Below are 57671 nucleotides of genomic sequence, written 5' to 3' on the forward strand. Positions count from 1 at the left end.
AGGTCTCCAACCGCATCATCAATGAAGTGCGCGGCATCAACCGCGTCGTCTACGATATCTCGGGCAAGCCGCCGGCGACCATCGAGTGGGAGTGAGTTTCCCTAGGGGAGCATTTTCATCGTCATGCTCATCATGGTGATTCAGTAAGCAGGGCCCTGTTTTTACAGGGCCTTTTTTTATGGCGCTGGACTGTTATACCCGGAGAGCCGGTAGCCCATGCCGCCAGGCGGCTCGGGTTGCATGGCAAATCTGGCCCGCTCAGGAGGGGATCAGGAAGCCGGCCTTGATGGCCTTGAGGACGGCTTGTTGGCGCGTCTGTACATTGAATTTCTTCTTCGCATTGGAGACATGAAAATTGATGGTGCCTTCGGAACGCAGCAGGATGCGCGAAATTTCCCACGAGGACTTGCCCGCCATGATCCACTGCAGGCATTCCATTTCGCGCGTGGTCAGCGGATTGGCGCCAGGCACGGGCGGCGCGTCGTGCTTGATGAAGCGGGCGGACGATTCGATCACGTAGTCGCGGATCAGGGCCAGCTGCGCAATCGTGGCGAAGCTGTCGCGTTCAGCATCCATCGGCGGCGCGTTGCGGATAAAACTCAACATACCCGTTTCACCGCTTGCGCCGTGCACCGGGAAGCAAAAACCGGAGCGCATGCCGTGCTGGCACGCCTGTTCATAGAAGGCGCGCTGTGCGGGACTGGTGAAACTTTCCGGCCGCCATAACAGCGGCATGGTATTGGCCAGGCAGTGGGAGATGCTGGGATCGCTTTCATGCAGGCGTTCCGAGACATACAGCGCGCGCCAGGACGGCGGATAGTTGCTCACGACAAAGGACGCCTCCGGTGCCGGCCAGTGAAAAGCCACCGTCTTTTCCGGCGCGACGCCGTAATACACATGCTCGTAGCCGCATTGTGCGCCGATGCTGAACAGGAGACGGGTCCAGTCCGCTTCGGTTTGGCATCGCACCAGGCTAAACAGGTCATCCAGCAGCAGCATGGAATACTCCTCGGGTTGATGATGGTGGTTCGTAACGCCAACATGCAAGACGCGTCCCGGCGATCACGGTGTCGTCGCAATCGCTGCCTGTCATCAGGCGCGGTGGCAGGGGCGGGCGCAGCATCACAATACGAAGGTTAAACGAAGGGCAGATTTGTATGTTGCAGGATTTGAGCATTAGCAACACCTAGTAAAAATAATAGTTTTCTAGCAATCGTTACATTGTCACAAGCAGAGGCCGTATAAGGTTTCTGATGATGCAAGTAATGCGGAGAAACCCCTCTTTTTGTCCCGCTTGCTGGTGAGAATGCGTGATTATCTGGCCCATCGCCGGCCCGGCTCGCGCGGCGTGTCGCGGATACACCAAAGCCATGCCAGCGCAAACTGGCACATTTGTCAGGTGACTCGTGCCGCGCCAGCGTGGCTTAATGTCGTTGCTGACCAATGCATTGTCGGTCGACTTGAAAAAACGGACGCGTGTAGTTCAACGAATTTTCACTCTTAGAGGAATGCATCATGACATCTGAGTACAAGTACGCCACGGCGGAAATCAGTGTGCAAAACGCCCAGCCTGGCCAGCGCATCTCGGTCACACTGGACATCGAAACGAAATCGGACACCCTGTGCTGGAGCACCGGCGATCCATCGGAAGACAGCAATTCGGGCATCACCATTAACGCCTCGGGCGGCGTGGCCCTGCCGTTGAGCAGCCTGAGCGTCAATGGCGTCCTGATCGACCTGCAGATCAGCGCCGGCGGTTCGGATTCGGTAACCTTCAACATTTCGCCTTGCCTGACGGCCAATGGCAGCCTGTCGCTGCTGAAGATCAAGTCGACCAGCGATAGCGGTCCCGTGCTGACCTTCAATTTCGATGGCAAGAAGCCGATCACGCTGAGCCAGAACTTTGTCATCCTGGAGTGGCCGAATTAAGCCTTGCTGAAGCTGGCGCATCGGCACCCGTGTGAATGCCCGCCCGCGGCAGGGCATTCATCTTTTTTGGCTCTTCGAGGAATTACCGTGCAAGAATATTCGATCGCATTCATCTTTGAAGTCAGGTCCGACAATACGGTCCCGCTGAACGCCGTCCTGTCGATCACCGATGCCAACAGGATTTCGCTAACCGGAACACCGGTGCAGATCCAGCCCTGGGGCGGCGCGCCTGCCACGCCTCCGCTGGCTTACCTGAATGTCAAGGAAAACGGCATCAACCTGCAGGCAGGCGCCAATCCATCGGGCGACCAGCAAGCGCTGGAAGTGGTGGTCGGCGTGGTCCCGGCCGGCGCCAGCATGACCGTCAACTTCACCTATGTCGATGTGACCGTGCTGGGCTATTACAAATTTCTCGGCGGCAGTAGCCAGGTGCCCTTGAAAGTGGGCAAGAACACCATCACCTTCCCGGAATAAACGCGCGATGAGCAAGCGGACTACGGGCGGTACCGACCTGGCGGCGACGACGCTTGCGGAGCATACGCCGGCCGCCGCGCCGCGCAAGCGCTCCGCGTCCATCAGCAAGCCGGCCGGCCAGGCGCTGGCGCAGGCCGAGGCAAAGCTGGTCATGGCGCGCATCCAGATCGATGCCCTGGCCTTGAATCCGCATGAATTGCAGCACCTGCAATCGCACCTGCTGAGCAACCCGCTGCACGCGCTCAACGAGCAGTGCTACCACGAGGTGACGACGTTTCGCCAGCTGAGCATCCGTTTTTTCCAGTTGCGTGCCAACAGCAAGGCCTTCCTGAGCATCCGCCCCGACCAGAAGGCGATCTGGAGCGAAGGCGGCGAGGACAGCCGCATGGTGGGACTGTGCATGTCCAGCAACGCGCCCGCCATGTATCTGAGCAGCTTGCTCATCAATGCGCGCGAAATCATCCTCGAAACCTACCAGGACTGCGACGAGGTCAGCATCGAACTGTACGTGCAGACCAGCCAGCCGCAGCTGCAGGGCCGGGTCGACCTGCCGCCCGGTGCCAGCGTCTGCCTGCAATCGCGCGGCGACCGCAGCACGGTCATCGGCCTGAGTTCATTTGCGATCGATCTTGCCTGATGAATACTCCAACGCTCCAGCTTGACACCGCACACGGCCAGCGCATGCAAGGCGACCCCTTGCCGGTCGTGTTGATATTCAAGAATATCGCGGCCGACTCGAACATCAATTTCACGTTCACCACGGCCGGCACCGAATGGTCGCTGGGCGCGCGCTCGGGCGACAGCATGGGCTTCACGGTGGTGGCCGAACAGAACGGCGGCCAGCGCCAGTCATGTATCCGTTCGGTTGAATTTTCCGGCGGCTTGCTGGCCATCCGCACCGCCAGCGGTGGCGCCGCGCTCAACGCCTTCACCATGACCCTGTTCCTGCGCGTGGCCCCCGGCGTCGATTATCTGCAGGGCTATTGCACGCTCAACAACGAAGCGAGCGTGATGGCGTTTTTCGGTTCGCAGCGCGCGATGGAGTGGCGCAACGGGCGCATCAGCGCAGTCCTGCGCGATCCCGACGCCAATTCGCGCAGCGTGATCCTGTCGGTGCAGAATGCCTATCCGGGCGACCGCATCGCCCTCGAACTGTCGACCAAGAAAGGTCTGGGACTGGCCACCTGGTGTCTGGGACCGGGAGGAGAAGAGTCGGGTGGCATCCGCCTGGCCGGCGCCCAGCCCAGCGTGCCGCTCAAGTTCTTTGCGTACGGCACCCGCGTGCTGGAATTCGAGACGAGCCAGAGCGCCGACGCCGGCGCCACGCTGGACTTCTTCATGCAGGCTTACCTGAGCTGGCAGCCGCACGATCTGCCGTACATCTACCTCAAGGCCACCTGCGACCCCAACGTGAGCCTGTTTGCCCACATCGGCAACCGCCAGCCGCAACTGGTCAGCCAGACCTTCACCGTGTTTACGCTCTAGCCATGGGACCGGCGACCATCGATTCCGGACAGGTGCTGCGCTGCGTGAGCGAGTCGCTGCGCTCGCTGATCCGCGCGCACATCCCGGAACTCGCGAATGAATCGGCGGTCGTGTTCGACTCGCCCGCCGAGATCGACAGCCAGGGCGCGACCATGCTCTCGCTCTACCTCTACAACATCGAGATCAATCCCTACCTGCGCAACCTGCCGCCCACGCTCACCCGCGGCCAGGGCAGGGGCGGGCCGAACTCGCTGGCCGTGACGCCGCCGCCGCTGGTCTCGGACCTGCTCTACATGATGGTGCCGTATGCGCGCTCGGCCGAACTCGAACTGGTGCTGGTGGACAAGCTGGTGCGCCTGTTCCACGACGTGCCGGCGCTCGCGGGCGCCTGGCTACACCCCCAGCTCAAGGCCAGCGGTAACGACTCGATCGCCATCGTGCCCGACGCCAGTCCGATCCTGACCTTGCACAATATCTGGAGCGGCTTTCCGAACAAGCCCTACAAGCTTACCAAGCTGTACACGCTGTCGCCGGTGCGCATCGCCTCGTCCCTGCAGCCGAGCGCCGAGATGGTTGCCGACAGCACATTGGAGACGACGCGGCGCGCCATCGCCGGGGCGGGAGCGGCATGAAGCTGAGCGCCGTGATCCAGCTGATCGACGGTTTCAGCATGGCGCCGGCAGTGGGCGCGCGCGCGCATTTCCTGCTGAACGACAAACCCATTGTGCCGCAGGACAAGGCACAGGCCTTTTACGCCTTTGCCGGCCTCGACGACGGCAGCTACCGGCTCGACGTACTCAGTGCCGACCACCGCTACTTCGACCAGCAGCTGACGTTCGAGGTGCCGCTCAAGGAGCCGCTGGCGGACGCAATCGTCGCCTGCGTGCTGGCGCCCAGTCCCCTCTATCCGTATCCCGAGGGGACCACGCTGATCCGCGGCAAGATCGTCGACGCCGCCGCGCAACCGCTGGCCCAGGTCGTCATCAGTGCCGGCTACCAGGGCGCGCGCGCCAAGGCGCAGGCAGTGGCGGGCGCCTCGTCCGGCTATGGCCGCTATGCGGGCCGCTACGCGCTGGCGCTGCGGGGTAAACTGGACGAGCCGACCACGGTCGCGCTTGGCTTTAGCAAGGCCGGCCACGCCAAGGTCAGCAGGCAGGTCAGCGTGCAACCAGGTTCCATGCTGTTCCTTGACATCGAGATGCCGTAATCCACACGAGAGACTTATTTTGGCCACTTATAACCATCCCGGTATTTATATTCAGGAAGTGCCAGGCACCCGCAGCATCCAGGGCGCTTCCACATCGACCCCGGCTTTCGTCGGCGTGACGGAAACGGGGCCGTACATGCAGCCCATCCTGCTCACCAGCTGGGCCGCCTACCAGCGCACGTTCGGCCAGCTGGCCTGGTATGCGATGGTGTCGTGGTCGGTCTACGAATTCTTCAACGAAGGGGGCGCCGCCTGCTATGTGGTGCGCGCCAGCGACAAAGCGAGCGCCAAGTGTGCCAGCGCCAAACAGCCGCTGGCCGTCACGGCCGTCACACCGGGACCCTGGGGCAACGCCATCAGCATCATGATCAGCAACGCCAGCGCGACCGACCCGAGCATCACGCCGGCGCCCACCACGCCCGTCTTCAATGTCACCGTGATGGTGGCGGCGGCGCTGATGGGCACGCCCGCCGCGCCCGTGGTGGCGACCATGCCGAACTTGCTGCTGCAGCAATACATCGTGCAAAACAGCCTCAGCCCGCAAACCTTCGGCACGGCCTCCTATTACGTACTGGAGCAGTTCAACGGCTTCACGGCCAACAGCATGATCAACGAGGCCAACAAGCCCAGCGCGCTGGCGACGCAGATCAACGCCAATTCCATGTTCATTCGCGTGGCGGTCAACAGCACCGCTTCGCCCACGCCGCCAGTGCGGCCACCGAATGGCGGGCCGACGGCGCTGAGCAACGGCGGCAACCCGAATTACGATCTGACCGATGCCACCAAGCTGCTCGACAAGGTGCAGGGCCTCAGCCTGCTGTCCGTGCCCGACACCGTCACGGCCACCGACAACAGCGGCAAGCAGTCGCTGGCGCTGCAGGGCACCCTGATCAATGCCGGCCTGATGTTCTGCATCGACAAACGCAACCTGTTCTATGTGATCGACCCGCCATTCGGCCAGAGCGTGCAGGACATCCTGTCATTCAAGTCCGGCCAGGGCCAGGCGCCGAAAGGCAATCCGAATGCGCTCAACTCCGATTTCGGCGCGCTGTATTACCCATGGGTCTACATCTACAATCCGATCGCCGGGGTCAACGTGCCGATCCCGCCGTCCGGTCCTGTGCTCGGCCGCTATGCATATACCGATATCAATGTGGGGGTGTTCAAGTCGCCCGCCGGGGTCAATGACGGCGCCTTGATGAGCGCAGTGCTGCTCGACCAAGCCCTGACCGATGCCGACCAGGACTTGCTGAACCCCGAAGGCATCAACGCGGTGCGCAATTTCATCAACTACGGCAACGTCATCTGGGGCGCACGCACGCTTGCGCTCAACACGGAATGGACCTATGTGAGCGTGCGGCGCCTGTTCATCTATGTCGAGCAAAGCCTGCGCCAGAGCCTGATGTGGGTGGTGTTCGAACCCAACGACCAGCAACTCTGGTCATCCATCACGCGCGACGTCAGCGCTTTCCTGACCACCCTGTGGCAGCAGGGCGGCCTGTTCGGCGCGACGGCCGCCGAAGCGTTTTTCGTCACCTGCGACGAATCGAACAATCCGCTCGAGACGCGCATGCTGGGGCAGCTGTACATCGACATCGGCCTGGCGGCAGTGTATCCGGCCGAGTTCGTCATCCTGCGCCTGACCCAAAAAACCAGCGCGCCCGATTCCGGCAGCTGAGCCCATCCACACCGATTGATTGCGGAGAACGCGCATGGCCACACAATTAACCGATCCCTACCGGGGATTCCGCTTCCGGGTCGAGATTGCCGGCATCCAGATCGCCGCGTTTTCCGAGGCGAGCGTACCCGACAGCACGATCGAGGCGGTCGAATACCGCGAAGGCACCGACCCGGTCTACAAGCGTTCGCTGTCGGGGCTCACCAGCTACGGCAAGCTGAGCCTGAAGAAGGGCCTGACCGACTCGATGGACCTGTACAACTGGTACCAGCTGGTGTCGACCCAGGGCTCGGGCGCGAAGGGGGCGCAAAAGAACGTTTCGCTGATACTCATGGATGCAGGCGGCGCCGACAAGGCGCGCTGGAACGTGATCAGCGCCTGGGCCAGCAAATACGAAAGCTCGGGCCTCAACGCGGCCAGCAGCGACGTGATGATCGAGACGTTCGAACTGACGATGCAATACATGACGCGCGTGTCGTAACGCGCACAAGGGGAAGCGGCAATGAGCGTGATCTGTACCGAAATCGAATTTATCCTGCCCTTGGGTTACCGCGACGGCGACGGCAACCTGCACCGCAATGGCGTGATGCGCCTGGCCACCGCCGGCGACGAGATCCTGCCGCTCAAGGATCACCGCGTCCAGAGCAACCCGGCCTACCTGATCATCATCGTGCTGTCGCGCGTGATCGTGCGTCTGGGCAGCCTTGAAATGGTCAGCACCAAGGTGGTCGAGGAGCTGTTCGCGGCCGACTTCTTCCACCTGCAGCAGCTGTACAACAAGATCAACCAGGTCGACACCGACGACGCCGGCTTGCCGGGGGAGGCGCAGGGCGCCCTGGGAAAGCCGGGCTTGCTCCAGTTTCCGACCAGCTTTACGCAGAGATAGCCTTCCTCGCCTATCACTTTCACTGGTCCCATGAAGACCTGATGGCGATGGAACACGCCGAGCGGCGCCGCTGGTGCGGCGAAATCAGCAAGATCAACCAGACGATGAATGCCGACGAGCGGCACAAGTCGATGCACAACCTGGGAGCATGAGATGGTGGTCGGTGTCAATGCAGTCATGGGTGCCGCGCAGCGCCAGCTGGGCCTGCGTATCGACCCGTTCAAGGCCTACAATTTTTTCGTCGAAGTCGAAGGCATCCTGGTGGGCGGCTTCATGTCCGTCGAAGGGCTCGAATCGAAGACCGAGGTGCGCACCGTGCGCCAGGGCGGCGTCAACGACATCGAGTACAAGCTGCCCGGCCAGGTGACCTGTTCCGACCTGGTGCTCAAGGCCGGCATCACGGCGCTCGACCCGATGTGGCTGTGGTACCAGTCGACGCTGAGCGGCGCCATCCGGCGCCGGAACGGCTCCATCTACCTGTTGGATGACCGCGGCTTGCCCAGCGTCTGGTGGGATTTCTACAATGCCTGGCCGGTGCAGTGGCAGGGGCCAAGCCTGGATGCGGGCGGCAGCCTGGTGGCATGCCAGTCGTTTACGCTGGCGCACGAAGGCATCCGCAAGAGCCTCGCGAGCAGCGTGTATTCGGCAGCGGCGGGGATACTCTGATGCGCGCCATGCACCTTGGCTGCGCCGGCCTGGCACAGCGCTTCCATGCGGCGCGCGGCGCGCCCCTGTGGCGTTTCGCCCATTCCGGCGCGCCGCTGCAGCTGCGCATGGCACATGGCGGAGGGGCAGGCCGGCACACGACGTCGGTGTTGCACTATTGGCAGCAATTCCGCTCGGCCATGGGGCTGGTGGTGCGCATGCAGGGCATGGCGCGCAAGGCGGACATGGCCGAACGCATCGAGGTACGCCTGCTGGAATTGCGGGCCAAGCTGATGCAGGCGCACGCGCGGCAGCAAACCCTCGTGCGCCTGGTGCTGCCGCGCCTGGAGCGCGGCGTGGCGCAGGCGCAGCAGGCCAGGGCCGCGACCATCGCCTGGCTGGCGCGCGGTGCGGAGCAGCCAGCCCTGGCGCTGGCCGTGCGCCATTTCGCCGCGCAGCCGGCAGCGGGGCAGCGGGGCGCCGTAGCGTTGGCGCGTGCCGTCGCGCGTTGCGCCGGCCTGCGCGCCGTAGCGGCGGTGTCTTCGCCGGTGCCGGCCCGGACAGCCATCCGGCGCGCGCAGCCGGCGGCGCATGGGGCCCCTTCCCAGCCGGCCGCTGGCGGCACGGCCAGCCCCGCCCCACGCGAGGCGGCGCGGCGAAGCGGCATGGCCAGACGGGCGCCGGCCAGCAATGGCGTTGCCGTGCCCGGCACGCCGTTCCTGCGTCCCGCATCGCATCCGGCACAGTTTCCGCGCGCAACGCGCCCGGCTGTGCCCGCCCGACAGGCAGGCGGCTGGCGCCCCCCGGTGCAGGCCGTGCCAGCGCCATTGCCAGCGCCGGCCGCGCGCGCCGCCATCGTCCTCGGACGCTACCAGGGCCGCCAGCCCGTGCGGCGCGACATGCGCCAGGCGGCGCCCGCTGCCACGGCTGAGCTGCAAAGCCGCGTCGAGCATATTGTCGATACGCGCATGCTCGGCGTGGAACGCGCGGTGCAGACCAGGGTGGTGCATGAAATCGTCCATGGCGGGCAGTCGCAGGAGCAGTTGCGCAAGGTGCTGGCCGAGACGCTGTTTTCCGCGCCAGTGCTGGCCTCGCTGACCGACCGCATGGCAAGCGCCATGGCGCGCCGCAGCGCCACCGAACGCTATCGCCGGGGAGGCGCCTGATGCTGGAAATGGCCAAGATCGTCGTGCATGCGACGCGCGAGGAAATCCCCGTGATGTACAACCCGACCGAACTGTCGCTGAACAAGACCGTGATGGTGCAGGGCGAGGGCTCGAACATTCAGTTCCAGCGGGTCAATAATGACGATCTGACCGTGTCGCTGTTTTTCGATACCTACGAGCGCCAGGTCGACGTGCGCAGCAAGACCAACAAGATCGTCGCGCTCACCGTGCCCAGCGTGGGCACGAATGTGCGCAAGGAGCCTCCGGTGCTGGTGTTTACCTGGGCCGGCCCGCTGTTTACGGGCATTATCGTCAAGCTCGACCAGAAATTCACGATGTTCCTCAGTTCCGGCATTCCCGTGCGCGCCGAGCTGAACGTGACGTTCAAGTCGGTGCTGACGGAAGAGGAGGACTTGCAGTCGCGCGGCTATTTCAATTGCCGCCAGCTGTGGCAGGTCAAGCAGGGCGACCGCCTGTACCTGATCGCGCAAGCGACCCTGGGCGACCCGAACCAGTGGCGCCTGATCGCCGCCCAGAACAGCATCGAGGATGCCTTGAATTTCCCGCAGCGCAAGGATATCGGCCGCAATCTGGTCATTCCCGACGTGCATGCCGGCACAGCGGGAGCCGTGTATGCTTAGCGTCCAGACCGGGGCATTCAAGATCCTGAAGAACCGCAGCCCTTTGCCATCCTCGATCGTGGCCGCCATCCACAATGTGCGCGTGCACGATGAAATCAATGTGCCGGCCATGTTCAGCTTCACGCTCGACATGGTGAAGGCGGACGGCGCCTGGCAGGACGTCGACCTCGACGTATTCAAGCCGGGCGACCAGATCACGATTTTTCTGGGCCTGAACCAGTTGCATCAACTGATCAGCGGCGATATCACGGCCATCGAACCGAGTTTCAGCACGGCATCCTCGGCCGCCACGATACGCGGTTTTGACCGCATGTACCGGCTCAAGTTCGGTACCCGCACCAAGACCTACAGCTTGCTCAACGATAACGAGATCGTCAGCGACGTGGCGCGCGCGGCACGTTTGCCGGTCACGCTGGAAGGTCAGCCGGACACCATCAACCAGTACGTCATCCAGAACAATGTCTCCAACTACGCCTTCCTGATGGAGCGCTGCAAGCAGCTCGACTATGAACTGCTCATGGCCGACACGACGCTCGTGTTCCGTCCCTCGGCCGAGGGCAACGGCGCCATCAAGACGCTCAGTTATCCGCGCGACCTGAGTGCGGTGAGCCTGAACCTGAAAGTGCCGACCATGGGCCAGAAGGTGACGGCCATCGGCTACGACGTCGAAACGAATGCCGTCATCACGGCCTTGGCGCAGTCCGGCACCAGCCAGGACAAGATGGGCGGCAGCGAAACGGGCTACGAGGCGGCAGAAGATTTTCCCAGTTCGGAAATGACGCTGCAATGTCCAGGCATCAGCGACCCGGCCGCACTGCAGGCGGTGGCCGACGCGCAGTTCCAGAGCCAGCTGCAAAGCTTTATCGAAGGCCAGGCCAGCCTGGTGGGCGACAGCGACCTGGTGGCTGGCGTGAACATCAAGATCACCGGGCTGAGCGAGCGTTTTGACGGCACCTATTACGTCACCTCGAGCACCCACGACTATGACGACAGCAGCGGCTACAAGACGGACATCAACGTGCGCAGGACGGGTATATGAACGGCAACGCATCCGGGGTCACGCTCGGCAAGGTCAGCAACACCGAAGACCCCAAGGGCCTGGGACGCATCCGTGTTTTTTTGACGCTGAGTGGCGCCACCATCGAGTCGGACTGGCTGCAGGTGATGAGCTTTTTCGCCGGCCCCGGCTATGGCGCCTTTTTCCTGCCGAGGAAAGACGATTCGGCCTTGCTGGCTTTCGCCGACGGCGACCCGAACCAGCCGTATGTGCTGGGCTTCCTGTGGAACGGCGTGCAAAAGCCGCCCGTCGAGGCGGCCCGGCAGCAGGAAGTGCGCATGCTCAGGACGCAGTTGGGCAAGACCATCGTGCTCGACGATAGTGCGCAGGGCAAGATTACCATCATCGACGAAAAGAACAACCAGATCGAGCTCGATACCGCCAACAACAAGATCAGCATCAGCAGCGAAGGCGACCTGGCGATCAGCGCCAAGGGCACGCTGACCATCAGCGCGCCCCACGTGGTGCTGCAGACCACGGATGGCAGCGTCAAGGCCGATTTGTCGGCCGAGGGCATGCAGTTGCAGGGCGCAAAGGCGCTCAAGCTGCAAGCCGCCATGATCGATCTGAACTGATGGGCATGGGCGCAGCCAAGGCGGGCGACAGTATCGTCAACGCCGCCGACATCCACATCGTACTGGTGCCGAGCCCGGGCGGACCGGTGCCGACCCCGCAGCCGTTCCCGTTTTCCGGCAAGATCGCCAGCAATACCAGTCTGAACGTGCGCATCAACGGCAGGCCTGCGGCGACCGTCGGTTCGATGGCCAACAATGTGCCGCCGCATATCGCCGCCAGCGGCCAGTTCCAGGTGCCGCCCACCAATCTCGGGCAGGTGATGCTTGGCAGCTTGACGGTCCGCATCAACGGCAAGGGCGCCGCGCGCGCGGGCGACCTGTGCGAAACCTGCCACGACCTGCCGCCGGCCGGTCCGCAGGCGCCGCCGCCGACCGTGCAGGTGGCCGGCATGAGCACCGTGAGGATGGGCTAGCGATGGCCACCGGCGCCGATTTCCTGGGCCAGGGCTGGGCGTTCCCCGTGCAGACCAGCGGCGGGCGCGTGCTGTTCGCGGCCGGCGCCGACGACATCGCCGAAGCCATCCTGATCATCTTGCAGACGGCACCAGGCGAAAGAGTGATGCTGCCGGCCTTCGGCTGCCGCATCAATGAGCTGGTGTTCTCGGCCGGCAATGCCAGCGCCAGCAGCCTGGCGCAGCTGTACGTGAAGCAGGCGCTGGACCGCTGGGAGCCGCGCATCCAGGTCACCGGCGTGGCCGCCCTCATCGACGCGCAACAGCCCAATTGCCTGCAGGTGTCGGTCGATTACCTGATCCGCTCGCACAACCAGCCGGCCAATCTGGTCTACCCATTCTTTCTCAAATAAGCCAGGACATACGCATGGACATACAATTGATCAACGACCGCCTTGCCGAATTGAAAAGCAACGAAAGTGCGGGACAGGCGCAGCTGCAGGCGCTGCAGGACGAATTCAACGAGCGCAAACGCCAGCTCCAGGCAACCTTGCTGCGCATCAGCGGCGCCATCCAGGTGCTTGAGGAGCTGCGCGCGGAAGTGGCAGGCGAGCCGCGTCCATGACTTCCCCGACGCTCGACTTCCGCGACGCCGAGCAGTTTTATGCGCAGACGCTGGCGCTGGCCAAGGCCTATGTCCCCGAATGGAGCGGCTACTGGAATACGCTGCCGCCAAGTGCGTCGGACGTCGACCAGGATCCGGGGCTGGTGCTGCTGAAGCTGTTTTCGCAGCTGGCCGCGTACACGGCCGATATCGAAAACGCCATGCCGGAGCAGCGCCGCCTGGGGTTTTTCCAGTTCATGAACATGCAGTTGCGCGCGCCGCTGGCGGCGCAGGCGCCGCTGCGCTTCCTGCTCAAGGCAGGCCAGCCGGCGGCGACGGTGCCGGCCCAGTGCGCGGTGCTCGATGCGCAAGACCAGACGATCCGCTTCCAGACCAACGAGACGCTGCTGGTGCTGCCCGCCACGCTGTCGGCGGCGCTGACGGTCATTCCGGCGCAGGACCAGTTTATCGATGCTTTGCCTAGCCTGCTCGGGGACCAGGCCGGGGTGCCGATCTTCGTGGCCAGCCAGCTGGTCGATCCGGCCGAACAGCCGCTCGGGCACTGGTTCATGATGGGCGATCCGATCCTGTTCAAGCCTGACGACGCGCTGCAGAGCATCACCGTCACCCTGACCGGCAAGCAGCTGTACCCTGAATATTTCGGACAATGGTTCGATGGCGCGCTGACGCCGCTGACGACGCAGTTGACGAGTTCATCGTCGGAGCGGCAGCTCGACATCGTGCTGGGCATGCCGCCGCGCGCGGCCGCCGTGCCGCTGGCGCAGCTCCAGCGGCAGTTGTACCGGGCGGGCGAGCCGGGCGCCGGTTTCGACGCCGCGCCCTTGAGCGGGCAGGATGGCGAAGCGCAATACTGGCTGCTGGTCAAGCCCGCGCCGCAAGTCAAGGTGCTGGCCTCGCTGGCCCAGCAATTGCCCGTCATCACGGGGTTGAACTGCACCTTCAAGGGCAAGGCCATCGTGCCGCAGCAGGCCGCCTGCAATGGCGTGCTGCTCGATATCGCCAATGGCGCCTATCCGTTCGGCGAAACGCCGAAAACCAACGATGCGTTCTACCTGCGCTCGGACAGCGTGTTCGCCAGGACCGGCGCCCTGGTGACGATCTATTTCACGCTGACGACCTTGGAATACACCTTTCCGGTGCGGCTGGTCTGGCAATTCTGGGACGGCTTGCAATGGAGCGCCTTCAACGCCACCACCACGGACGCCAGCACCTACCAGTTCGTCGACAGGATCAACAATTTTCAGTCCGATAGCCCGGACGGCCCCACCTGCATCCAGTTCGCCTGCCCGAAGTTCGGCCCGGGCACCGTGGCCGGTTCCGAAGGGCTGTGGATACGCTGCGTGATCGCCGAAGGCGGTTACGGGCAGCAGGGCGGCATTGCCAGCACCAGCGTCAGCACCACCATCGACGCCATCCCCGCGGACGTGCTGGGCCAGGCGCAAAAACTGGGGGTGAGCAAATACCTCAACGACGTGGCCGGCGTCAATTTCAGCTACACGATTTCCCAGCCGAGCTACTACCCGCCGTTCGTGCTGTCGGCGCGTATCGAATACAGCTTCGCGGCCAAGCCGCAGAGCTTCTGGAGCTACAACGCCTTCACCTTGAGCCGTTTCCTGTTCAGCCCGTTCAAACCGGTCGACGCGCTGCTGACCGGCTTCTATTTTGCCTTCGACGATGCGGGATTCGCCGCCGCCTGCGTCGGCAACAAGCTGGTCCTGTATTTCTATCTGCAGCAGGAACAGGCCGCCCCCGGGCGCACCCTGCAGTGGGAATACCACGACGGCCAGCAGTGGCGGGCGCTGGCGGTGGACGATGCCACCTACGGCTTGAGCCGCTCTGGCCTGGTCGGCTTCGTGGTTCCGGCCGCGATGCAGGCGGCCTACCTGTTTTCGCAGATGGCATTCTGGTTCCGCATCAACAACGCCCATGTCGACCGTACCATCCGTCTGTATGGCATGTATCCGAACACGGTCATGGCGTCGAACCTGACCACCCTGGTCGATGCAGTGCTCGGATCGAGCAACGACCAGATGTTCCAGCAGTTCACGCTCGACTATCCACCCGTGCTGGCCGACCTGCTGCTGTGCGTGATCGAACCTGCCGGGCTGATGGCGGGGCAGGACCCTGGCGCGGCCGAATTTGCCGATGCGGAGCTGGCGGACGTGCGCGTCGGCGCCGGCGAGGTGGCGCGGCGCTGGACCCAGGTCGAGAACTTCGCCTTCAGCGGCCCGACCGACCGCGTGTATACGCTCGACTATGCAAACGGGCTGCTGACCTTTGGCGATGGCTACAACGGCATGATCCCGCCGCCTGGGCACAACAATATCGTCGCCATCCGCTACCACCATACGCAAGGGTTGGCAGGAAATGTGGGCGCTGGCGCGCTGACGGTGCTGCGTCCCGGCATCGCCAACATCGCCGCAGTGGCCAATCCGGCCCCGGCGGCCGGCGGGGTCGGCTGCGCTACGCGGGCAGAACTGGCGGCCACCAGTCCCGCGCTGGTGCGGGCGGGTGGCTGGGCCGTGCAACTGCAGGATTTCACGGCCCTGGCCGGCGCCGCCAGCGCCCAGGTGGCACAGGCGCGCGCCGTGGAGGCCGAAGGCAATACCATCCGCATCGCGGTGCTGCCCCTGTCCACCGATCCGCTGCCGTACGCCAGCCCGGCGCTGCTGGACCAAGTGGGCGCGTATGTCAGGCAATACTGCCTGGCGGCGCTGGTCGGACGCATCGGTATCGAGGCGGCGCGCTATGTGCCGGTGTCCGTCACGGCGCAGCTGGCGGCCCGCATCGCGCCCGACCAGGTGCAAGCCGAACAGGCGCGCATCGCGGCGCTGCTGCGCGCCTATTTCCAGCCGGTGTATGGCGGTCCTCCCGCGCAGGGCTGGCGTTTCGGCCAGACCGTGCAGGCGTCCGCCATCCATGTGCTGCTGCGCAGCCTGCCTGGCGTGACCGGCGTGCTTGGCCTGAACGTGAATGGGCGCCAGGATGGCAATGTCGTGCTGGCGCCCACCGAGCTGCCCGTCGCTGGCAGCATGCTCGTGTATATCTCGGCGGTGTAGCCATGGCCTTCGAGCTGCCCGACCTCGACCGCAAGAGCTACCAGGAACTGGCAGCCGACCTGGTGCGCCGGATCCCGCAGTACACGCGCCAGTGGACGGACTACAACGATAGCGATCCGGGCATCACCCTGCTGCAATTGCTGGCCTGGCTGGACGAGTCGCTGCTGTACCAGGCCAATGCGATTCCCGTGCAGACGGACGAGAATTACCTGCGCTGGGTGCTGGGCCTGGCCTTTTCCGGCAACCAGACCGCCTACAGCCTGGCCGCCAAGGCCAACCATGACGCCGCCTTCCTGGCCTTGCAGCAGGTGCTGGCGCAGATCGAACAGGGCGCCGTGCTGAACAAGCCGACGCTGCAGCAATATGTGCTGGCCTATGTCGGCCGTCCCTACATGGCGCTGACCCTGCCGAACATTGACACGCTGGCGCTGGAAACCAACCAGGTTATCGCGCAGCAGGCTGCCGGCGGCACGGGCGCCACGCCGCTGCTGGTGCGGCGCGCATATGCGCAAAGCGCGGGGGAGGGCAGCGTTGCCTGGATACTCAGCGATGCGCAATGGCGCTACCAGTATCCGCCGTATCCGAACCAGGCCGGCAACGGCAAAAGCAATAGCGCCACGCGGCGCAAGGTGCTGATGATCGAGGCCGCCGACGACGCGGCCGCCGAGCGTACCTTGCTCACGGCCGTAAAGAAATACCTGGCCCCGCGCGTGATCGCCGGCAACCGGGTGCAGGCGCGTGCGGCGCAGTTCACCGACATCAACGTGACGCTGGTCGCCGGCTGCGTGCCGACGGTGCGCCTGGATGTCACGCTGGGCCTGCTGTTCGCGCGCCTCTTCGCCTACTTCCTGCCCTGCGAGGGAGGGCAGGCCGGTCAGGGTTGGCCATATGACGAGGCGCCCACCGAAGCGGCGCTGCGCCAGCTGGTCCTGGGCATGCCGGGCATCGATGCCATCGACGAGCTGGTCTTCGATTTCATCCCCACCCTGGCGCTCGACCGGATGGCCGTGCTGGACGTCAACGCCCAGCTTGCCGATCTGCCGCCCGGCACGCCCGCGATGTTTTACCGGGGATTGCCGCGCCTGCGCTGCCTCGATGTCAGCGTCAGGAGCAATGCCGCATGAGCGCGCCGTCAAGCTACCTGCGCTACCTGCCTGCCGTGTACAGCACCACGCAGCCGGCTTTTCTGGCGCAGTACCTGAAGATTTTTGAAAAGATATTGACCGGCATCGGCGACGCGGAGCTGGGCGGGCGCAAGGGCATCCATGAGCTGCTGCAGGCGGACGTCATCGGCAACCTGTTCTATCCGCGCCTGAGTTTCCTGTTTCCCCCGTCGGACACGAGTTTCATGCCGCCCATCTCAGGCGCGACGGCAAAGCAGGAAACGGCCATCCTGGCCGACCTCGACACCTATATCCAGGTGCCCGCGCCCAACGATCCGCTGGCCGGCTACGTGGCCGCCGCGCCGGGCGCATCGGATCCGAACGCGCCCATCGAAGCCTGGCTCGACGATTTTCTCGACTGGCTCGGCGGCTGGGTCGCGCTGGCCGTCGACAACGACTGGGACATCGACCAGAAGCGCACCGTGATCGCGGAAATCATGGCCCTGTACCGCATGCGCGGGACCTTGCAGGGCCTGGGCATGCTGGCCAACCTGCTGCTCGGGCTGCCCATGGCCATGCACGGCCAGCAACTGGACGACAGTGGCAAGTGGATTGCCATCGACGGCACCGTGTCGGTGACCATCAGCGCGCCGGCCGCACCCGACATCGTGGCAAGCGACCTGGCCGGCAACGCCTTCATCGTGCGCGACGCTTACGTTGCCGGCGCGCCCGTCGTGGCGGGATATCTGCCGTGGCTGTTCAATGTGCAGATGGTGCTGCCGAACGCGCACAACCCGCTGTTCATCCTGACGGCCTCCAACGTGGCGCAGATCCAGGCGCTGTATGGCCGGCTCGAGCAGTTCCTGCGCGTCATGAAGCCTGCCGCCAGCAACTACATCATCACGATCGTGCCCAGCATGCAGTTGCAGGCGCAAGGCTATGCCAGCGCGCTGGGCGTCAATACTTTACTCGGCCAACAAGGAATCCAGACATGAGCACCATCATCAAGGCGGACGTCGCCGACCACCTGAACTACCATACCGGCATGTTCCTCACGTCGGACTACATGACGCTCGAGCAGAATTACTTCAGCAACTGGTTCTGGCTGCAAAACCAGTACCTGTTCTCGTCCGGCGTGCTGAACGGCATGCTGGTGAGCCAGGCCGGCAATACGCTGGCCGTCAGCCAGGGCGTGGCCTTCGACGATGCAGGCCGTTTCCTGATCCTGCCGTCCGGCGCGACACCGGTAACGCTGCCGTCGGATGCCAGCAGCCCCATGCTGGTGTACGCCTACTATCCCGACACCAGCGCATCGACCGCCAACGTGGTCAGCGAGGCGGCCCAGTTGCTTGCCGCGAAGAGGGTGCCCGCGAATGGCGTGCTGCTGGCCACCGTCACGCTCGACGCCCACAAGGCCATCGTCAGCGTGACCGACAGCCGGATTCCTGTGACGAGCCGGCTGCCGGCCGCGCTGGGGGACGCGAGGGCAAGCGCCGCGCCCGACACTTTCCTGCAGGGCACGCTGACGGTGCCGGCGGCCCAGCTGCAAGGCGCGGGCGCCAGCACCAGCGTCACCGTCCATTTCTATGATACGCAACAGGATGCCTTCAGCGCGCCGCCCACCGTGATGGTGACGGTGGGCGGCAGCATCCCCTACGCCACCGCCGTCGCCTCCGGCACGGCGCAGTTCGTCGTCACGCTGCTGGCGCTGCAGGCCGCTGGCGGTGGTGGCGATATCGCATTGTCGTGGATCGCCATTCCCGGCACTAGTTCCGTGTCCAGCGCCAGCATCCGGGAAAAACCATGAAACAGCCACGTGTCGAACGGCCCAACTATTTTTCGGGCGAAGCCTTGCTGACGGACGATTTCCGTTGCGAGCAGCAATATCAGATGGACATGCTGGCGGCGCGCAATGTCAGCCTGTACCTGTACGGCATCGCGCATGGCCTCGAGGTTGCCGCCTCGGCGGATGGGCAACCGAGCCAGCTCGAAGTATCGCGCGGCATGGCGATCGACGCCCTGGGCCGGCAGATCATCCTGCTCGAGCCGGCCGTGCTGATGTTCGACAAGCTGGACCCCGGCGCGACCTATTTCATTACCATTAACTATTTCGAGGTGTTCGCCGACCTCAGCGACGAGAGCGGCACGGCCGGCTACAAGCGCATCGTGCAGCAACCGCAGATCCAGTACTTGCGCAATCTCGACCAGCCCGGAACGAACATTTTACTGGCGGTCATTTCCCTGACCACCGAGGGCAGCATCAACAGCCTGACCTACAAATCCGGGCGCAACGAGCGCCGCTATGTGGGCAGCAGCGTCGGTTCGGTCAATTTCGTCACGGAAGGGGCCGGCGTGAACCAGGCATTTTCCGCGCCATCCAACATTGCCGGCGTCACGGTGCCGGCGGACTACGCCAGCATCAGCGCGCGCCGTGAGGGCAGCCGCGCCGATGACTATTACCTGGAGTTCGACGCCCCGCGCGGGCAGTTCATGGGTCTGCTGACGGCGCGCAACAACCTCGGCGTGGGGACCGACAATCCGGTCGCCAACCTGCAAGTCGACGCCGTGACCATCAAGGGCAAGGGCACGATCAGCTGGGACAACCAGCTGGTCACCTTCTCGGATGCGCCCGCGCCGTTCCTGCAAGTGGGCGACCAGCTCATCGCGGACCCTTCGGTGCGCATGGGGACGGCCCAGTGGCGCACCGTCAGCAAGATCGTCCAGGATGGTTTGCAAGTCGAGATCGACGCTGCCTTTTCGCCCACCACGATGCCGGCGCCCGGATCGGGCTACACCTACATGCGTTCGGCCCTGGCCCGTTTTTCGCGCAGCGACGGCACCTTGCTGCAGGTAAGCCTGGACGGCACCGTCGGCCTGGGGGTGCAGGCGCTGGCCAAGGGGGGCTCCGCCAGCGCCGGGCCGAATGCGCTGGTCATCGGGCGGGACCGCAACGTCGGCATCGGCTTGAACGAAGGCGCGCCGCGCGCCGCCCTCGACGTGCAGGGGCAGATCCTGGCCGACAGCCTGACTGCCAGCGGCGCCATCAAGGCCCAGAGTTTCGAGGGCAATGGCTCCAAGCTGCAGGGCATGGCCATGCTCAGCTACTGGACCAAGGAGTCGCCGGGGCAGGCGGCGAGCCGGCTGTTCTACGATGGCGGCAACGTCGGCATCTTCGACCGCAGCCCGGCCGCCTCGCTGAGCGTGGGCGGCGGCAGCGCCTTTATCGGCAATGGCGTCATCAGCTCGATCAGCGCCGATGTCGTGCAGGGTTACAACACCACGTTCCAGGACCAGGTCAAGGTGGGCGACCTGATCGCCATCGGCACCCTGAACCAGCAGCAGGCGGTGCTGGCCAAGACGCCTGCCAGCGATACGGAACTGGTCCTGACGACGCAGTTTGAAATCCCCGTCATCAATTCGCCCTACAGCTACCTGGTGTCGGGCACGGTTGAACCGGTCACCGGCCCCGGCAAGGTCAGCAGTAACGGCACGACCATCACCGGCACGGAGGGCACCAAGTTTACCGCCTTGTCGGCCGGCGATACCCTGCTGATTCCCCGTTTCACTCCGGCGGCAGTGCAGGTACAGAGCGTTGCGCAGGTTGCCAGCGATACGCAACTGACCTTGTCCGCGCCGTACGCGGGGAAGGTCGACAGCCTGCCTTACCAGCTGCAGGGGGCCGACGGCGCGAAGACGGACGGGGCAGGGACCATCAGTATCGATCCCGCCACGCCGACCGTGGTCACGGGTACTGGCACCGCCTTCCTGAGCGCGGCGAAGGCGGGCGACCAGCTGTTTGCCGCGGCCGATCCGCAGACACTGCCGCGGCTGCTGCGCGTCAAGTCGGTCGATAGCCAGACCCAGCTGACCTTGCTGGAAGGCGGTGCCGCCACGTCCCCGTTCGCGGCTGCCACGTCGGCCTACATGGTCAGCGCGGGCCTGCTGGCCCAGTTCAAGGCCAACGACGACAATGCCATCCTGGCACCCGCAGAAGAGGCGGGGCTGCCGCCGGCCATGCTCATCGTCAGCAATAGCGAGCCGCCCAACTACAACACGGTCGCCATCAATCTCGCGGTCACCGACGTCGACACGCAATACGCCCTGCAGGTAGACGGCCCCGTCAGTTTTGCCAGCGGCGCGGCGACCTTCAGCGATTTGACGGCCAAGACCGTCTGGGCCCAGGAGTCGGTGGCGATCGGTGGCACCGGCTTTGCCGCCGGCGCCAATCTGCTCAGCGTGGCCGCGGTGGGCGGCGCGGCGCCCACGCTGGCCGTTACGCCTGCGGAAGTGGCGGTGACTGGCAATCTCAATGTCGCCGGCAACGTCACGGCAACGGGCACGTTGCAGGCGGGCACGTTGGAAGGAGAGATGCTCGGCGAGCGCGCGCAATATCACAATCCGTCGTTTCCTTTCAAACAGCTTGCGGCGAGCGACGGCATCCTGATGGCTTTCATGGGAACACTGACGTTCGATTCGCGGCTACCGGCATTTTTTGGCATCTTGCAGGGCGCGACGGTTGACGCCAGCGGTCAATCGACCAGCGCCACCTATGTAACGGCTTTTACCCAGCCCGTGACCGTGAAAACCGGAAAAAAGGGCGTCACGACGTACCACGTTCCCGTTCCTGGCGTGTTTACGCTGCCGGTGAGGCAGGGCGAGACGTGGCAGGTCACGTTGGTCACCAATCAAGATGCAGGCGAAGCGCCGCCTGATGTCGTGCTGACCTGGGTACCAGCCGGTGCAGGCGCAGGGGCATTGGGCGCCGTCATGGCGGGGCCGGACATCAATCCGAACCGGCTGATGGCCGACTCGTTCCTGAACCTGCAGGAGCGCATGGCCAGCGGCCAGGTGCCAGGCACGGTCACCGCCACGGCCCAGGAAGTGATCGATGGGCGCGTCAACGACCTGACCCAGGTCTTTGGCGACCTTACCCACATGAGCGCGGACGAGGAAGAGCGGGCGCAGTTCGTGCGCGACCTGCAAAAGATCGTCTGCTCGCCAGCCTTGCCTGGCGAAGCGGAAGTCGTCAAGCCGCTCGATCCGCAGGCGGTCCAGGATTTGATCGACACCTTCGGCAAGGCCAGCGGCCACAGCTTTACCGACGAGCAACGCGGCCTGCTCCAGGCCGGCGTCGAGGCGCTGGTGCAAATCAACGACAGCGAGGCCAGCCGGAGCGACCTGGGATTGATCAAGAAGAATATCGGCATGTTCATCGGCAACGTGCAGCAGGTGCTGGGCATCGAGTTCAGCAGCACCGACACGCGGCTGCTGACACGGGCGCTGGTACGGCTGGTCGGCGACGGCAGGCAGAACGATATGTGAAGCGTTTTCGCACTTGCCTGACAGGGCAAGACATTTTGATGTTGCATCCAACCATGGAGTTGTCATGAACCGTAAGCATAAACATAGCAATGACTTTGGCGCGCGCACCACTTATTCGCAGGCCGACCTGGTCGAAGGCGTTTTCAGCACGGTGGCCATCAGCGACGGCTTCGTCATGGCCAGCATCGGGCAGCCGACCATTACCGCCGCCTACCTGGGCATGCTCGAGGGCAGCACTATCGATGCTGGCGGCAGCGTAACCAGCCATACCTATGCCACCGGTTGCACCCAGGCGGTCACCGCATCGTCCGGCAAGAAAGGAGCGCACACGTATTTCATCCCCTTGCCAGGGAACTTCACGATGACGGTGCGGGCCGGCGAAACCTGGAAGATCCAGTTGACGGCCGAACCGGCGATCGGTCCCGCACCCCTGGTGGAGTTCGTCTGGACGCCGGAAAACGCCAGCTCCATCGCGCTGGAAACGCGTCCCAGCCCCACGGCTGCGGCAATGGCGCAGTTGCGCGAGGAAGTCTCGTCGGGGCGGTTGCAGGAAAACCTGCTGGCTTCGGCCCAGCGCACGATCGATGAACGGGTGGGCGACTTTGCCCATGTGTTTGGCGACGCCACGAAGATGAGCAATGACGAGGGCGACCGGACGCGCTTCGTGCAGGGCCTGCAAAAAATCGTCTGCAGTGCCAGGCCGGCCGGCCAGCCCGTCGATAACCGGGTCGACGATGCCGACCTGGCCGGTCTGGTCGCCGCCTTCGGGCAGGCTACCGGGCGCAACTTCGGCGTGCAACAGCAGGATTTGCTCAAGGAAGGCATCCGCGCGCTAGTGAAAATCAATGAAAATGCGGCCAACCGGGGCGACCTCGGCCTGATCGATGCGAATGTCCGCCTGTTCCTCGACAATGTGCAGCGCGCCACGGATATCAGCCTCGGCAATTCTGACCGGCGCCTGCTCACGCGTGCCCTGGTGCGCCTGGTGGGCGACGGACGCCACGGCTGATGCCCGTTCCGTTCTTCCCTTTGCTGGACGAGGGCGCCTGTGACGATTGGGTCTTGCGGGTGTCGCTGCTGGCACGCCACTGGCGGCGGCGCCATGCCGAAGTGCCTTTTTATTCATTGGGACTGGCGGCCTACCTCGACGCCGGCGCGGGCCCGGCCGGCCTCTACTGGAACCGGCCGGAGCGCGACCGCAGCAACCGCCTGCTCGCGGCCCATTTTGGCGCGCTGCTGCAACTGGTGCTCGATTGCCTGGAGCGCCATTGCGGGCTGCCGGCCCGGTTGGCGCCCGAGGCCGCCTGGCCCGGCTTTCATATCTACCTGCCGCACCCGGCATTCGCCGAGCCGGTGGCCAGCGTGCACCGCGACTTGCAATACCGCGACGTGTTTGCAGGCCGGCATTTTGGCGCGCAGGACTTGCTGAGCTTTACCCTGCCGCTGAGCGTGCCGGCGGGCAGCGGCCTGCATCTGTGGCGGCGCGAGGAGGGTCACCCCGACTTCATCGCCTACCGCCACGGACAGATGATCGTGCACGACGGGCTGGCGATACACCAGGCGGTGCTGGCCTGCGGCAAAGGCGGCCTCGAGCGCATCACCATGCAGGGCCATGCCGTCCGCCTGGATGGACAACTTCTTTTGTATTGGTAAGAGCATGAATCCTGACCACAGCGCTGAAGCGATCGCATCGTTCCACCTGCCCGTGCTGACGCCGCAGCAATGCGCGGACGTCGTCGAGCGCCTGCTCGACCTGGAACCGTTCTGGCTCAAGCGTACCCGGCATTTCCCGATCCACACCCTGGGGGCCACGTATTACTACGATATCGTGGGCATGCCGGCGCGCCCGTACGAACGGCTGGCCCGCCAATATAATCCTTTTCTGCTGGATCATTTCGGCGAAGTCTATGACGCCATGCTGGCGTCCCTGGGCGCCGCGCTGGGCCAGCCTGTCGTTTACCACCCGGCGCTCGCCTTGCCCGGTTTTCATATGTTCGGCGGCCATCCCGCCCTGCGTGCCTCGGAAGACCTCGACCTGGTGCACGAGCAATGGCAGGGCGGGCGCGAGACGGCCGACTTCCCGGGCAATCCCATCCACCTCGATCGCGGCCACCTGGCTGTCGGCCTGGGCGCGGCGCCGACGCTATCGGTGACCTTGCTGATTGCCGCTGCTGGGCGGGGCGCCGGCATGAAAATGTGGCCGTTCGGACTCGAACGCACGGGCAATCTGGATGAAAGCGAGATCCTGGCGCTGCTGCAGCGCGAACCGTTCGAGCAGATCCATTACCAGACGGGGGCCGCTTTCATCCATTCCGGCCGTCGCTATCACCAGGCCCGCGGCTTCGACGGCGCGCCCGGAGACTATCGCATCACCTTGCAGGGCCATGCCGTTTGGCAGGGCGGGCAATGGCAACTTTTCTGGTGACACCATGTTCTTTCGCAATGACCAGTTCCCCTTTACGGCCCGCCTCGAGCAAGGCTGGGAAAGCGTGCTTGACGAATGCCTGGCGCTGCCGCATGCCGATTTCGACGCCTGGCCTGAAACGGGCCTGTACAACCGCGGCTGGGATGTCTATGGCCTGGTGCTCGAAGGCCGTCCGATGCTCGAGAACGCCATCTTCTGTCCGCGCACGCTGGCCTTGCTCGGCTGCATTCCGGGTCTGGTGACGGCGGGTTTTTCGCGCCTGGCGCCCGGCACCGAGATCGCGCCGCACGTCGGTTATACGGACCGGGTGCTGCGCCTGCACCTGGGTCTGCGCAGTTCGCCCGACTGCGCGTTGCGGGTGGGTACGGCCGTGCGCCACTGGCAGCCCGGGCGCTGCCTGGTCTTCGACGACACGCAGGAACATGCGGCCTGGAACCGCGGAGCTACCGACCGCCTGGTGCTGCTCGTCGATTTCACCAAGCCGGACGGGGTGTGAAACGATGAGCGCCCAGCCAGCCACGGCCGCCACCGACAGCGGCGCCTATGCGGACAACGCGGCCCTGCTGCAGGCGCTGCGCACGCTGGCCGACAATATGATCGAGCTGGCCCTGCTGGCACGCCAGGCGGAGGCGTCCGCACCACCCGAAGCGGCGTCCGGCGCCACCCTCGAGCGCCTGTACCGGCAAGCCAGCCAGCTGGGCGCGGGGAGCGCGGGCGGCGCCGATGCGGCCGCGCGGCTGGGCGCGCGCATCGAACAGCAGTGGCAATTGCTGGGCCAGCGTGCGGCAGCCACCGTCGAGGCGCAGATTTTCATTCCCTGGATCCATGTCTGCGCCCTGTTCAACCTGGACCGGCCGCAACAGGAAGTCTTGCTGTTCGGTTTGCTCAGCGAAATTGAATGGCGCTATGGCGCCATCGTGCGCGCTTTCGGCAGCGCCGCCAGCGCCGAGGGCAGCGAAGGCTGGATCGACCTGGCCGGCCTGGATGCCATGCTCGCCGCTTGCCGCGGCACGCGCCCGGGCTTGCAGCGCTGCCTGCTGGCCGATGCCGCCTTGCTGCACTGGGAACTGATCGTGCTGGCGCCCAATACCAGCCTGGCCGGACTGGACGGCGGCTATCGCCTGAGCGAGCCGATTGCCGCGTATCTGCTGGCCCAGTCCGCGCCGCGCCTGTGTCTCGAGCGCCCGCTGACCAGTCTGGACAGCACGCTGGCGCTCGACGAGCACCTGGCCGATGCCCAGGCCCTCGCGCAGCTGGCGCGTTTCATCGGGCACTGCGGCCCGGCGCAGGCGCGCGCGGCCAGCCATGTGCTGCAATTGCAAGGGCCGGACCTGTGGCTGGCCCGCAGCCTGTGCGCGGCGACGTTTGCGACGATGGGCATGGCATGCGTCGAACTCGACGGCAAGGAAATCTGGCAAGCCTATCTGAATGGGCAAAAGAACCGCCGCACCTTGCTGGCGCGCCTGCGCCTGCTGTGCCGCGACGCGTTGTTGTGCAACCGCATTTTCGTGCTCCTGCATTGCCACTGGCTCGGCACGCAGGAGGGCGCCGACGACGACCTGCTCGACGAGGTTATGCAAGTACTGTTCGAGAGCCAGCCCTACCTGGCGGTCTTGAACGGTCCCGCGCGGCGGCTGTCCGACCTTGCTTTTCGGTATGCCCGGCACGAGGTGGCGGCCGTCCTGGTGCGCGTTCCGGCGCCGGACAGCCGCTTGCGGCGCGCCAGCTGGCTGCGCCATGCGGGTACTTTCGGCGTGGACATCGACGATGCCTTGCTCTCCAGGCTGGTCAATCAATATCTGCTGACGCAGGAGCAGATCGTGCTGGCGCTGAAGGAAACGGCGAGCCGGCGCATGCTGCAGGCCGAGGGCGAAGAGGGGAGCGCCGGCGAAATGCTGCTCGACGCCTGCCGCGCGCAGAGCAACCGTGAACAGATGAGCGTTGCCCATGAAGTCAAGACCACCTACCGCTTCGGCGATATCGTCCTGCCGGATACCACGCGGCAATGGCTGCAGGAAGTATTGCAATATGCGCAGCAGCGCCATCAGGTCATCGAGGAATGGGGTTTCAACCGCAAGAACGAACATGGCAGCAACCTGTGCATCCTGTTCTATGGTCCGTCCGGGACGGGCAAGACGATGGCCGCGTCGATCATCGCCAATGAACTGGGACTGGGCCTGTACCGCATCGACCTGGCCAGCATCGTCAGCAAATACATCGGCGAGACGGAAAAACACCTGGCCCAATTGTTCGACCAGGCCGAGGCGATGAACATCGTGCTGTTCTTCGACGAGGCCGAGAGCCTGTTTTCGAAACGCACCGAAACGAAGGATGCGCACGACCGCTATGCCAATCTGCAAACCGGTTATTTGCTGCAGCGCATCGAAAGCTATACGGGGATCGTCATCCTGTCGACCAACCTGATGGCGAATATGGACAAGGCCTTTACGCGGCGCTTCAAGTTCATGATCGAATATCCGTTTCCCGGAGGCGCGCAGCGCCTGCAATTGTGGCGCTGCGCCTTTCCGCCCGCCGTGCCGCTGGCCGGCGACATCGATTTCGAGCTGCTGGCCGAACGCGCGCCCCTGAGCGGCGCAAATATCAACAGCATCGCCGTGAGCGCCGCCTTTCTCGCGGCGGCCGAGCAGCAGGCGGTGGGGCAGCGGCACTTGCTCAAGGCGACGGAGCGCGAGTACCACAAGCTGGGCAAGGTGTTTGCGCCCGATGATTTTCGCTGGGACGATGATGCGTAGCGCGAGGGCGCCTGCGCGCGGGCGACTGCCTGCCGGCATGCCGGAAGGGGGCGCAGCCGATGGAGCATGAGCGCCTGCGGCATAAACCGCGTTCGACGGCGCACACGGCAGCGCGCAGCGGGCCGGACACGCCGCAACTGCGCGTTGCCGATGGCGGTACGCCGATGCAGCAGTACCGCTATGCGCGCAGCCCGGCCAGCCTGCCACGGCAGCCAGGCCCGGCGGCGTCCATGGGGGCGCAGGGATCGTCCGCATTCAGGGCCATCGCGGCGGCGATGGGCGAGCAGCATGGCGTCGACACCTCGACGCTGCGGGCCACGCATAATTCCCCGTTTCCCGCCACCGTGGAGGCCGATGCAACCTTGCAGGGTAACAAGGTCCATTTCGCGCCCGGCAAGGATAGCGAGCCGAACATCAGGCACGAGGTCGGGCATCACATCATCAATGTCTTGCGGGGCACGCCGCCCCGGACCGATGGCCGCGTCAATGGGCAAGCCGTCAATACCAGCGATGAAGCCGGCGCTGATCGCCTGATGCGGCAGCCGCTGCAACGCAAGGCAGCGCCGCCCCAGCCGCTTGCAGCAAGCGGCCAGGCGCATGATAACGGCCCCGTGCAGCGCACCATCGGCTCTGCGAACCGTTATATCAGTGACAACGAGCTGTGGAGGAATGGCCGCAACGACGTGTTTTCCCTGCTGGCAGAGCTGTACTGGGAAGGATCTGACGAGTATGACGAAATCTACCGGGAGTTGATGCAGGACCTGCCTGAATTTCCCGGTCCGGCGACGGATGGCTGGGATCCCGTGACCTCTGTTGACGCGGAAATGTTCTTGGCGGAGGAAATCGAGAAATTGGGTGCCATGTATGGCGACATGCCGGAAGGCGTGCGCGACAGAGTCATTGAATGGAATGGCAAGGTTTCGCGGCAGGGACTGGCACGCAGGAAAGAGAAGAGCTCGGACGCCGCCAGGAAACGCTCCAAGGTGATGAATGCCGCAGGCGACAGCCTGAAGTTATACCATGCCAAGACCGCCCCGACGAAGAACAAGCAGCCGCCGGGAGGCCAGGGAAAGAGCGTTTTTTTCAACCAGAATCAGTTCGATTACTTCCGTTCCAGCGCAGCCAATGTACAAAGGGATATTCTTGGACTGACAGGAGATACCAAGCGTGGTGACGCAGCGTTTGTTAATCAGTTGAGTCAGATCTACAAACCCGCCAGTTCGACGCTTGCAAATGAAGAGGAAGAGCAATCGGCACTGCTGAAAGATGATGTCGAGCCGGATGAGGGCAGTCCGCTCGGTACTATCGTGTATCGGAATCCGGGTGGGCAAGGACATCCCGGTCCCAAATTGGGCGCCGAGGTCAACAGCTTTACTTACAATCTGCTGCTGAAAAATTCGACAACCAGGACTTACGCACCCGCGAAAAAAATAGGCGTTCCCAAGCAGTACCTTAGTTCCAAAAAATACCGTACTGAGGCAAGGAAGCTGGTGCATCACGACTTCGATACTCCAGAAGACTATGAGGCGGAACTGTTCAGGCATTATCGGCAAATCGTGTCCGGGGCAAAGCGGATTTACGGGGATAACGAGTGCATGTTCGATTCATATGCGTTGAAACTGGTGTATGCCGGCATGGCTGGCGAGACGAGTTTCTTTACTTATCCGGCCCTTATTTTTGAAATTCAGGACAAGAACAACCTTGGTATCGATGTTCCAAAGATCAAACAGGGGATTCTTGATAAATGGAATGCTGTCAGCGATGTAACAATGACCGAGCGGCAAAGTTTTGGTTTTTTGTATCCCGCCATCAGCGACCTCGAAAAATCGATCCGGATATGGCCAGGGCAGTATGACATCGAGGCGTTTCTCGCCACGCTGCAGAAGGTGATATCACCTCACGCCGATGTGGCGCGCAGCCGCCGCAGGCGGGGCGGCCGCTTGTCCCTGCTGCAAAACACGCTCAAGCGCAGCATGAATCTTGCAAAGGGCGCAGTAAATCGGGTGGCACTGGAAAATGACAAGGTCAAAGTTTTGCTCAATCGTATAGCGAGTAACTATGGCAAAGGATTGCAAATATTGCAGCAGTGGCGCAGCTGGCGGACCGACGTGTTGTTTGCAGAGGCGACGCAAGTCATTGAAAACCTCAATGAGGCGGCACTCCACCTGTCGACGGAGTATGAGCAGAGCGAGGCCAGGGGAAAAATGGAAGCGGCTGTCTTGCGCCATTACACGGGCCCCGTCCAGGAGGCCGGCTATACCATTGCATCGTTCTACCTTACCCACAGCGGGCAGCAAGGTTCGAGCAGCGCGATGATGTTTCACGGGGCCGACGCGGCCTTCGTGAAAAAAAAGGTCAAGGACAGGGGGCCGGTGTACTTTGAAACCATGACCTCCACGGCGGGCACCAAGTCGCTCAGCCTGGTCGACCCTGCCTATAACTTTACCACCAGAGAAGAACTGGCTGACTTTGGAAAGAAAAAAACCGGTGATGCGCAGATCTACGACATGACGAATATGGACCCTGCCGCGCTGCCTGGCCTGCTGGGGAAAAATACGCATGCCAGGATCACGCTGTATGCAAGCCTTTCGAAACACTTCCAGTTCGGAACCGACAGCACCAACCTGGGCTTCGTCATGCATTTGCAAAAGGCCGGGGATGAAGCGCCAGTCGGCAGCTATTTGCCGAAGGGCGCGGTGTGGGATATGGGGGCAACAAGGGTGCCAAAAAAACCAGCCTATGTGCCGGCCGTGCCGTCTGCGCTCTACCATCACGCATCGTTGTTGCTCGATGCACAAACCGGCACGAGTAAAGTCGCAGGCAAGCGCAAGCGCAAGGAGGATTCGTGAAAATGCCCGCCAGCAAAGCTGACCATGACGCATGAGCCATTGCGGCACAGGCCGCCCATGCAGCCCGCCACGGACACGCGCCGCGCGCTTCCTGTCGCCCAGCAGCTGGGCGGGCACGGCGGCACCGCCATGGCGAACTTTCGCTATGTGCGCAGCCCGGCCGGCGGGCCTGCGTCCGATGCCAGGCGCGCGCCGCTGCCATCGGCGCTCAGGACCGGCATCGAGCAACTGTCGGGCATGGCGATGGACCGGGTAACGGTTCACTACAATTCGCACCAGCCTGGCCTGGTGCAGGCGCATGCCTATGCGCAAGGCGGCGATATTCATCTGGGGCCTGGGCAGGAAAGACACTTGCCGCATGAAGCCTGGCATGTGCTGCAGCAAAGGCAAGGCAGGGTGAGGCCCACGATGGCGGCGCACGGCATGGCCATCAACGATGACCGCGCGCTCGAGCAGGAGGCAGACCGGATGGGAAGCCGGGCCATGAACGCGATGCCCGCGCGATCGGCAAGCCTGCAGGTTCTCGCGCCAGCCGCCTCCGGGCCGGGGGCAATGGTGGCGCAACGGGTCATCTTCAATGGCACCGATTACAAGGACGATCCGAAACACAATAATAGAACGATCATCAGCGATGCGCTGGACGCCATCATCGAGGCGCAAAATGGCACGGTGCTCGATCCGGACAGCTGGATCAGCTGGGTCGATGCGATCAATGTCAAGCTGCAGGCCAGTGGCCCCACCAAGGAGATATTGAAGGAAATCTCGCTGTTTTATCAGCAGGTGGCGGAGCTCAGCTTCAAGGTCAATCCGGTGCTGGCAGAGGCATGGCGGCGTTGCCGGGACGCCACGTCGAACTGGAAAGATTACAGCTTGGTGGGTGGAAAATTCAAGGACAAGTTTACTGAGTTGCTGGACGAAATCAGCACGGACTTCCCTACGCTGGCGGCCAAGGCGAGCACCGTCACGACCTTCAAGGTCAACAAGGAGCACATGGTCAACAAGGGCGCGAAATTCGGTGGCGGGCAAACCGATTTCGATAACCTGATGTATGCGGCCGCTCCACCAACAGGCTCGACAGCGACCTTGTCGGAATTTCACAAGTCCCTCCATGCGATGAAACCAGGCACCGGGAAGGTGAACTACAATGCGCTGCATCCGGATATCCGCAAGGTGATCGAGGATGAACAAAAGAAATACAATGAACACCTGATGGGTAAATTTATTTAGATCGATTGGAAAGCGGCCTAGCCATGAACACCATCCCTTCTGACGTGGCGCTGGCGCGCCTGGATCGTTCGGTTCGTCATCTGACATCATTGGGCCTGCCGCTTCCCCCAGGCCAATTGCCTTTGCCACTGACATTGAGCGGTGCCGTGCGCAGCGCACGCGACACGGCAGGGCGCGCCATTTGCCTGTGCATGTGCGCCTCGCGCGCCGAAGGACTCGCGCCGGAGCTTGCCTCCGACCTGATCGCGGACCTGGGCGCCGCGTCCGCATTACGTCCCCTCGAAGCCGCATTTCTCGACCCGCAGACCGATCCGGCACAGCGGGGACCCGTGTTCCAGTGGGGCTTCGAAGCGTGCTGGGCGCTGTTATGGGCCTTGGGCAAGGCTGGCAGTCTGGAGACGCCGACGGCCACTTGCGACCCGCAGCGCATCGCCGCCATGATCACGGGAGCCGGCTCGATCGATGCGCTGGCTGAGCCGTTGCGCGGCGATGGGGAACTTCTCGATGCGCTTGACCTGAACACGCGCCTGCTGGCCGTGTGCCAGCAAGCGCGCTTCGTCAACGTTCCAGGGGGATTGATCGGGCAGGTCATCGCGCAGCGACAGTTTGCCTTGCTGTGGCTGCTGGATCCGGCAGCTGTGCCGTGGGAGGAGATCGAAGTGGCTGTTTGAGCCGGTTCGCGGGCGCTGCCTCAGGCGTCCGGCGAAACGCTTGTTCCGCACAACACCATCCGCACCAGCATCGTCTTACTCCTCTTTTTCAAAAATGCGGATCTTCGCGCCGCCCTGGTAGTCCTGCAACTGCGCTTCGCCATCGATGCGTATGTCGCCCTTCAATATCACTTCCACGCTGATATCGACTTTTTTGATGCGGAACGTTTCAATGTCGGTTGGATGCACATCGATTTCCATGGAAATCGAAGCGCCTGGCGCAATCGTGGTGAATTGCGTTTTCAGCGCCGGATTGGCCAGGCCACGGCGGGCGTAGGTGACGGCGCCGGTATCGGTATCGATGAATTTGACGATCGGGCCCGACTTGCGCAGGTAGTCGAGCGGAAAACCGATATCGCGGCTGCCATCGTTGCGGATGGTAACCAGCAGGTCGATCGGCTTGCGCTCATAGACGCAGCCAGCGTTGCCCAGGCATTGCAGGGAGATGGAGAGGGGCGCGTGGGTGCTCGTCATGGTGTTCGCTTTCAATGGTAGTGCCATCAGCATGGCATAGATAAGCAGGGTCAGACAATATCGCATCGTATTTTCCTGCCGATTTTTTTGCTCAATAATTCCTGCGCCTCGATCGCGATATTCCAGCCGTGGCGTTTCAGGATACGCGCGCCTTCTGCGTACGACATGATCGATTGCGTCAGGTCTTCCGGCGAGGTGCCGTTGACGTGGCAGACGATGGGCTCGTCGAGCGTGCCGTCCGGCTTGAAATAGCGTACCGTTTCTTCGAATTCCGTGTACGAGTATTCGTCGGGCATGCCGACGCAATGCCCGAATTCATGCGCATACGTGGTCAGTGCCGTTGCCAGCGAGACGTTCATCACGTCGCCGGTCACGTTTTCGCGGTCATAGCGCTTGTGGATCTGCAGCGTGTAATGCTGATTTTCGTCGACCCAGAGGACGCGGAAAACCACGGGCAACACTTTTTGTCCGCATTGCGGATCATTGATTTCAAGCCGGAACTTGTTGTTCCAGTTGCCTTCGATGCCGGCCGTCGCGTTTTTCTTCGCCAGCGCCACCACGTTGGCGCGCTGCTTGACGCGCAGCGCCGCCGATTCCGTGCCCTTGTCGCTCTCTTCCAGCGCCTGTCCTGCGGCGTCCAGTACCGTGATGGCCTTGAAGCGCACTTCCACCACCACCGGACCGTCCGATTTTGACGGCACGTACAGTTTGAACCAGATCCTGTCCTTGTATTTGTGCGGCGTGCCGTCGTGTTGGTAAGGCTGCGCATAGCGGCCATACGAGGGACCGGCGATTTCCTTTTCGTAGTCCTCGATCCAGCAGGCCGGCAGCTTGACCAGCACTTCCTTGCGGCGCTTGTTGTCCACCGGCGTGGTGCTGGAGTCGCCTGCCGGCTTGTATTTGGGTTCCGGCGGGGTGCTGGCCCTGGCTGCCGGCTGCCCTGGCGAACCTGGCACCGGCGCCGGTGCGGAAGAGGGGGCGGATGCCGGTGCCGGTGCCGAATCCTGGCCGCCCACGGTTTTCAGCAGCTCGATCACCAGCGCCTCGGTGGCGGCGGCCGCAATCACATGCGTCAAGCCCTTTTCGTCGGTCATGCCGCTCTCATAGCTGCCATCTTCGCGTTTGATGCGGTAGGGCTGGCGCGGCATCGCTTCGCCCGTGTCGCGGTCGCGCAGCACAAAGCCCTCATCGAACAGCTTGATGCGCGTATCCGGCAGCGCCGGCAGCACGCCCGCCGCGCTGGCGCCGCCGTTGAACACGTGCTGGCCACCCTTGACCGTGAAGTTGCCGGGACAGGTAAACGTGATATTGCCGCCTTCAAGCGTGATCGACGATTGCCCGGCCTGCAGCGTGATTTTCTGATTGGCCTTGATGTCGATGCAGTCGTTGACCGAGATCACGGTAATGGCCTTGTCGGCCAGGATTTCCAGTTGCCCCGTATGCGCCTGCAGCGAGACGGGGCCGTTGGCGGCAATCGCCTGGATGCCGCCGGTGTGGGTAAACAGTCCTTGCGCGCTGGCCGACACGGATGAATAGGTGTGGCCGGCCGTCATGTGCAAGTCCGCTTGCGTCGTCCAGTGCAACTGCTGGGCGGCAAACACCACGGTCGAGCCGGGCGTGGCCCAGTTGATGCTGGCAGGCGCTTCCATCAGTACCAGCGGCTGGCCGAACTTTTCCACCGGCTGGTCGGCGGCCAGCTTGCGCTCGCCTGCACTGGCTTTCAGCGCTTCCTGACCGCCCACGCTCGTTTGGTATTTGCCATCCTGCTGCGGATCGATCTGCTTGATCAAGTCCAGCTGGGCCTGTTTCGCGTCCTGGCTGAACAGGGCGGTTTGTTGCTGTGCGGCCTCGGCCAGCGACTTGTTCAGTTCGGCCGCGCCTTTCAGCTGGGCCAGCGCTTCCATGGTGTCGAGCTGGGTAGAAGCAACGCCCGCGCCAGTCTGTGCGCGGGCGGTGGTCGAGATGAGCACGCCTTCGCCACCGCGCAGCACGCTCCAGGCATCGGTGCGCAGTTCGAAACCGCTGCCGCGATAGCTGCCGCGCTGGGCCGTGTTGGGGCCCTGCTGTACCAGGTAGCCGAGGTTCAGCTGCGTGGCCGCGCTGCTCGTCGCCAGGCGGGTGCGCAACTGGCCCGGCGTGTCGTCGATCACCCACTGGTTATAGCCGCCGCCATCGAAATTGTGGCTGTGGATGCCGGAAATGACGCCGGCGTGATTGACGTCCGAACCGACGCCGGCCACATACGGCGGCGCGTCGCTGCCGGTATAGAGCTGGGCCACTACCAGCGGACGGTCCATGTCGCCTTCGATGAAGTCGACCAGCACTTCGGTGCCGATGCGCGGCGTAAATTGCGAACCCCAGTTCGGGCCGGCCAAGGCTTCGGCAACGCGCACCCAGGTGCCTGACGCTTCATTGCCGGGTGCGTTACCCTGTTGATCCGTGTTGTGCGCCATGCCGCCCGGATTGGCGGCGCCGCCCCGTTGCCAGGCGAACTGGATGCGTACCTGGTGGTCGCGCCCGGTGGTCGCCACGCTGTCGGGCAGGCCGACCACCAGCGCCGTTTGCGGCCCCAGTGCGCTGCTGGCCACGCGCGCGGCGGTGGCGAGCGGCACGATGGCCACGCTGGTCCGCGCGCAAGCGAAGGTATTGCGGTAGGTGCCGGCCTCAAGCTGGCCATCGAGCAGGCTGGCGACGTCGCTCAGGCTGGCCACTGCCGACAGTTTCGACAGTAGCGCCGTCAGCGCGCCGCCGGCCGGCCCCAGGTTGTTGCGTGCTTCGTGCTCGACCCAGAGCACGGTGAACTGGTTGGCGCCATCGGCATAGTGCTCGTGCTGCAGCAGGTTAAAGGCGTGGCCGGCCGCCATGCGCCGCACCGCGCCAGCGCCCGTGAATTGCTTGTTCTCCAGTTCCAGCGCCTGCAGCATGCGCAGGCCGTGCGGATCGGCCGCCGTGCTGTCGGCATAGCGCCGTTCGCCGGAGCCGTCGTACAGGGGCAGGGGTGGCAGCTCGCCCGCCTGCAGGCTCGAACTGTGTTCGGCGGCCGGCGCCGCCAGTTGCTGCGGGTCCCAGCTGCTGATGCCGACCGCATTGGGCCGCACCTGGCGCCGCGCGCTGAAGCTGTCGATGGCGTCATCGGTATCGCTGGCGCGCACGCCGTGAAAGCGCACGCCAGCCACGCCCGGTGTCGGCGGCGCGACCGCCTTGCTGTCGAAAATCACGAGCTTGTGTTTTGCCTGCTGCGCGTTCTGTTGTTCGCCTTGTTGCGCCGTCCCATCCTGTTCGTGCTCGAAGCGCCAGCTCAGGCCTTCGAAGGCCAGCACGCGGGTCAGGAAGGCCAGGTCGCTTTCGCGGTATTGGGTCCAGACGGGGCGTGGCGCCAGTTCCTGGCTGACATCGAATTCGAAACGGACCTGCGGATAGTCGCCGAGCAGCTCCGTGATGAGGTCGCGCGCGTTCTTGTCCTGGAAGATATAGCTGTCGCGGCGCAAGCCCAGCAAGGCCAGGGCAGGCTCGAGGCGCAGCCGGTAGCGCGCCACGCCGCCATCGGCGCCGGCAAAGCCGCAGTCGGTGCACAGTCCGTGCCAGGCGCGCCAGCTGCCGTCGGGCTGCAGCAGCTTGAGCGTGATTTCTTCCCCGAGAAAGCTGGCCAGGTCCAGGCCCGCCGCCGTGCTCAAGGCATCGACCTCGAAGCGGAACAGCTCATTGACCGCCTCGCGGCCCGTCATCCGCTCGGCCATCAGCGATTCGGGCAGGTTCGATTCCTGCGCCGTGGCAAGCGTGATCAGCCGCGCATGCTGGGACAGGCCGGTGCCGAACACCCCCAGGGCGGCCTCTGTCGTTGCCGGGCCGCTCATTAAGGCAACGTGATGGTCAGGTTGGCCGTGCGCGGCGCCAGTTTGACGATATCGCTGTAGGCGTTCATCTGCTGTTCGGTGTTTTTGGCCAGCATGGTGCGCAGGCCCAGGTAGCCGAGTGCACAGATCAGCGCGAATATCGAGCACAGCACCCACAGCGGCACATCGTTGCGCAACTTGTGCGCAATCTGGTCGGGGCGTTCCGCATGTGGCGCAAAGCCGGCTTTCTTGCCCTTCATCTGGGCGATCTCGTCACCCAGGCGGGCCGTCAGGTAGGCCAGTTTTTCCGAGCCTTCCAGGATGTACCGCCCCTGGAAACCGAGCAGCAAGCACATGTGAAACACTTCCAGCGCCTGCAGGTGGGCGCTGCCGCGTGCGCGCAGGGCTTCAAGACGGATGAAGAAATTCTCGCCGGCCAGCTGGTCGCCGAACAGCACCAGTTGCAGCGGGCGGCGCGCCCAGTCGTCGCGGATGGCATACGGCGAGCGCAGGATGATTTCGTCGACCGCCGCGCAAAATGCATATTTGGCGGCATCGATATCGTCGGCCGAGGCCGCATGTTTTTTCGCCGCGTGCCCGAATTCGTCGAGAAACTGCGTCATCTTTCTGATGAAGTCGGCATTGTCTTGCGGGCCGCTGCCGTTTTTCAGCATGAACAGCGCGTAGAAACCGTCGTACATCAGGTCCGTCAGCGTATGTTCCGTGCCCGGGCCGGCAGGTACGCTCGATGCGTAAGCGGCGGAGCCGCCGGACATCAGGGAGGGGGCGTTTGCATTCATCGTTTATCTTCAGGAAGTAATGGCGACAAGTTCAAGTTTCAGATCCCGCATGCCGGACGGAACGTAGATCGAAATCGACTGGGCCTGCAGCATGCGGTCGTACATCTGGCCCTTCGCTTCGATGGTGAAGTAGTACGTATCGGGCCGCACGGGCACGGCGGCCGGCACTTGCGGCGTGTGCTGCAGGCGCACGCCGGGCAGGGCCGACAGCACGAATTTTTCCACATCGTCGGGCGCGCCGATCTTGAAGCGCAGCGGCACCACGTCCACCAGTTCCACGCCCGGCAGGTCGGCCGAGACGCCCAGGTAAAACGCGGTCTTGTCGTCGATCTTGCCCGAATCGAGCTTGCCGTGATGGTAAGACGGCTTGATTTCGGTCAATGCAATGGCGAAATATTTTGACGAGATCACCGTGTCGAGCAGTTCGCGGATGATCGCGTGCAGGCGCGCGAACGACGGCCCCGGATCGGTGTGCTGGTAAGCCGGCAGGTCGGCCAGTGCATGGGTTTTCGAGAACGTCATCAGCGCGCCGGCCAGGGCCAGCAGCGCTTCGTACAGGCGCTCCGGGTGCAGCGCCGGATGATGGAAATAATGGCTGAGCGAGGCAAAGGCCGAACTGGCCGTGTGCAGCAGCCAGAACGAGGACATGTCGCCGGAGCGAAATTCGATCACATTCTTGCTCGGCTCGCGGTGGTGGCCGTACAGGGCGTTGACCTTTGCCTGCAGCGCATCGATCAGGCGGCGCAGTTGCAGGAACAGCAGCGGGGCGCTGCGGATCGACAGGCTCGGCGGCACGAACGACGGGTCCGGCTCGAAGCCGCCGGTCGACAGGCGCCGCAGGCGCAGCAACGGAAAATTCACATACGAATCGCGCGGTTCCGATTCGGCCACCAGGCGCAGCGATTTTTGCAGGTAGGCCAGTTCGGCCTGCGCTGCATGGGTGTACAGGTCGGGCGTTTCCAGGTTGGTCTGACCGTAGCGGGCTGCGCTGTTGGTTTGGTCGGGCGCGGCAAAGTTGCCGCCGAAGTGTTTGAAGGCGGGCAGGGCGGCATAAAACGTGACGGTTTGCTGTGATTGCAGCAGCTTGCTCAGGTCCAGGGCTTCGGGCAACTCGTCGGCGCCGGGAGCGTTGTAGATTTCGCCATCCTGGAACACCAGCGACAGTTCCAGCAGCCGCAGCGTGTTATTGCTCAGCGCATCGCGGTCGATCTGCACGTGGTTGACACCCCAGGCGTAGGGATGCAGCGCCTTGATGCTTTCGTGCAGGCGATGTTCATGGTACCGGTCTTGCTGCTGGAAGTGCTGGGGGCGCAGAAACAGGCCTTCACCCCATAACAATTTGCTTGTAATGCTCATCGATTGCCCTTTTTCCCGAGGAAGTAAAAGCGCGGAGAACGGTGCCGCTCCCGGGCTCTTTTGCAGCGCGATCGGCGCCTTGCAGGTGCATCCGATCATTCAATCTTTGCAATAAGAAATTATGTGCTTTTTTCGCAACTGCAACAACATTAACATTATCTGGAAGAAAGGCGCGTACGGTACGTTTCCCGCATGGCGCCTGCCTTTGCGGCCGATCGGATTGTGAGTTTTCGCGTATTTTCTATTGAACGGAGTCAATATTCAATCCGTGTTAGTCTCGCAAAAATAAGAATTTGGCAACTATAAATTGCAAGTTTTTTAATGACCGCGTCATCTTTTTTTTTGAGGGAAATCAGACCATGTCTCGCCAATTCACACTCCATTTTTTTGCCGCAGTCGCTTGCGCATTGACGCTCAGTGCCTGCAGCACCGCACCAGCGGTCAAGACGGCGCCACCGCCGCCCTCGCTCGACGATCTGATGGCAAAGGCGACCCAGGCTGCCAGTTCGGGCAACAACGAAGCGGCCATGGGTTTGTGGAAACAAGCCGCTGTCGAATTCCCAGCCGATAAGAATCCATGGGTCCGCATGGCGCAGACCCGCTATGAGGCGGGCCAGTACGGCGACGCCATCATCAATGCCCAGGAAGTGCTGGTGCGCGACCCCGCCGACAAACTGGCCAACAGCGTCATTGCGATCAGCGGACTGCGCCTGTCGACGCGTGCATTGGCCGACCTGAGCCGCCAGAACAACCTGTCCGGCCCGCTGCGCACGGAATCGCAGGATCTGGCCAAGCTGTTGCGCGAAAGCCTGGGCGAAACCGTGCTGGTACCGGCGCCTGCCGCGGCGCAGGCGCGCGACAAGCAGCCGGCGCGTCCGCCGCGCAAGGGACAGAGCAAGACTGCTGACAGCAGTGCCAATCCCTTCGATGGTTTGAAGTGAAGCTGAGGCAGTAGCAATCTACCAGGGCATCGCGGATGCCGCCGATTACTCGTGAAGGGATGTGTCATGTCAAAAAAAGAAAGTGTTCAAAAACGCCTGCAAAAGGTCCGGCCGCCACGCGTGCAGATGACGTATGACGTGGAAATCGGCGATGCGATTGAAAACAAGGAACTGCCCTTCGTGATGGGCGTCGTGGGCGACTTCGGCGGCAATTCGGAAGTCGAGCAGAAACGGCTGAAGGACCGCAAGTTCATCGGCATTGACCGCGACAATTTCGACGAGGTGCTCAAGGGCGTCGAGCCGCGCGCGGCGTTTGGCGTCAGCAATGAGCTCAGCGATGAAGGCGGCCAGTTGCGCGTCGACCTGCGCTTCAAGTCGCTCAACGACTTCCGTCCCGAGGCGGTGGTGGAGCAGGTGGCGCCATTGCGCCGCCTGCTCGAGGCGCGCACCAAGCTGGCCGACCTGCGCAACAAGCTGGCCGGCAACGACAAGCTGGAAGATATCCTGAACGACGTGCTCAACAGCACGGAAAAGCTGGCCCAGCTGGAACAACAATCCACCGCCAAGAAAGACTGATCCCATGTCCGCTCAACTGACCCCCGCGTCCGGCGCTGCCGCGACCACCGATATCGGCTTGCTTGACCAGATCGTCGAACAAAGCAAGGTTGCCAAATCCAGCGTCGAGCATGCACGCGCCAAGGATCTGATTTCAGAACTGGTCAGCCAGGTGATGGAGGGCACCGTGGTGGTGTCGGACAACCTGGCGGCCACCATCGATGCGCGCGTTGCCGAGCTGGACAGACTCATTTCGCGCCAGCTCAGCGTCATCATGCATGCGCCCGAATTCCAGAAGCTGGAAAGCAGCTGGACCGGCCTGCATCACCTGGTTGATAACACGCCCACCGGCACCAACCTGAAGATCAAGCTGCTCAACGCCACCAAGCGCGAGCTGGTGCGCGATTTCCAGAGCGCGCTGGAATTCGATCAGTCGACCATGTTCAAGAAAGTGTATGAGGAAGAGTTCGGCACTTTCGGCGGTGCTCCATTCGGCGCGCTGCTGGGCGACTTCGAATTCACGCGCCAGCCCGAAGACATGTATTTCCTCGAACAGATGTCGCATGTGGCCGCTGCCGCCCACGCGCCCTTCATTTCGGCCGCATCGCCCGAGCTGTTCGGCCTCGAGAGCTATTCCGACCTCGGCAAGCCGCGCGACCTGGCCAAGGTGTTCGACACGGTCGAATATGCGAAGTGGAAGTCGTTCCGCGAATCGGAAGATGCGCGCTACGTCGGCCTCACGCTGCCGCGCTACCTGGGGCGCCTGCCGTTCAATCCGGCCGACGGCGCCACCGTCGACGGCTTCAACTTCGTCGAGGATGTCGATGGCACCAACCACCAGAAATACCTGTGGTGCAATGCCGCCTATGCCTTCGGCGCCAAGCTGACGGCGGCCTTCGACGATTACGGCTGGTGCGCGGCGATCCGCGGCGTGGAAGGCGGCGGCCTGGTCGAAGACTTGCCGACCCATACCTTCAAGACCGACGAGGGCGAAGTGGCGCTGAAATGCCCGACCGAGATTGCGATTACCGACCGCCGCGAAAAAGAGCTGAGCGACCTGGGTTTCATTTCGCTGGTGCATTGCAAAAACACGGATTACGCGGCGTTCTTCGGCGCCCAGTCGGCGCAGAAGGCCAAGAAGTACAACACCGATTCCGCCAACGCGAATGCGGTGCTGTCGTCGCAGCTGCAATACATCTTTGCCGTCTCGCGCATCGCCCATTACATGAAGGCGATGATGCGCGACAAGATCGGCAGCTTTGCCGCCGCGTCCAACGTCGAAGATTTCCTCAACCGCTGGCTGATGCAATACGTGCTGCTCGACGATAACGCCAGCCAGGAGCAGAAGGCCCAGTTCCCGCTGCGCGAAGCATCGGTGCAGGTGTCGGAAGTGCCTGGCCGTCCGGGCGTCTACCGCGCCATTTCCTTCCTGCGTCCCCATTTCCAGCTCGATGAGCTGTCCGTTTCACTCCGTTTGGTCGCGGAGCTGCCGCAATCGACCAAATCCTGATTTTTTCATAAACAACCGAAAGGAATGACATGGCAATCGACGTTTACTTGCAAATTGATGGTATCAAAGGCGAATCCACCGACACCTCCCACAAAGATTGGATCGAATGCAAGTCGGTTCAGTGGGAAGTGCTGCAGCCGAAGTCCGCCACCGCCTCGACCGGCGGCGGCCACACCGCCGAACGTACCGAGCACAAGGATATCGTGGTCGCCAAGCTGGCCGACCTCGCCACGCCGCTGCTGCTGCAAAATTGCTCATCCGGTAAAACGATCCCGAAAGCCAAATTCGAATTCCTGCGTGCTGACGGCCAGGGCGAGCGCATCAAGTACTTCGAGATCGAACTGGAAAACGTGCTGATCAGCAGCGTGGCGCCGTCCGTCGCGGCTGGCGACATCCTCGGCGAAAATGTGTCGATCAAGTATTCCAAGGTCAAGTGGAAATACACGCAGCAAAAAGTCGGTGGCGGCTCAGGCGGCAATACCTCTGGCGGCTGGGATCTGTCGGCCAACAAGACGATTTGATCGGCAACGGCCCTTGCCGGATGAAGCCGTTCCGGCTAGCCGCCGACGGTGACTCCGGCTTGTGCCTGCGTGACTGATGCTCCTGAATCAAAGGGCCGCCGCAGGCCGCCCTTTTGTTCCTTCCCACTGCCAATGACGGGATACCGATGAAGGGTTTTACGCCGGGATTGTTCGACCGCCTGATGGACACGCCTGTCCAGGGCGCTTCCAGTAGCACCGTCTCGCGCCTGTCGCTGGAGGATTTGAAAGACACCGTGGCGCGCGACCTGGAGGCGCTGCTCAACACGCGCACCGTGATACCGGAAGCGCTGCTGAAAAAATTTCCCGAATGCGGCCGCTCGATTGTCACCTACGGCCTCAATGATTTCGCCGGCCTGAGCCTGTCGAGTTCCGATGACCGCGCGTATATCTGCCAGTGCCTGGAAAAGGCCATCGCGCGCCATGAGCCGCGCCTGCGCAGCGTGCGCGCTTCGCTGGAAATCCAGGAAGGCTCGATCAACCGTCTCAATTTCGCCATCACCGCGCTATTGGTGGTGCACTCGGCCCAGGAACCCGTCAACTTCGACGCCATCCTGCAGCCGTCAAGCCTGCATTACACGATCAGCAAGGCGCGCCGTGCGGCGCAAGGAGCCTGAACTTGGAAGAATTATTGCCGTATTACGAACGTGAACTGGGTTTCCTGCGCCGCTATTCGCGCGAGTTTTCCGAGCGCTACCCGAAGATCGCGGGCAGGCTGCTGATCGGCGGCGAAGTCTGCGAAGACCCGCATATCGAGCGCATGATCCAGTCCTTCGCGCTGCTCAATTCGCGCATCTCGAAACGCCTCGATGACGATTACCCGGAATTCACCGAGGCGCTGTTCGAGGTACTGTATCCGCATTACCTGCGGCCGTTTCCTTCGTGCTCGATCGCGCGTCTCGACTACAGCGGCGCGGCGGCGCAGCTGACGGCCGCCACCGAGATTGCGCGCGGCACCGAACTGGCGACGCGCCCCGTCAAGGGCGTCGCGTGCACCTTCCGCACCGCGTATCCGGTCACCGTGGCGCCGCTGGCGCTGACGCATGCGGCGTTTGCCGCCATCATCGACGCGCCCGAGCAGGTGCAACTGCCGCCTAACGCCACCTCCAGCGTCAGCATCGTCATCGAAGCGACCGCCGATCAGATCAGTCTGGCGCAACTGGGTGTCAAAAAGCTGCGCGTGTTCATCGACGGCGAGCCTTCGTTTTGCGCGGCGCTGCGCGACGCGCTGTTCATGCGCACGCTCAAGGCCTATGTGGAAGCGGATGACAGCGGACGCTGGAGCGCGCTGGCGCAGATCCCCGTCAGCGCCGCCGGCTATGCCGAGGACGATGCGCTGATTCCGTTTTCGGCCCGTTCGCATCCGGCCTACCGGCTGCTGACCGAATACTTCTGTTTTCCCGAAAAATTCAATTTTTTCGACATCGACCTGGCCGCGCTGTGCGCGCCGCTGCCGTCCGGCTGCCGGCGCATCACCTTGCACCTGGCCCTGGCCGGGCTGCGCACGGATTCAAATACGGCGCGCATGCTGGGCACCATGTCGACGAATAACCTGCTGCTGGGCTGCACGCCGGTGGTCAACCTGTTCCGCCTGCGCGGCGAGCCGATCCGGCTGACGCATACGGCCGCCAGCTATCCGGTGCTGGCCGATGCGCGCCGCGCCTACGCCTTCGAGGTGCAGGCCATCGAATCGGTCAAGCTGGTGCGCCAGACGCCGCAAGGGGAGTCGATCACGGAATTTCGCCCGTTCTATTCGCTGCGCCACGGCCAGATGCCGGCCAGGGATGGCCATTACTGGGTGATGCGGCGCGATGACACCATCAGCGAGAAAAGCCCCGGTTACGAGACCGAGATTTCCATCGTCGACATCGATTTCGATCCGGCCGCGATTGAAACCGATACCCTCAGCCTGGAGCTGAGCTGCACCAACCGCGACCTGCCGGCGCAACTTACCTATGGCCTGCGCGGCGGCGACCTGTTCCTGGAAGGCGGATCGAGCGTGCGCAGCATCCACTTCCTGCGCAAGCCGACGGAATCGCACCGCTTCGAGCGGGGGCGCGGCGCGCACTGGCGCCTGATCTCGCACCTGTCGCTGAACCATCTGTCGCTGTCGGGCAGCGGCCTGGAAGCGTTCCAGGAAATGCTGACCCTGTATGACTTGCCCCGCTCGGCGACCTCGCAACGGCAGATCAGCGGCATTGCTGCAATCGACCACAAGGCGGCCAACGCCTGGCTGCCCGGCAATCCCTTCGCCTGCCTGGTGCGCGGCCTGGAAGTGCGGCTGACGCTCGACGAGGAAGCGTTTGTGGGCAGCGGCATCCATGCGTTTGCCCATATCGTCGAGTGTTTTCTCGGCCTGTACGTGCATGCCAACAGTTTTACCCAACTGGTGGTGCTGTCGAAAAAATCGGGAGAGGAGTTGTTGCGATGCAAACCACGCAGCGGCGATTTGAGCCTAGTGTAATCGAGCGCCTGTTCGCCGAGCCTTACCGCTTCCAGTACTTCCAGGCGGTGCGCATGCTCGAACTCTGGCTGGTTCGCAACGGCATGGCGCGCGAGGGCGCGGTGGCCAACTACCTGCGCTTTCAAAATTCGGTGTCGCTCAATTTTGCGCCCAGCCAGCTTGAAGCGGTGCAGGCGGAACCGCGCGAGCTGGGCGCCCTGGCGGCCGACATGCGCGCGCTGGGCGAGGCCGTGCGGGGCGGCGAACTGAAATACGTCCGCATCACGCCTGCCTTCATGGGCTTTCTCGGCGTGGCCGGCGCGCTGCCGGCCCACTACACCGAACGCATCGCCGCGCACCAGCTGTACGAAAAGGACGAAGGACCGCGCGCCTTTCTCGACACCTTTTCCAGCCGCGCGCTGGCGCTGTTCTACGAAGCGTGGCGCAAGTACCGCCTGGAACTCAAGTACCAGCTCGATGGCAGGGACAAGTTCCTGCCGCTGCTGCTGTCGCTGGCGGGCCTGGGCCATGCGTCGCTGCGCCAGCGCCTGTACGACGATGGCGATGGCGTGCTCGACGAGTCGGTGGGGTTTTTTGCGGCCGCCATGCGGCATAGGCCGCCATCGGCGGTGGCGATCGGCCAGGTATTGTCGGCCTATTTCGGCCAGACCATCAAGGTGACCCAGTTTGTTGGCTGCTGGTACGACGTGCCGCCTGACCAGCAAAGCAGCCTGGGCGGCATGAACGCCATGCTGGGTTCGACCGCGCTGGTCGGCGCGCGCGTCTGGCAGCGCGACTTGCGCATGCGGCTGGTGGTCGGACCGCTGGCGCGCATGCATTTCGACGCCTTTCTGCCGGGCGGCGCGGCGGCGCGTGCGCTGGAAAAAATGCTCACCATGTTTACCGGACTGTGCCTCGAATACGAAGTGCAGCTGGTGTTGCGCGCCGAGGATGTGCATGGCGTCACGCTGGAGCAGCCGCGCAGCGGCGGGCGGCTGGGCTGGGACAGCTTCCTGATCACCTCCGGCGCCGCGCAGGACCGTGGCGACGTGCGCTACGAACTGCATGCGCTGGCATGAACCATCTTTCTTTTTTATCCGTTTCCACACAAGGACCTTTGCCCCATGAGCATCAACCTCAAGACGCTGATCAGCAAGCTCAATGACACCAGCCGCACCGCCGCCACCCGCGCCGCCGGCATCTGCGTCGGCCTCGGACAATACGAGGTCGACCTGGAACACCTGTTCCTGGCCCTGCTGGAACAGCCGGCCAGCGACTTTGCGCTGATCGCCCGCCACAGCGGCATCAGCGTCAGCATGCTCGAAGCGGACCTGCAGGCCGAAGTGGCGCGCCTGCAGACCGGCAATGCGCGCACCCCCGTGTTTTCGCCCAGGCTGCCGAAGTTGTTTGAAAACGCCTGGCTGATCGCGTCGCTCGACGTGCAGGCCGGCCGCCAGGCCAGCATCCGCAGCGCCCATCTGCTGCAGGCGCTGCTGACCGACCCGGAGCTGGCGCAGCTGGCTTACCGCGGTTCAAAACTGTTCAACAAATTCAAGCTCGACGACCTGAAGCACAACCTCGACAAGATCACGCAAGGCTCGCAGGAAGCGGCAGGCGCCCCGGCTGCCGATGGCGAGGCGGGGGAGGGCGGCGATCCGGTCGGCGAACTGGAAGGGCGCGCGGCCGCGTCGAAAACCCCGGCGCTGGACCAGTTCACCACCAACCTGACGGCGCGCGCGCGCGACGGCAAGGTCGATCCGGTGATCGGGCGCGATGCCGAGATCCGCCAGACGATCGATATCCTGATGCGCCGCCGCCAGAACAATCCCATCCTGACGGGCGAGGCGGGCGTGGGCAAGACAGCCGTGGTCGAAGGGCTGGCGCTGCGCATCGCGCAGGACGACGTGCCCGATGTGTTGAAGGGCGTCGAGATCCATACGCTGGACATGGGCCTGCTGCAGGCTGGCGCCAGCGTCAAGGGCGAGTTCGAGAACCGCCTGAAAAACGTCATCGACGAAGTCAAGAAAAGCCCGCACGCCATCATCCTGTTCATCGATGAAGCGCACACCATGATTGGCGCCGGCGGCACGGCCGGCCAGAACGACGCGGCCAACCTGCTCAAGCCGGCCTTGGCGCGCGGCGAGCTGCGCACGATCGCCGCCACCACCTGGGGTGAGTACAAGAAATATTTTGAAAAGGACGCCGCGCTGGCGCGCCGCTTCCAGGTCGTCAAGATCGAGGAGCCGGGCGAGGAACTGGCCTGCGCCATGTTGCGCGGCATGGCGCCGCTGATGGAAAAGCATTTCAACGTGCGCATTTACGACGAAGCCATCACCGAAGCGGTACGGCTGTCGCACCGCTACATCATGGGGCGGCAGCTGCCCGACAAGGCCATCAGCGTGCTCGATACCGCCTGCGCCAAGGTGGCGCTGGGCCAGAACGCCACGCCGGCCCTGTTGGAAAACCTGGTCAAAAAGCTTGAGCGCATCGACGCCGAAGTCGCCACGCTCGAGCGCGAGGAAAAGAGCGGCGGGAACCACCCGGTGCGCCTGAAGGACTTGCGCGCGCAGCGCAGCGCGGCTGCCGGCGAGCATGCGACGCTGGCCGCGCGTTGGGAAAACGAAAAGACCCTGACCGGGAAGGTCAAGGCGGCACGCGAGGAGCTGGAAAGCGCCGGTGCGAAACCCGATGCCAGCCAGGCCGGCGACCTGCAAGCCTTGCTGAAGGACTTGCGTGCGCTGCAGGGTGAAACGCCGATGGTGCCGGTGCAGGTCGACGGCCACGTGGTGGCGGAAATCGTCGCCGGCTGGACCGGCATCCCGCTCGGCAAGATGGTCAAGGATGAAATCCGCACGGTGCTCAAACTGAAGGATATGCTGGAAGAGCGCGTGCTGGGCCAGTCGCATGCGATCGAGGCGGTGGCGCAGCGCGTGCGCACCTCGCGCGCCAACCTGGACGACCCGAACAAGCCGAAGGGCGTGTTCCTGTTCGTCGGCCCGTCCGGTGTGGGCAAGACGGAAACGGCGCTGGCGCTGGCCGACGTGCTGTATGGCGGCGAACGCAAGCTGATCACCATTAACATGAGCGAATACCAGGAAGCGCACAGCGTATCGGGCCTGAAAGGCTCGCCGCCCGGCTATGTCGGCTACGGCGAAGGCGGCGTGCTGACCGAGGCCGTGCGGCGCAACCCGTACAGCGTGGTGCTGCTCGACGAAGTGGAAAAAGCCCACCCGGACGTGCTCGAACTGTTCTTCCAGGTCTTTGACAAGGGCGTGATGGAGGATGCCGAAGGGCGCGAGATCGACTTTAAAAATACCATCATCATCCTCACCTCGAACGTCGGTTCGGGCATCCTGATGCAAGCCTGCCTGAATGTGGCGGCGCCAGACCTGCCGACGCCGGAACAGCTGGAGGAAAAGATCCGCCCGCAACTGGTGAAGACCTTCAAGCCGGCCTTCCTGGGACGCTTGAAAGTGATCCCGTTCTATCCGATCTCGGACGATGTGCTGGTCAATATCATTGGCCTGAAACTGGGCAAGATCGCCCAGCGCATCGCGGCCAATCACAAGGCCGAATTCAGCCACGACGAGGCGCTGGTCGAGGCAGTGCTGGCGCGCTGTACCGAAGTCGATTCGGGTGCGCGCAACGTCGACAATATCCTCAACGGCACCGTGCTGCCCGAGATCGCAGAGTCGGTGCTGGCCAAAATGGCCGAAGGCGCAGCGATCACGAAAATCAAGGTCAGCGCCAGCAAGCAGGGGCAGTTCAAGTACACCATCAAGTAAGCATGCGCACGCGAAGCAACATGGCTGCGCCGGCAGGCGCAGCGTCACTCAAGGGAATGGAAATGGACATGCATGGCTAATCCGGAGCAGGGAACAGACAATCTGTTTGCAGGGATCGGACAGCACGCCCGGCTGCTCAAGCTGGACACGCCGCTGGGCGCCGATGTCTTGCTGGCGCAGCGCGTCCATGCGGTCGACCGCGTGAGCCTGGGATACGACTATGTCGTCGATCTGCTGTCGCTCGACGATGCGGTGGAACTCAAGCAGCTGATCGCCCAGGAAGTGACCTTGTGGGTATTGCAGCCCGACGCCAGTTACAGCCCCATCCACGGTTACGTGCATACGGCCAGGAAGCTCGGCAGCGATGGGCAGCTGTCGGCCTACCAGATCGCTTTTGCCAGCTGCCTGCACTTCCTCAAGTTCCGCAAGGATGCGCGCATCTGGCAGAACAAGGGCGCCGACGACATCATCGCCGATGTGCTGGGCGGCCATCCGCAATGCCAGGGCAAGTTCAGGTTCGACCTGAACCAGGCGGTGCGCCAGCGCTCGTATTGCACGCAATACGAGACGGACTGGCAATTCGTCATGCGCATGCTGGAAAGCGAAGGCTGGTACGGCTATGTCGAACAGCCGGCCGATGGCAGCGGCCATCAGTGGATCATCACCGATTCGGTGCAATCGCTCAAGCCGTTGCAGCCCGGGCAGATTGCCTTTCACCGCGCAGCTGGCACCGAGGAACTGGACAAGATCGTCCAGTGGGGCGGCGCCCGCACGCTGTCGAACAGCCAGCTGGCGACCCGCACCTATGATTACAAGGCGCCCCGTAGCAATCACCAGGATGCCGTGCAGATATTGCCCGGGCACGGCAGCATTCCGTCGCAGCTCGAGGTTTACGAATATACGGGCGCCTACAGCAGCGCCGACACCGAGCATGGCGCGGAACAATCGCGCCTCAGGGTGCAGGAGTGGGAATCGCGCATCAAGCGGTTTTTTGGCACCTCGGGCGTGCGCCGGCTGCCGGTAGGCTGCTGGTTTACGCTGCTCGACCATCCGGCCCACGCCGAAGAGGCGGCCGAGGAGCGCCAGTTCGTCGTGCTGGGCGTGGAATGGGCAATCGAAAACAACCTGCCGCTGTCCAGCATGCAACAGGATTTTTCGGGCAGCCTGAAAGGCCGGCTGCAGCAGTTCAAGGAAGAGGCGGGCCTGAACCGTGCCGACCTGGCCCCGACCGGTACCGGCGATGAGCGCATCGGCCACTGCTTCAACCGCTTCGAAGTGCAGCGCCGCAGCGTGGAGTACCGCAGTGCCTTCGTGCACGCCAAGCCGGCCATGCATCCGCAAACGGCCACCGTGGTCGGCCCGGCCGGCGAGGAAATCCATACCGATACCCTGAACCGCGTGAAGGTGCGCTTCCATTGGGACCGCCTCAATCCCGGCGATGAAAAGGCGTCGTGCTGGGTGCGCGTGAGCTATCCGAATGCCGGCGAGGGATATGGCGCCGTGCATGTGCCGCGCGTCGGCCAGGAAGTGATCATCACCTTCCTCGACGGGGACGTGGACCGGCCCATCATTACGGGCCGCATCTACAACGGCGAACAAGCGCCGCAGTGGCATACCGATGGGCGCATGTCGGGCTACAAATCGAAAGAATACAAGGGCGCGGGCTTCAACCAGCTGGTGATGGACGATAACACCGAGCAGAACCGGGTGCAGCTGTACAGCAGCAATACCCATGCACAGCTCAACCTGGGCTATCTGGTGGGACAGCAGGGCAATCAGCGCGACGGCTTTTTCGGTTCCGGCTTCGCCCTCAATTCGGATGCGTATGGCGCCATCACCACGCAAAAGGGACTGTACATCAGCACCTACGGCCGGCCCGGCGGGCGCGGCTCCCAGCTCGACGTGCGCGAGGCGTACGATCAGCTGACGCAGGCGCACGAGCTGGCGCAAAACCTGTCGGACGTGGCGGAAAAGTCCAGTGCCGAGGCGCTGCCGGGGCAGCAGGCGTTCCAGCAATTCATCGACGCGACCCAGGCGCAATACGACGGCGCCGGCCAGCAGGGCGCCAACCGCTTCGCCGAGCCGGTACTGCTGGCGGCGTCGCCGGCCGGCATCGGCCTCGCCACGCCGAAGAGCACGCACCTGCACAGCGGCGAACAGCTCACGATGTCGACGGGCGAGGATGCCAACCTGGCTGTCGGTAAAAGCCTGATCGCCAGCGTCAAGGAAAAGATCAGCCTGTTTGCATACAACGCGGGCATCAAGCTGTTCGCCGCGAAAGGAAAGGTCGAGATCCAGGCGCACGGCGGCGACATCGACATCATCGCCGAAAAGGTATTGCGCCTGCTGTCAGCCACCGACCGCATTGAAATTTTCGCCAAGAAGGAAATCATCCTCGGTGCCGATGGCTCGGCCATCAGGATCAACGGCGCGGGCATTACCGACATGACGAGTGGCCAGCGCATCAGCCATAACGCCGACTTCTCGATGCCAGGGCCCAAGACGATGCCGTATGCGCTGCCGGTGCTGCCCAAGGAAGTCTGCCTGGAATGCCTGAAAAAGCGCGCAAAACAGCGTACCGCCTTCGTCAACAAAGGATCTCAACGATGAATTTTTTGCCTCTGGATCAGGCTTCGTTTGCAGCAAACCTGGCAAACGCGCTCGACAATCGTGAACTGAGCTGTTATGCCATTGTCGACCAGGCGCAGGACGGCACGCTGCTGGCGCGCTTTGAAAAAGAGCAGATCAGCATGCACAGCAAGTGCCTGCTGCCGGCGGCGCTCGGGTCCGATACGGAAGCGTACGCGCCCCATCTGGTGGCGTTGTCGCCACTGGCTGCCGATACCGAAGCGTGGCCGGACATCGTGCAAGGCGCCGCCAGCCATCCTGCCAGCTTTACGCTGCTTGCAAGTACTGATGATTTCGACACGCTGTGGGAAAGCCTGGCGGCGTTTACTGAAATACTGCTGCCGGACGGCACCGACATGATTTTTGCCTTCTGGGACCCGGCCATCCTGGGCACCCTGACGGGACAGAAAAGCGACCTGACTTTGCACGTGGGGGTGCCGGCGCTGACCGTTTCCCAGCGCGAGCGCCTGCTGCAAGGCATAGTAGCATGGTGGTATTGGGACCGCGATGGCCATCCCCAGCAGGTGCTGCCAGGGGAAAACGACAACGGCCTGGCTCCCCACCGGGTGACCTTGCCGCTCAAGCTGGCCCAGGTGCAGGTCGACATGCTGGTCGAAGCGGGCATGCCGGACCAGCTTTTGTCGATGCTGCAGGAAAACCAGCCGCAATTGCTGATGGATATTCCACCCGCGCAACACTATCGCCTCGTGCAAAAACACCTGTTGGCCGCGCGCAAACTGAAGCTGTCCGGCATGCGCGACATTCTTAACTACACCTGCGCCGCCCTGATCTACGGCGACAAGCTGCAGACCAACCCGGCCATTGCGTCACTGCTGGCGCAGGTCAAGGCTGGCGATATCAGCTTTGAAGCTGCCATGGACCAGTTTCCATGAGCATCTGGGAACAGGAAGCAAGGAAGTCAGGCCGGCGGCTGGCGCTCGGATTGATGGCGTGTGGTCTGATATTGCCACTGGCGGCGTGCGGGCAAGCGGTAAGGAAAGAGATATGGCTGAATGTGGAGATGGTCTCGTATGTCGATCGGCCCATCTTCGATATTATTTTTAACGGCACTGACTTGGGTGTGATGGACGAATTTGGTTCCACTGGAACCATTACCGAGGTACGAATTCCTTTCGGTATCCAGGCGCTCAAATGGACGCTCGATGGACCAAAGGACTCGCCGCGCAATGGTGAGGTCGTGACCATCAAAAACCAGTTGGTGATTTCAGCAGAGCAGATACCGCTCGGAACGCGTTATCTTGGCTTGCATCTTTATCCGGACGACACCGCCGAGATAACCTTTGCGGACTCCATACCTGAACGAACAGCCCGAGGCGAGAAAATTCTGGCGGCGAGGAAGAAATAACATGCGTGGCAAGGACGAAAAAAATGCAACCAGTAAAAAATTTGCACTTTCGTCGCCAGACAGGCGTCACACCATCAGGTTGATTGCGCTGGGGCTGTCAATGCCGCTGGTCGCGTGCGGTAGAGCGGTGCCGAAATATATAGTATTGGACGTGGTCATGTATTCGTATGTGGACAGAGTTATTACCGATATTATTTTTAACGACACTGACTTGGGTGTGATGAACAGATATGGTAGTACTGGAACCATTGTCGGTGTCGGTATTCCATTCGGAATCCAGAAATTACAATGGACCTTGGGTGGCCCAAAAGGTACACCACGCAATGGCGAGGTTGTGATCATAAATAATAAATTGACAATATCGCGGCAGCAGATACCCGATGGTACTCGATATCTTGGCTTGCATCTTTATCCGGATAACACCGCTGAAGTCAGATTCGATGAATTTCTCCCGCAGAGAACCCAGCGAGGAAAAGAATACCGTTTGAAGAGAGCTAAAAATGAATGAGGCCATGAGCTGATTGAGCTTATATGCTGAATTCTGGTGTGAAGCAGTTATAAAGCGAAGTTGCTAAGGTAGGTAATTGATATACGGGGAATAAGGAGGCATCATGAAATATGATAAAGGTTGCGGTTTCGAGGGTGACAAAATTTTGCCACTTGCAGCACGACGAAGTGTGCTTGGTTTTTTCGGACTATTGTTGTTGACGCCACTGATGGCATGCGGTCAAGGAGGAAAAAAAATGCAGAAAGGTATAGTTCTCAATGTGGAGATGATTTCTTATGTCGATCACGTCATTACTAATATTATTTTTAACGGTGAAGACCTTGGCGTGATGAACAAGTTTGGTGCTACTGGTACTATCGCAGGTGTTCATATTCCGTTCGGAATTCAGACATTACACTGGGAATTGGATGGGCCGAAAGGAACGCCGCGCATAGGTGAGGTAGTGACCTTGAAGAACCAGTTAGTTATTTTGCCTGAACAGATACCTGCTGGAACGCGCTATCTTGGGTTGCATCTCTACCCAGATGATACCGCCGAGATAATTTTTTCTGAGTCCGTTCCTGATGTTAGTGCCCGCGGTAAAAAAATCCGCGCTACGAGAAGATAATATGGCTGAAGACTACAAGTTGATTGCGGCGCGTGCATGTAATCGTGATACTCCGTCTTGCAAGCCAAATGCAAAACAGAACTGTGCTGATATTTTGAATATAAGTATATACTTTGACGGCACTGGTAATAATATGGTTGAGGATGAGAAATTTCGCCGCTGGGCTAATCCTGCACGAATGTGGCGATCGGCTCAATTTTTAAGAGATATACATAATTCAAATTATGCAATTTATGTTCCAGGGGTAGGTACAAAATTTAAAGACGAGTCTACCGATTGGATGGATTGGCCAGATAATAAGTTAATGAAAATGCAGGATTCAGAGGCTGCAGGGCGGGGATTAGGTGCCGGTGGAACACGACGAACCGAGTTCGGACAAACTAACATTGACGAGAATTTACGTGCCGCCCTCGTAAAAAATGCCAAGCAACTGAATATTCCGTTAAAGGCTTACCGAAAAAATGGAAAGCCGGAAAATATCAATGGCCTCGCCTCCGCTATCGAGGCGCACGGTTTGATTACTATCATTAATCTATCTATCTTCGGTTTTTCGCGCGGCGCGGCGTTGGCCCGGGCATTCAGCAACGATATGATGAAAGAGTGCGCTACTGGAAAAGATGGCGTGTTGCGTTATAAAGGCGTGCCCATACGTATGAACTTCATGGGATTATTCGATACGGTCGCCTCGTTTGGCTTGCCGTCGCTTACCATTGATACTCCCTTTAACGAAAAAAATCTGGTGGTGCCGCATGCGATCGAACGTTGTGTGCATTATGTGGCAGCCCATGAACTGCGTTTTTCGTTTCCCGTTGATCTGATCAGGAAAAACGGCGTGCTCAGGTCCGGTTGGGCGGAGACCGTCTACCCGGGCGCGCATTCGGATGTGGGAGGGGGATACGAGCCGCTGAAAGAACAGAAAATATCGAATAACTATGCACGTGTTCCCATGCGCGACATGATGCGCGAGGCCGTCAAAAGCGGCGTTCGTCTGGTTGACTATGAAGATTTACCTAAATTTGGAACAAAAATATTTGAAGATCGTTTTGAGCTCAAGCCTGAGGTCGAAGCGTCTTATAAGCAATACATGGCAGCAATCGGTGCTCCCGCCACCGTCGAGCAAGCTGTTACGGCTCACATGAAAGCCCTGTATTCCACATGGGGCACCATGACCAAGCGAAAAATCAAGACGCCGGACCTGATTGAAGCCGAGAGCGCAGGTGGCAGCAAAAAAGGTCATCCCGGCATTGCGCGTGAAGCCGAGTTGTTGCTGGATGCTGCCAAAGCAAAAGAATTTGCCGTGTCGCATATTCTGCCCACGGTATCGGCAGCAACGCTGCAGGTCATCGGCATGAAGTACAGCATGATCGTACGCCCGGAAAAGTGGCGGCTCGATGCCTGGCAAGCGACGGCATCCGATCCCGTACTCAATTTCATCAAATCCGCAGTGCATGATTCCAAGGCCGGCTTCATGGGCGGCGTGGAGCCGTTCAGTTATTTCCGTCCGCGCGGCATGACAGAATCGTCGCGCAATGTGCTGGCGCAAGGTTTGGACTGGCTGGACGATACCGTCACTGCCATCAAGAAGGGCGTGATCAAGGTGTATCACCGGGCCGAGGGCGTGGTGGTGGAAACCTGGGAAGGCGGCAAGCGGGTGGCCACGCATACGTACAAGGTGGGTGAAAAATTTGTCGTCGATACCGTGCGTGCTGGCGTCACCTATACGGTGGAGGTGTATCAGAGCGGCAAGCAGGTCGTCATCGCTGCCGTGAAGCGCGGCCAGCAGATGGTCATTACCTCGGTCAACGTCGTCAAGAAAGAAATCACCGATGCCGCGACGGCCGTGCAGAAAAAGGCCGGCGAGGTGGCGGACGCAACCCAGGAGCTGGCGGCGGAGGCCGGGCGCAAGGTGCAAAGCGGTGTCAACCAGGCCAAGGACATGGCCACCGAAGCCGGGCGCAAGGTGCAGAGCGGCGCCAGCCAGGCCCGGGACATGGCCACCGAGGCGGCACGCAAGGTGCAGGGTGGCGCCAGCAAGGCGGCCAAGGCGATCAGCGACGGCGTCGATACGCAGGTAAAAGCGATTGAAGATGGCTGGAGTGCCTTCCGGCGCAATCAGCTGGGATTCTGACATGGCGCTCGCAATTATCCGGCTCGGCGACAAGACGACCCACGGCGGCGTCGTGGCAAGCGCCTCTCCCGTGCATACGATCCGCGGCATCGGCATCGCCAGGGTGGGCGACATGGTCGCGTGTCCATTGCCGGGCCATGGCAGCAATCCGATCATCGAGGGCAGTGCCGTATTCAGTATCGGCGGACGCAAGGTGGCGCTGCATGGGCATAAAAGCGCTTGCGGCTGCGCGCTGATCGCCAGCCTGCCTGTGGCCACGATAGGGTAGGCGGAGCATGAGCGATATTTCCTTGCCGCAAGCACCGCCCGTACACCGTCCGCGCCGCCGGCTGGTGTTCAGGATAATCTTGTGGATACTTGTGCTGGCAATTGTCGGCATTGCCTGGATTGCTCTGCTGGCAAGCGTGGCGCCATCGCGCCTGGATTTGTCAGGTGGGCGCGCGATACTGATGCTCTGCGCACCGCCCGTGCTGCTGGCCTTTCTGGGCTGGACAGGCCTGCAATTTCTGGCAACCCCGGGACCCGTGCCGTCTTTGCCTGCCAGCACGGCGATCCCGGCGCCGGCGCAGGAGTTGCCGCAGGAACCGCCGGCGCCGCCGATTCCCCTGGTGCGCCTGCATATCGGTGCCTGGAGCGCGCTGACGCCCCATGGTGCCGTGACCGAAACGGCCGAAGGCAGCAAGGCGCGCAAGCAAGTCTTCAAGCCCGACAAGGCGATCCTGCACCCGTCCGGTTACCCGGCCCATGCCGGTATCGTCGATCCCCTCGACCTCGGTGCGATGGGACATGCCGCCGGCACGCGCCTGCGTGTCCCGCGCGTGATGACCCTGCTCGCCGCCATCCTTGACGACCTGCATGCGCAGCAGGGCAGCCTGGTTCGCCGCATCGATGGCCCGGTGAGCGTGTATTGGCTGGCGCCCGATGCGATATCCGGCGACGCGGCGCAGGGCGCAGTCTTTGCACGGGCATGGCAGCATTCGGCCTGGCGTGACATGCCCTATGTCTTGCAGCCGATGGCGGCCGGCGAAGCCTGTCTTTTCACGGTGCTGTCGGCCCTGCAGCACGGCATTCGCCAGCCTGCCGTTTGCGCCATCATCGTCGGCGCCGACAGCTTGCTGGACCCCGAGGAACTGGCGCCCGCCTTGGCGCTGGGACAGGTGTTTGCCGCCAGTGCGCCGCAGGGCTTCATTCCTGCCGAAGGTGCGGGCGGCATCGTGCTGTGGAACCCGGACAGGGCGCCGGAGCAGGGTTGGGCGCATGCCGCAATACTGGGACCGGTCAGCACCGTGCAGGGTGCCGCGACGCACGCCGCCGTGAATAGCGTGATGTCCGCCGCGCTCATGGCGTCGGGCATGGACGCCGCCGATATCGCCCATGTTGTCAGCGATGCCGATCACCGCCCGCAGGCAAGCATGGCCGTGGTTGCCGCCATGTTGCAGCTGCTGGCCGGTCTCGACCCGCTGGAACAGCGGATGAGCCCCATGGAATCGGCAGGCAGTTTTGGCGCTGCAGCCGATCTGGTCCATCTTGCGCTGGCGGTAGAATTGGCCAGTGAAAAACCGGCGCTGGCGCTCGGCACCACCGGCGGACAGTGCGCTGGCGTCGTGGTAATGCCCGCCTGAGCGGCAAGGGCGCACATGCAATGGTTTCAATCGCGCTCCTGCGATATACATTCCTCGCTACAATAATTGCAAAATATGCAAATCGTGGTAAACGACTGACGGGAATCGCATGTCATCCACCTCGACCGACAAGATTGCTGACGCACTGGCCGTTTTCACGAGCGCCACGCGGCTGTACGAATTGACCATCGGCGAGGACGCGAACGGCAGCTTGCTGGTCGAAGCCTTTGCCGCCGACGAAGGGCTGCAGGAGGTCGGCGCGCGCGACATCATTGCCTTGTCCACCAGCGCCCATGTTGCGCTGGCGTCCCTGCTGGGCCAGCCGGCCAGCCTGCATATCAGCCTGGCAGACGGCACGCGCACGCAGT

54 protein-coding genes (2 of these 54 cut by a window edge) are annotated in these 57671 nt (G+C 62.6%); 49 read left to right on the forward strand and 5 right to left on the reverse strand.

Features of this window, described 5'->3' with window-relative positions:
* Positions 1-95 carry the 3' end of a glutamine-hydrolyzing GMP synthase gene (guaA, locus tag BLT98_RS20760; protein ID WP_034777714.1) on the forward strand. 1516 nt of this gene lie to the left of the window's left edge, so only the last 95 of its 1611 coding nucleotides appear in the window; its start codon lies off the left edge, out of view; the stop codon is at positions 93-95.
* Between the two features lie 163 nt (positions 96-258).
* Here the strand turns inward: guaA and BLT98_RS20765 are convergent, their stop codons facing one another.
* Positions 259-999 (reverse strand): helix-turn-helix transcriptional regulator, encoded by a 741-nt coding sequence (locus BLT98_RS20765; protein ID WP_071653309.1) that lies wholly within the window; start codon positions 997-999, stop codon positions 259-261.
* 516 nt (positions 1000-1515) lie between these two features.
* Here BLT98_RS20765 and BLT98_RS20770 point away from each other — a divergent pair.
* The 31 genes from BLT98_RS20770 to BLT98_RS20915 all read left to right on the forward strand — a co-directional run bounded on the left by BLT98_RS20770 (position 1516) and on the right by BLT98_RS20915 (position 32169).
* Complete coding sequence (locus BLT98_RS20770) at positions 1516-1929, forward strand: hypothetical protein (protein ID WP_034777728.1); 414 nt, start codon at positions 1516-1518, stop codon at positions 1927-1929.
* A gap of 87 nt (positions 1930-2016) precedes the next feature.
* Positions 2017-2403, forward strand: a complete 387-nt coding sequence (locus BLT98_RS20775) for a hypothetical protein (protein ID WP_092610968.1) — start codon at positions 2017-2019, stop codon at positions 2401-2403.
* Between the two features lie 7 nt (positions 2404-2410).
* Positions 2411-3040: a hypothetical protein gene (locus BLT98_RS20780; RefSeq protein ID WP_092610971.1), complete on the forward strand. Its 630-nt coding sequence runs from the start codon at positions 2411-2413 to the stop codon at positions 3038-3040.
* A complete protein-coding gene (locus BLT98_RS20785; RefSeq protein WP_139179339.1) occupies positions 3040-3888 on the forward strand; it encodes a hypothetical protein in 849 nt (282 codons plus the stop codon). The genes BLT98_RS20780 and BLT98_RS20785 overlap by 1 nt, the downstream gene beginning before the upstream one ends.
* 2 nt (positions 3889-3890) lie before the next feature.
* On the forward strand, positions 3891-4520 hold the full coding sequence (locus BLT98_RS20790) for a Pvc16 family protein (RefSeq protein ID WP_092610975.1): 630 nt from the start codon (positions 3891-3893) through the stop codon (positions 4518-4520).
* Positions 4517-5095 carry a carboxypeptidase-like regulatory domain-containing protein gene (locus BLT98_RS20795; protein ID WP_092610977.1) on the forward strand — a complete coding sequence of 193 codons (579 nt, stop codon included), beginning with the start codon at positions 4517-4519 and terminating at the stop codon, positions 5093-5095. The genes BLT98_RS20790 and BLT98_RS20795 overlap by 4 nt, the downstream gene beginning before the upstream one ends.
* Positions 5096-5114: 19 nt before the next feature.
* Positions 5115-6773 (forward strand): phage tail sheath C-terminal domain-containing protein, encoded by a 1659-nt coding sequence (locus tag BLT98_RS20800; RefSeq protein WP_244517599.1) that lies wholly within the window; start codon positions 5115-5117, stop codon positions 6771-6773.
* Between the two features lie 34 nt (positions 6774-6807).
* Positions 6808-7254, forward strand: a complete 447-nt coding sequence (locus BLT98_RS20805; RefSeq protein WP_034777734.1) for a phage tail protein — start codon at positions 6808-6810, stop codon at positions 7252-7254.
* Positions 7255-7275: 21 nt separating this feature from the next.
* Positions 7276-7659 carry a hypothetical protein gene (locus BLT98_RS20810; protein ID WP_052139831.1) on the forward strand — a complete coding sequence of 128 codons (384 nt, stop codon included), beginning with the start codon at positions 7276-7278 and terminating at the stop codon, positions 7657-7659.
* A 38-nt stretch (positions 7660-7697) separates the two neighbouring features.
* On the forward strand, positions 7698-7811 hold the full coding sequence (locus BLT98_RS29725; protein ID WP_306508707.1) for a DUF6760 family protein: 114 nt from the start codon (positions 7698-7700) through the stop codon (positions 7809-7811).
* Between the two features lies 1 nt (position 7812).
* Positions 7813-8325, forward strand: coding sequence for a phage tail protein (locus BLT98_RS20815; RefSeq protein WP_034777736.1), 513 nt, complete (start codon positions 7813-7815; stop codon positions 8323-8325).
* Positions 8325-9470: a hypothetical protein gene (locus tag BLT98_RS20820; RefSeq protein ID WP_092610979.1), complete on the forward strand. Its 1146-nt coding sequence runs from the start codon at positions 8325-8327 to the stop codon at positions 9468-9470. Before BLT98_RS20815 ends, BLT98_RS20820 begins: the two co-directional genes overlap by 1 nt.
* A complete protein-coding gene (locus BLT98_RS20825) occupies positions 9470-10111 on the forward strand; it encodes a CIS tube protein (protein WP_070279322.1) in 642 nt (213 codons plus the stop codon). The genes BLT98_RS20820 and BLT98_RS20825 overlap by 1 nt, the downstream gene beginning before the upstream one ends.
* The gene (locus BLT98_RS20830) at positions 10104-11150 is read left to right on the forward strand and encodes a phage late control D family protein (RefSeq protein WP_092610981.1); all 1047 of its coding nucleotides are present in this window, start codon (positions 10104-10106) and stop codon (positions 11148-11150) included. The genes BLT98_RS20825 and BLT98_RS20830 overlap by 8 nt, the downstream gene beginning before the upstream one ends.
* Positions 11147-11743 carry a phage baseplate assembly protein V gene (locus BLT98_RS20835; protein ID WP_092610983.1) on the forward strand — a complete coding sequence of 199 codons (597 nt, stop codon included), beginning with the start codon at positions 11147-11149 and terminating at the stop codon, positions 11741-11743. Before BLT98_RS20830 ends, BLT98_RS20835 begins: the two co-directional genes overlap by 4 nt.
* Positions 11744-11748: 5 nt before the next feature.
* Positions 11749-12156 (forward strand): PAAR domain-containing protein, encoded by a 408-nt coding sequence (locus BLT98_RS20840; protein WP_240317548.1) that lies wholly within the window; start codon positions 11749-11751, stop codon positions 12154-12156.
* Positions 12157-12158: 2 nt separating this feature from the next.
* Positions 12159-12548 carry a GPW/gp25 family protein gene (locus BLT98_RS20845; RefSeq protein WP_034777759.1) on the forward strand — a complete coding sequence of 130 codons (390 nt, stop codon included), beginning with the start codon at positions 12159-12161 and terminating at the stop codon, positions 12546-12548.
* A 14-nt stretch (positions 12549-12562) separates the two neighbouring features.
* Positions 12563-12760, forward strand: coding sequence for a hypothetical protein (locus BLT98_RS20850; protein WP_092610985.1), 198 nt, complete (start codon positions 12563-12565; stop codon positions 12758-12760).
* A complete protein-coding gene (locus tag BLT98_RS20855; RefSeq protein WP_092610987.1) occupies positions 12757-15819 on the forward strand; it encodes a baseplate J/gp47 family protein in 3063 nt (1020 codons plus the stop codon). Before BLT98_RS20850 ends, BLT98_RS20855 begins: the two co-directional genes overlap by 4 nt.
* Positions 15820-15821: 2 nt before the next feature.
* Complete coding sequence (locus BLT98_RS20860) at positions 15822-16943, forward strand: hypothetical protein (RefSeq protein WP_092610989.1); 1122 nt, start codon at positions 15822-15824, stop codon at positions 16941-16943.
* Positions 16940-17917, forward strand: coding sequence for a phage tail protein (locus BLT98_RS20865; RefSeq protein WP_092610992.1), 978 nt, complete (start codon positions 16940-16942; stop codon positions 17915-17917). Before BLT98_RS20860 ends, BLT98_RS20865 begins: the two co-directional genes overlap by 4 nt.
* Positions 17914-18729 carry a hypothetical protein gene (locus BLT98_RS20870; protein WP_092610995.1) on the forward strand — a complete coding sequence of 272 codons (816 nt, stop codon included), beginning with the start codon at positions 17914-17916 and terminating at the stop codon, positions 18727-18729. The genes BLT98_RS20865 and BLT98_RS20870 overlap by 4 nt, the downstream gene beginning before the upstream one ends.
* Positions 18726-22244, forward strand: coding sequence for a hypothetical protein (locus BLT98_RS20875; protein ID WP_092610998.1), 3519 nt, complete (start codon positions 18726-18728; stop codon positions 22242-22244). Before BLT98_RS20870 ends, BLT98_RS20875 begins: the two co-directional genes overlap by 4 nt.
* A 64-nt stretch (positions 22245-22308) precedes the next feature.
* Positions 22309-23253 (forward strand): hypothetical protein, encoded by a 945-nt coding sequence (locus BLT98_RS20880; RefSeq protein ID WP_092611001.1) that lies wholly within the window; start codon positions 22309-22311, stop codon positions 23251-23253.
* Complete coding sequence (locus tag BLT98_RS20885; RefSeq protein ID WP_092611004.1) at positions 23253-23897, forward strand: hypothetical protein; 645 nt, start codon at positions 23253-23255, stop codon at positions 23895-23897. Before BLT98_RS20880 ends, BLT98_RS20885 begins: the two co-directional genes overlap by 1 nt.
* Positions 23898-23901: 4 nt before the next feature.
* On the forward strand, positions 23902-24669 hold the full coding sequence (locus BLT98_RS20890) for a hypothetical protein (RefSeq protein WP_092611007.1): 768 nt from the start codon (positions 23902-23904) through the stop codon (positions 24667-24669).
* A gap of 4 nt (positions 24670-24673) precedes the next feature.
* Positions 24674-25165 carry an aspartyl/asparaginyl beta-hydroxylase domain-containing protein gene (locus BLT98_RS20895; RefSeq protein WP_092611009.1) on the forward strand — a complete coding sequence of 164 codons (492 nt, stop codon included), beginning with the start codon at positions 24674-24676 and terminating at the stop codon, positions 25163-25165.
* Positions 25166-25169: 4 nt separating this feature from the next.
* Complete coding sequence (locus tag BLT98_RS20900) at positions 25170-27422, forward strand: ATP-binding protein (RefSeq protein ID WP_092611012.1); 2253 nt, start codon at positions 25170-25172, stop codon at positions 27420-27422.
* Positions 27423-27481: 59 nt separating this feature from the next.
* On the forward strand, positions 27482-30271 hold the full coding sequence (locus tag BLT98_RS20905; RefSeq protein ID WP_139179340.1) for a hypothetical protein: 2790 nt from the start codon (positions 27482-27484) through the stop codon (positions 30269-30271).
* 147 nt (positions 30272-30418) lie between these two features.
* On the forward strand, positions 30419-31498 hold the full coding sequence (locus BLT98_RS20910; protein WP_244517601.1) for an eCIS core domain-containing protein: 1080 nt from the start codon (positions 30419-30421) through the stop codon (positions 31496-31498).
* Positions 31499-31521: 23 nt separating this feature from the next.
* The gene (locus BLT98_RS20915) at positions 31522-32169 is read left to right on the forward strand and encodes a DUF4272 domain-containing protein (RefSeq protein WP_092611022.1); all 648 of its coding nucleotides are present in this window, start codon (positions 31522-31524) and stop codon (positions 32167-32169) included.
* 75 nt (positions 32170-32244) lie between these two features.
* Here BLT98_RS20915 and BLT98_RS20920 read toward each other — a convergent pair whose 3' ends face one another.
* The 4 genes from BLT98_RS20920 to tssK are packed head-to-tail and all read right to left on the reverse strand — an operon-like array spanning position 32245 to position 38671.
* The gene (locus tag BLT98_RS20920; protein ID WP_092611025.1) at positions 32245-32682 is read right to left on the reverse strand and encodes a hypothetical protein; all 438 of its coding nucleotides are present in this window, start codon (positions 32680-32682) and stop codon (positions 32245-32247) included.
* Between the two features lie 50 nt (positions 32683-32732).
* Positions 32733-36536: a type VI secretion system Vgr family protein gene (gene tssI, locus BLT98_RS20925; RefSeq protein ID WP_092611028.1), complete on the reverse strand. Its 3804-nt coding sequence runs from the start codon at positions 36534-36536 to the stop codon at positions 32733-32735.
* A complete protein-coding gene (gene icmH / locus BLT98_RS20930) occupies positions 36536-37315 on the reverse strand; it encodes a type IVB secretion system protein IcmH/DotU (protein WP_034777796.1) in 780 nt (259 codons plus the stop codon). The genes tssI and icmH overlap by 1 nt, the downstream gene beginning before the upstream one ends.
* Positions 37316-37324: 9 nt before the next feature.
* Positions 37325-38671, reverse strand: coding sequence for a type VI secretion system baseplate subunit TssK (gene tssK / locus BLT98_RS20935; protein WP_070257341.1), 1347 nt, complete (start codon positions 38669-38671; stop codon positions 37325-37327).
* A 359-nt stretch (positions 38672-39030) separates the two neighbouring features.
* Between tssK and BLT98_RS20940 the strand changes: the two genes are divergently transcribed.
* The 17 genes from BLT98_RS20940 to BLT98_RS21010 form a co-directional block, all read left to right on the forward strand.
* Positions 39031-39612 carry a tetratricopeptide repeat protein gene (locus BLT98_RS20940; RefSeq protein ID WP_244517603.1) on the forward strand — a complete coding sequence of 194 codons (582 nt, stop codon included), beginning with the start codon at positions 39031-39033 and terminating at the stop codon, positions 39610-39612.
* A gap of 66 nt (positions 39613-39678) precedes the next feature.
* Positions 39679-40188, forward strand: a complete 510-nt coding sequence (gene tssB, locus BLT98_RS20945; RefSeq protein WP_070257339.1) for a type VI secretion system contractile sheath small subunit — start codon at positions 39679-39681, stop codon at positions 40186-40188.
* 4 nt (positions 40189-40192) lie between these two features.
* Positions 40193-41677, forward strand: a complete 1485-nt coding sequence (gene tssC, locus BLT98_RS20950; protein WP_034777802.1) for a type VI secretion system contractile sheath large subunit — start codon at positions 40193-40195, stop codon at positions 41675-41677.
* Between the two features lie 29 nt (positions 41678-41706).
* On the forward strand, positions 41707-42198 hold the full coding sequence (locus tag BLT98_RS20955) for an Hcp family type VI secretion system effector (protein WP_034752191.1): 492 nt from the start codon (positions 41707-41709) through the stop codon (positions 42196-42198).
* A gap of 146 nt (positions 42199-42344) precedes the next feature.
* Entirely contained in the window at positions 42345-42833 is a 489-nt protein-coding gene (gene tssE / locus BLT98_RS20960) for a type VI secretion system baseplate subunit TssE (protein ID WP_034777804.1), read from the forward strand.
* Positions 42834-42835: 2 nt separating this feature from the next.
* Positions 42836-44680: a type VI secretion system baseplate subunit TssF gene (tssF, locus tag BLT98_RS20965; RefSeq protein ID WP_070257334.1), complete on the forward strand. Its 1845-nt coding sequence runs from the start codon at positions 42836-42838 to the stop codon at positions 44678-44680.
* Positions 44644-45738 (forward strand): type VI secretion system baseplate subunit TssG, encoded by a 1095-nt coding sequence (gene tssG, locus BLT98_RS20970; protein ID WP_034777849.1) that lies wholly within the window; start codon positions 44644-44646, stop codon positions 45736-45738. Before tssF ends, tssG begins: the two co-directional genes overlap by 37 nt.
* Positions 45739-45783: 45 nt before the next feature.
* Positions 45784-48444 carry a type VI secretion system ATPase TssH gene (tssH, locus tag BLT98_RS20975; protein ID WP_092611031.1) on the forward strand — a complete coding sequence of 887 codons (2661 nt, stop codon included), beginning with the start codon at positions 45784-45786 and terminating at the stop codon, positions 48442-48444.
* A gap of 72 nt (positions 48445-48516) precedes the next feature.
* A complete protein-coding gene (locus BLT98_RS20980) occupies positions 48517-51054 on the forward strand; it encodes a type VI secretion system Vgr family protein (protein WP_092611034.1) in 2538 nt (845 codons plus the stop codon).
* Positions 51051-51965, forward strand: coding sequence for a DUF4123 domain-containing protein (locus tag BLT98_RS20985; protein ID WP_170846447.1), 915 nt, complete (start codon positions 51051-51053; stop codon positions 51963-51965). The genes BLT98_RS20980 and BLT98_RS20985 overlap by 4 nt, the downstream gene beginning before the upstream one ends.
* On the forward strand, positions 51962-52438 hold the full coding sequence (locus BLT98_RS20990; protein WP_092611037.1) for a hypothetical protein: 477 nt from the start codon (positions 51962-51964) through the stop codon (positions 52436-52438). The genes BLT98_RS20985 and BLT98_RS20990 overlap by 4 nt, the downstream gene beginning before the upstream one ends.
* Position 52439: 1 nt before the next feature.
* Positions 52440-52946 carry a hypothetical protein gene (locus tag BLT98_RS28895; protein ID WP_139179341.1) on the forward strand — a complete coding sequence of 169 codons (507 nt, stop codon included), beginning with the start codon at positions 52440-52442 and terminating at the stop codon, positions 52944-52946.
* Between the two features lie 103 nt (positions 52947-53049).
* The gene (locus BLT98_RS28900) at positions 53050-53553 is read left to right on the forward strand and encodes a hypothetical protein (RefSeq protein ID WP_139179342.1); all 504 of its coding nucleotides are present in this window, start codon (positions 53050-53052) and stop codon (positions 53551-53553) included.
* Position 53554: 1 nt separating this feature from the next.
* On the forward strand, positions 53555-55681 hold the full coding sequence (locus BLT98_RS20995; RefSeq protein WP_170846448.1) for a phospholipase effector Tle1 domain-containing protein: 2127 nt from the start codon (positions 53555-53557) through the stop codon (positions 55679-55681).
* Position 55682: 1 nt separating this feature from the next.
* Entirely contained in the window at positions 55683-55949 is a 267-nt protein-coding gene (locus tag BLT98_RS21000) for a PAAR domain-containing protein (RefSeq protein WP_034788038.1), read from the forward strand.
* Positions 55950-55956: 7 nt separating this feature from the next.
* Positions 55957-57303: a hypothetical protein gene (locus tag BLT98_RS21005; protein WP_139179343.1), complete on the forward strand. Its 1347-nt coding sequence runs from the start codon at positions 55957-55959 to the stop codon at positions 57301-57303.
* A gap of 109 nt (positions 57304-57412) precedes the next feature.
* Positions 57413-57671, forward strand: part of the annotated coding region (locus BLT98_RS21010) for a type VI secretion system Vgr family protein (RefSeq protein ID WP_092611046.1) (this coding region is incomplete at its 3' end). Its footprint extends 1858 nt past the window's final position; 259 of its 2117 annotated nt are in view.

The sequence above is a fragment of the Janthinobacterium sp. YR213 genome (assembly GCF_900099875.1).
In the GTDB taxonomy this organism is placed as follows: domain Bacteria; phylum Pseudomonadota; class Gammaproteobacteria; order Burkholderiales; family Burkholderiaceae_D; genus Janthinobacterium; species Janthinobacterium lividum.

What these genes read in the sequence shown, in the direction of transcription:
- BLT98_RS20765 (WP_071653309.1), bottom strand. Translation starts at nt 999, where the DNA reads ATGCTGCTGCTGGATGACCTGTTTAGCCTGGTGCGATGCCAAACCGAA.
- BLT98_RS20770 (WP_034777728.1), top strand. Translation starts at nt 1,516, where the DNA reads ATGACATCTGAGTACAAGTACGCCACGGCGGAAATCAGTGTGCAAAAC.
- BLT98_RS20780 (WP_092610971.1), top strand. Translation starts at nt 2,411, where the DNA reads ATGAGCAAGCGGACTACGGGCGGTACCGACCTGGCGGCGACGACGCTT.
- BLT98_RS20785 (WP_139179339.1), top strand. Translation starts at nt 3,040, where the DNA reads ATGAATACTCCAACGCTCCAGCTTGACACCGCACACGGCCAGCGCATG.
- BLT98_RS20790 (WP_092610975.1), top strand. Translation starts at nt 3,891, where the DNA reads ATGGGACCGGCGACCATCGATTCCGGACAGGTGCTGCGCTGCGTGAGC.
- BLT98_RS20795 (WP_092610977.1), top strand. Translation starts at nt 4,517, where the DNA reads ATGAAGCTGAGCGCCGTGATCCAGCTGATCGACGGTTTCAGCATGGCG.
- BLT98_RS20805 (WP_034777734.1), top strand. Translation starts at nt 6,808, where the DNA reads ATGGCCACACAATTAACCGATCCCTACCGGGGATTCCGCTTCCGGGTC.
- BLT98_RS20810 (WP_052139831.1), top strand. Translation starts at nt 7,276, where the DNA reads ATGAGCGTGATCTGTACCGAAATCGAATTTATCCTGCCCTTGGGTTAC.
- BLT98_RS20815 (WP_034777736.1), top strand. Translation starts at nt 7,813, where the DNA reads ATGGTGGTCGGTGTCAATGCAGTCATGGGTGCCGCGCAGCGCCAGCTG.
- BLT98_RS20820 (WP_092610979.1), top strand. Translation starts at nt 8,325, where the DNA reads ATGCGCGCCATGCACCTTGGCTGCGCCGGCCTGGCACAGCGCTTCCAT.
- BLT98_RS20825 (WP_070279322.1), top strand. Translation starts at nt 9,470, where the DNA reads ATGCTGGAAATGGCCAAGATCGTCGTGCATGCGACGCGCGAGGAAATC.
- BLT98_RS20830 (WP_092610981.1), top strand. Translation starts at nt 10,104, where the DNA reads ATGCTTAGCGTCCAGACCGGGGCATTCAAGATCCTGAAGAACCGCAGC.
- BLT98_RS20835 (WP_092610983.1), top strand. Translation starts at nt 11,147, where the DNA reads ATGAACGGCAACGCATCCGGGGTCACGCTCGGCAAGGTCAGCAACACC.
- BLT98_RS20840 (WP_240317548.1), top strand. Translation starts at nt 11,749, where the DNA reads ATGGGCGCAGCCAAGGCGGGCGACAGTATCGTCAACGCCGCCGACATC.
- BLT98_RS20845 (WP_034777759.1), top strand. Translation starts at nt 12,159, where the DNA reads ATGGCCACCGGCGCCGATTTCCTGGGCCAGGGCTGGGCGTTCCCCGTG.
- BLT98_RS20850 (WP_092610985.1), top strand. Translation starts at nt 12,563, where the DNA reads ATGGACATACAATTGATCAACGACCGCCTTGCCGAATTGAAAAGCAAC.
- BLT98_RS20855 (WP_092610987.1), top strand. Translation starts at nt 12,757, where the DNA reads ATGACTTCCCCGACGCTCGACTTCCGCGACGCCGAGCAGTTTTATGCG.
- BLT98_RS20860 (WP_092610989.1), top strand. Translation starts at nt 15,822, where the DNA reads ATGGCCTTCGAGCTGCCCGACCTCGACCGCAAGAGCTACCAGGAACTG.
- BLT98_RS20865 (WP_092610992.1), top strand. Translation starts at nt 16,940, where the DNA reads ATGAGCGCGCCGTCAAGCTACCTGCGCTACCTGCCTGCCGTGTACAGC.
- BLT98_RS20870 (WP_092610995.1), top strand. Translation starts at nt 17,914, where the DNA reads ATGAGCACCATCATCAAGGCGGACGTCGCCGACCACCTGAACTACCAT.
- BLT98_RS20875 (WP_092610998.1), top strand. Translation starts at nt 18,726, where the DNA reads ATGAAACAGCCACGTGTCGAACGGCCCAACTATTTTTCGGGCGAAGCC.
- BLT98_RS20880 (WP_092611001.1), top strand. Translation starts at nt 22,309, where the DNA reads ATGAACCGTAAGCATAAACATAGCAATGACTTTGGCGCGCGCACCACT.
- BLT98_RS20885 (WP_092611004.1), top strand. Translation starts at nt 23,253, where the DNA reads ATGCCCGTTCCGTTCTTCCCTTTGCTGGACGAGGGCGCCTGTGACGAT.
- BLT98_RS20890 (WP_092611007.1), top strand. Translation starts at nt 23,902, where the DNA reads ATGAATCCTGACCACAGCGCTGAAGCGATCGCATCGTTCCACCTGCCC.
- BLT98_RS20895 (WP_092611009.1), top strand. Translation starts at nt 24,674, where the DNA reads ATGTTCTTTCGCAATGACCAGTTCCCCTTTACGGCCCGCCTCGAGCAA.
- BLT98_RS20900 (WP_092611012.1), top strand. Translation starts at nt 25,170, where the DNA reads ATGAGCGCCCAGCCAGCCACGGCCGCCACCGACAGCGGCGCCTATGCG.
- BLT98_RS20905 (WP_139179340.1), top strand. Translation starts at nt 27,482, where the DNA reads ATGGAGCATGAGCGCCTGCGGCATAAACCGCGTTCGACGGCGCACACG.
- BLT98_RS20915 (WP_092611022.1), top strand. Translation starts at nt 31,522, where the DNA reads ATGAACACCATCCCTTCTGACGTGGCGCTGGCGCGCCTGGATCGTTCG.
- BLT98_RS20920 (WP_092611025.1), bottom strand. Translation starts at nt 32,682, where the DNA reads ATGACGAGCACCCACGCGCCCCTCTCCATCTCCCTGCAATGCCTGGGC.
- tssI (WP_092611028.1), bottom strand. Translation starts at nt 36,536, where the DNA reads ATGAGCGGCCCGGCAACGACAGAGGCCGCCCTGGGGGTGTTCGGCACC.
- icmH (WP_034777796.1), bottom strand. Translation starts at nt 37,315, where the DNA reads ATGAATGCAAACGCCCCCTCCCTGATGTCCGGCGGCTCCGCCGCTTAC.
- tssK (WP_070257341.1), bottom strand. Translation starts at nt 38,671, where the DNA reads ATGAGCATTACAAGCAAATTGTTATGGGGTGAAGGCCTGTTTCTGCGC.
- BLT98_RS20940 (WP_244517603.1), top strand. Translation starts at nt 39,031, where the DNA reads ATGTCTCGCCAATTCACACTCCATTTTTTTGCCGCAGTCGCTTGCGCA.
- tssB (WP_070257339.1), top strand. Translation starts at nt 39,679, where the DNA reads ATGTCAAAAAAAGAAAGTGTTCAAAAACGCCTGCAAAAGGTCCGGCCG.
- tssC (WP_034777802.1), top strand. Translation starts at nt 40,193, where the DNA reads ATGTCCGCTCAACTGACCCCCGCGTCCGGCGCTGCCGCGACCACCGAT.
- BLT98_RS20955 (WP_034752191.1), top strand. Translation starts at nt 41,707, where the DNA reads ATGGCAATCGACGTTTACTTGCAAATTGATGGTATCAAAGGCGAATCC.
- tssE (WP_034777804.1), top strand. Translation starts at nt 42,345, where the DNA reads ATGAAGGGTTTTACGCCGGGATTGTTCGACCGCCTGATGGACACGCCT.
- tssG (WP_034777849.1), top strand. Translation starts at nt 44,644, where the DNA reads ATGCAAACCACGCAGCGGCGATTTGAGCCTAGTGTAATCGAGCGCCTG.
- tssH (WP_092611031.1), top strand. Translation starts at nt 45,784, where the DNA reads ATGAGCATCAACCTCAAGACGCTGATCAGCAAGCTCAATGACACCAGC.
- BLT98_RS20980 (WP_092611034.1), top strand. Translation starts at nt 48,517, where the DNA reads ATGGCTAATCCGGAGCAGGGAACAGACAATCTGTTTGCAGGGATCGGA.
- BLT98_RS20985 (WP_170846447.1), top strand. Translation starts at nt 51,051, where the DNA reads ATGAATTTTTTGCCTCTGGATCAGGCTTCGTTTGCAGCAAACCTGGCA.
- BLT98_RS20990 (WP_092611037.1), top strand. Translation starts at nt 51,962, where the DNA reads ATGAGCATCTGGGAACAGGAAGCAAGGAAGTCAGGCCGGCGGCTGGCG.
- BLT98_RS28895 (WP_139179341.1), top strand. Translation starts at nt 52,440, where the DNA reads ATGCGTGGCAAGGACGAAAAAAATGCAACCAGTAAAAAATTTGCACTT.
- BLT98_RS28900 (WP_139179342.1), top strand. Translation starts at nt 53,050, where the DNA reads ATGAAATATGATAAAGGTTGCGGTTTCGAGGGTGACAAAATTTTGCCA.
- BLT98_RS20995 (WP_170846448.1), top strand. Translation starts at nt 53,555, where the DNA reads ATGGCTGAAGACTACAAGTTGATTGCGGCGCGTGCATGTAATCGTGAT.
- BLT98_RS21000 (WP_034788038.1), top strand. Translation starts at nt 55,683, where the DNA reads ATGGCGCTCGCAATTATCCGGCTCGGCGACAAGACGACCCACGGCGGC.
- BLT98_RS21005 (WP_139179343.1), top strand. Translation starts at nt 55,957, where the DNA reads ATGAGCGATATTTCCTTGCCGCAAGCACCGCCCGTACACCGTCCGCGC.